Raw genomic sequence first — 57,226 nt, 5'->3', positions numbered from 1 at the left:
GTTTCTTGTCTCACCGTTTAGCGCTCCGCTTCGGGGAGGGCGTTCAGATGGTAGGTTACGCGCTCCGAAAGTCCGCGAATGTCACCGCCAGTGATAAAGAAGCTGTCATCTTTTTGATTTGGATTACTGACGTCGTAGCCCAGCATCTTGTTGATCAGCGTTGCCACCTGATAATGGTTGAGCGGCATCTGCGGGCTGATCTCCTTCATGGCGTAAGCTGGATCGTTGCTGAAGTAGAGGAACGGTACCTGAGCAATTGGCATTTCTACAACCGAGTGGCCAAACAGACCGTTATCGCCCACGCGTTCCCCGTGATCGGAGGTGATAAACACCAGCACCGGCAGTTTGGATTTTGCCAGCGCGGTGCGAATCGCGGACGCGAGTTCTTTGTCATACAGGCGGACTGCATCGTCATACTCATTTTTCTTCTGCGCCACATCATCACTCAGACGCGGCGTAGAGAATTTCGCGAAGCCCTGCGGAATATTACGCTCGTACGGGATATGTGGAGCGCGGCTGTTGAGCACCATCAGGAACGGTTTGTTCCAGTCCAGCGTTGCTTTCTCAACGGATGGCGTCAGAACAACGTCTGCGCCGACATCCGGTGCCGGGCGGATCTGGGTATCTTCCCACAGATCAATATCATGGATACCAATCCAGTTGCTCAGCCCTTCCAGTCCCTGGGCGGAGATAAAGGCGGTCTGATAACCCTGTTTCTTCGCGTTGGCGAAGATATTGGTGGATTTCGATTTATAGGCCCCGTAGTTATCCGGCTCGCGCAGATTATTCACCAGCATCGGGATGGCCACGCGGGTGGATACGGCGTTGGAGACAATCAGACGGCCTGTACCTTGATACTGCTGGAGCAGCGCTTTCAGCTCGGGCGTGGTATCGCGTTCGTAGCCCAGGGCGCTGACGTGGTGCGGGTTAAGGCTTTCACCTATCGCCAGAATAATCGAATATTTGCCCGCACGCGTATCCTTCACAGGTTTGACCTGGTAGGGATCGTAATGGGTCAGATTCTGGTTTTCTCCTGACATCGCTTCCGGGATCAGGCGTATGGCGCTGAAGCTCATCGCAGACAGGCCGTTACGCAGCAGGGAGTGCCGCAGGTCCGGGTTGAACTTGTACATCTGCCCGTCGACCGCTTTGTAGAACTGGCCGACAAACATCACGACGATGGCAAGCAGGCAAGGAAGCGCAATCCATTTGTGCCAAAGCGGCGCCAGACGACGCGCAAAGACCAGCGCAAACACGACCGCCACAATCATAATGCCAAAGTAAATGCCCAGTGAACCCAGGCTGTCGGTGATCCCACTGGCAATGTCTTTCGTTTCCACGAACGCCAGCCAGACTTCACTCGGGCCATAGAACTGACCGTAGAACTGGTAGTACACCGCTTCCGATATCTGAACGATAAACGTCACGGCCAGCAGCAGGCGAGTCAGGAAGAAACGCGCACTGGCCGCGGCAAGCAGGGAGATGATCAGATACAGCGAGATATCACCGGATTTCGGCTGGTAGACATGATCTTTCAGCAGAATGATGATTTCTGAGAGCGAGAACAGCAGCAAGAATGCCAGCGTCAACCCCAGGGTGCGCAACAGATTGCTGCGTGGGGTGAACGAAGAGTGTGTCGTTGTTTTGAACATGGAAGGGCTCTATTCCGATCAGAACTTTTTAGTCAGCGGGCGAATGGCTTTACCAAAACCAAAGCGCAGTGCGCGAACTACCGTAGGACGATTGTGCAATCCTTTACGCCAGATATCCTCAAACAGGGCGTACCAGCGTGCGGCGACCGCTTCGCGGGAATAGACCTGTAGGCGTTTTTCACCCTGTTCGCGCATCTGACGATACAGTTCAGGGGAATTTTTAAGACGCATGATGGCATCGAAGGCTTCATCAGGGTTTTTGGCGATCAGGTAGTCCAGCTCGCTTTCACGGATCGCGCGATAAGACGGCTCGTCATCGCAGACCATCACCGTTTTCCCCAGCCAGTTGTTAATGAGCTTACTGGCAGGCTTACGCGCCAGTTTATGATCGTGTGATTTGCGGAAGCTGATGCACACGTCCACGTCCTGGTAGTTTGTCCAGTTATCGAACGAGATGCGTAGCTCGATACCTTGTTCGGCAAGGCGTTGCTTAAAGTTCCCTTCGCGGTATTGGTCCGGGAAACTGTCTACACGGCCGAAGAATGCGACGGTTTTGATTGTCTCGTCGTTGCGCTCACGCGGTTTTACGCCCGGCTGTGGCCAGTAGGGGACGAAGATACGATTGCTATGATTGTCCACTTCCGGATTCTGGTCGACGACAACATCTGCGCCAATGACGGGAGGGCGGTCCGCACGCGCGACTACGGTGAAGCCACGCCACGGCTTCACTCGGGAACCAAAGTCATCGTTATGCATCAGGTTAATGGCATCCGGCCTGCATTCAGAGCCAAACGAACATTCGATTGCATCACCATAATAGTGCTTCAGCGCCAGGGTGGTCTGAAACGTCCAGCCTCCGCGACCACCGCAATAAAATCGCTCCGGAATGTCGTCAGGATTGACATGGTTATCCAGAAGGGTCTGGAAATCTGCGTAGTTTTTAGCGATGAAATCCGCGCGGGAAACCGCGTGTAATTTAAGTTTGTTCATAATTTCCGTTAGCCAGCCAGTTTTTTAAGACGGAAGTAGCGACGTCCCAGACGCCACCGTTGGCGGAAGCCGCGCGCATTTTGCCAAATCAGCGTCCAGATACCGCGATCGAAAAGCTCACGGGTGATTTCGCGTTTTTTGGCCATATCGTCAATGTTGTTAATGCTATGCAGGATCCCCAGACCCTCTTTGGCGATTTGCCAGCGGCAGGCGGGTACGCGTTTCACCTGTTCCGGATAGCGTTTGTTGATGGCGTCCAGCATCTCCAGAATCTTCATGTAATGGCGCGAAGAGCGCATGCGCGTGTCGTCCGTGCCTGGCGTATGGGAAACGGAAGCGGAATGGATCAGGTAATCGTAATAGACCTCATCAATATACTGCACGCGTCTGGCGGTGAGCAGCACTTCCGTAGTCCAGGGGATGTCCTGATGGCGCAGACCATGTTCAAAGCTGAAGCCCTGCTCTTTGATAAAGGCGTGTCGATAGATATTCAGCCACGTTACGTGCAGGAACTTGCGCGATTCGAGCGCCATCTGCAGCCAGGTCGGGCCGTCCAGCACGCCGGTTGACGCAAGTTTATCTGAAGGGAAAATCTTCTTCGACGGGCGTCCGTCATCATAAATATAGGTACCGTTGCAGGTCGCGACGTCCAACTGCCCGGCGAGTGCAATCTCCAGCAGGCGCGGATACATACCCGGATAGATAACGTCATCAATATCCGGGAACGCGACGTACTCGCCCGTAGCCACGGCCAGACCGGTATTACGGGCCGCAGAGACACCCCCATTGGGCTGGTTGATGACGTTAAAATGACTGAATTCACTGGCGTAGCGGGCGATGATATCTGCGGAGCCGTCAGTTGAGCCGTCATTAACAATAACAAGTTCCAGGCTGGGCAGATTCTGTTTCTTTATGCTGTCAAAAAAAGCGCTCAGGAAATTCTCGCCATTATAGACGGCGACAACGAGGCTTAATTGAGGCGTTCCAGACATGCTTACTCCGTAATTTAACGCGGTGAGATGCGGCTAACGAGCGATACAGCAATGTGCAATGGCTTTTCGACAGCCGGCAGGCAAAAGAGTTCTGATGGGTAACGTTGCGCCGATGCCTGTTATCATCGGCGCAATATACGCTATCAGGAGGTTGTTTCTGTCCGTTTAGCGGGTCGTAACGCGCACATTCCCACAAGTAACCCGGTTAACAGCATATATTGTTCCAGGTAGTGATCTTTCAAATTGTGGTCAACCATGGTGCGGGAGAAGAAACCAACCGTAAACAGCAGCAAGAACATGCCTGCCATCATATTGCCATGGCGGAACTCGCGCCAGCCGATGTACCAGCAGCCTGCCAGCAGAATCAGCCAGCCTGCAATGCCCGCAACCCCGTTCTGGATACCAAACTCAATCAGGCCGTAGTGGCTGTGCGGAATGTTAATGCGGTTGTCCTGCGTGTCGCGACGCAGCACGTAACGGAAGGCCTCTTTGCGAGGCCCCATTCCCGCAGGATGTTCACCCACCAGTTTCCATCCCTGATGGAAGAAGCTCGCGCGACAGCCGTTGGAGTGGTCCATTGGTCGGCCTAGATCGTTAGTCGGTACAGTTCCGTTGGTTCTGTTATAGCAAAAACTGGTAAAAGGCGCGTTCCAGCCTGTTACCGCATCATCTTCCAGACTTTGCCAGCGCGGATCGGTTTTCCAGGAGGCATAGCCCAGAAGCGCAGAAGCGATAGTAATGCCCAAAAGAATGCCGCCTGTGAGCAACACCCGGCTGCGACGCATGCTGTGCAGGCTGAGCAGAATGAAAGTGGAGAACAGGCTGCCAACCAGGCCGATCGTTCCCCAGCGGGTATCGACTAACGCCGTGCAGACAAGGTTACACAGCAGCATAAAGGCGAGGAACGGTGTCTTCAGGCGTAAGAAACGCTGATGAAGCAGGCCGCGCGCAAGCAGTTCGGCGAGCAGGAAACCGGTGATCATATTGATCTGGAAGCTCATGCGCGTGCGGTTATAAACAATCCGCGTTTCGCCCCAGTGGATTACGCCGTCTCGCCAGTAAAGCCAGACGGTATCAAGGAGATGGATACAGACGACGCCCCAGAAAAAAAGGACGACGAGAGTAAAGAAACGGGCTGCCGATAAAGAGGGGAAGCGCTCCTGAATTACCGGTAATAACACCAGACCCGCGCAGAAAAGCAATACCGGGCGTAACCACTGACCATCCCAGGTCGACACCATTTCTTTAATATCTGGCGCGACAAAAAAGCCGTTAATCAGGATAAAGAAGGTCAATGCCCAGAGCACAATAAGCACGAACTTAATTTTGTTTAAGTCCAGCGCTTTTCTCGCCACTGAGGAGCTAAAGAAAAGACCGAGCGCCACCACAATATTAGGATAAATCAGTCCATTACGATGAAAAGGTAGCTGATCGTTTGGGATTGGCCAGATAAAACATAAAGCCAGTACAGACAGTACTAAAAGACCTGTCAGGATGTTACGAGTATTTGTCATAATTTTGGTACTGGTAAAGGATCTCGGCGTTAATACCGGTTAGTTAACAATGCCATACGCAGATTCCACTGATTTTGAGTGGAATAAAAGCCTGAGAAAATTACCACATAAGCCATAACTACAGAAGGACAATGTTTGTAAGCAAGATTAATCCGCCTGTGCATTATCGTAATACCCACGTATATAATCGGCAGCCAGGACAGCGGTTTCAGCTAAACGACAGGAAATATATGCACATTGTTCACACTGAAGCAGACGGCGGCAAAGGCGGGCAGCCTCTGCGCATTATCAACGAATCGCTTGGGATGATTCAGCGTGGCCATCAGGTGACTCTCCTTTGTCCGGAAACTGCGCCGCTCCACGCGCTGGCACGCAGTGCCGGTCTGACGGTGGTCACGATGCCGTTGAAGCGTAAGAACCTTAAAAACCTGCAGCTGCTGCGTCGCTGGCTGAAGGATAACCGTCAGTCGATTGACGTCATCAATAGCCATAACTCTGCCGATACCTGGCTGGTGGCGCTGGCGAATCTGACGCTCTCCAACCCCGTACCGCTGGTTAGAACCCGTCATGCGTCCGGCGTTCCGCGTAACAACTGGACGACACGCTGGCTGTTCCGCACCGCCTGCGCGCACATCGTGACTACCGGGGAGGCGCTGCGCCATCAGGTCGCAAATATTGGCGTGCCGATGTCCCAGAGTACGTCGGTGCCAAGCGGGGTCGATACGCAACGCTTTCACCCGGCAGATAAGCAAGAAGCCCGCGTGCATTGTGGCTTGTCTGGAGACGATTTCTGGCTGGGCGTGGTGTCGCATTTGCGCCCGAACAAAGGCCATAGCGTACTGCTGCGCGCCCTGGCGAAAATCGACAATCCACACATCAAGCTGGCGATTGTCGGCGAAGGCCCGCACAAGGCGACGCTGGAACAGGAAATCGCCGCGCTGGGATTACAGCAGCGCGTGGTTATGGCGGGACATCAACCCGATCCGGAACGCTGGTTTCCGGCCTTTGATATTGCGCTGAGTCCTTCGCATGATATGGAAGGTGTGCCGCAGGGCGTCCTGCAATCGTTAGCCACCCGTATTGCCACCATTGCGACGGACGCCGGTGGAACGGGGGATGCGGTGATTAACGGGCAGACGGGATTGTTGGTCGCCCAGCGCGACGAAAACGCACTGCGCGATGCCATAATGAAACTCTATGCCGACTCAGCCCTTCGCGAGACGCTCGCGCAACAGGGGTATGACTACCTGAGCACGCACTTTACCCGCGAATGTATGCTGGATGCGATGGAGAAGGTCTTCTCCGATGCCGCTCAGCGCAGCAAATCGCGATAAAGCGTTTGTAGCTCTCGGGCCATTCTGTCCAGGGTGAAAGGTTCCGCAGTCGCACGCGCGGCAGCGGCGTAATCGACACCCTGTTCACGGCCTTTTAGCCACAGCGAGATGGCGTGCTGGTAACCTTCGCTGTCCAGCGCATCGCGTACCCAGCCGTTTTGACCCTCGGTTATCCACTCCGCCGCACCACAACCGTGGCTGGTGAGCAGTGGCAAACCACAGGCCAGGGCTTCCACGCAGACGTTCGGGAAGGGATCGTAGAGCGTCGGCAGGATAAGGGCATCAGCCGTGCCATACACTTCACACACGTTGGCTACGGGGCCCAGGAACTTCACTCGAGAGGAAATTCCCAGCGCCTGCGCCAGCTTTTCGAACTTCCGCGCATGTTTATCACGGCCGGCAATCAGCAGCCAGACGTCAGGATGCGCCACAATAGCGCGCAGCGCGGTGGCGACGCCTTTGCGGCTGAAGCCTGACCCAACATACGCCAGTACCGGTGCGTTACGGGGAATACCCAGCGCATCACGCTGCGAAAGGGCGCGGACCTCAGGACTAAACTGAACGGTGTCTACGCCGTTGTAGATCACCGTCAGCTTGTCTTCCGACAGTCCGAAGCGACGGGCGATATCATCGCGAACCATCTTCGAATTACAGATCACCTTGCGCAGCTGCGGATGGGTAAACATCTGCGACTCGGCCTGCAGAATGTAGCGGTGATAACGGCTCAGAGACTGCGCCCAACGCGCCAGTGGCGACAGAATACGACCATATTGCTCAAGCCAGGTGGCGTGAACACCGTCGCCCGCCCGGAAGATGGTGGCACCCGGTATGCGTTCGTGGCTTTGCACAATATCAAACTGCTCAAAATGCGCGGCGGCTTCGACGGCAAAACCGGATTCACGCGCGATGCGATTGCGAAACGGCGGATTGACCGTCAACGTTTTCCAGCCTGCGGCATCCTCCCACTGGCGAGCAATCAGCGTGACATCAAGGGAGGTATCCTGCGCCAGCACGTTCAGCGCACGTGAGACAAAACGCTCTGCGCCACCGTTGGGGTTGTAGGTCTGTCGAACAATGGCCAGTTTCATGCAGGGGTTTCCGTTTCCAGAAGCATCGTATCGATTGCGCTCAGCACCTGCTGTGGGGTAATAGCCGTAATGCAGTCAGAGACACCGCTGTCTCCGCAGCCCGCTTTGCCGCACGGCTGGCAGGTAAACCCGGCCACAATCACACGATAATTTACCCCCCACGGTGCCCATTTGATGGCGCCGGTAGGGCCAAAGATGGCGACGGTTGGCGTACCGACGGCGCTCGCAAGATGCATTGGCATGGAATCCACGCCGAAGTACACCCGGGCGTGCTTCATGAGCGCACCCAGCTCTTTCAGGTTCAGCTGACCGCTTAAATCAAAGACCGGCTGGGTGAGGGCTGCGCGCAGCTCATCCATGTAGGCCTTCTCTTCTTTTGACGGTGCGGCGGAAAGGACGATCGGCAGGCCGCGCGCCGCCAGGTTATCAATGGTCGCTGCCAGTTTTTTGATATCCCAGGCCTTAAACATCCAGCGCGAGGTCGGGTGAACCAGAATGTAGGATTTACTCGTGAGCCCAAACCCGGCCAGTTTTTCGGCCACAGAGGCTTCTGCCGCGTCACCAGGCACAAAAAGCGTATGCTTGTCTTCGTCGGACTGCGGATGAATACCGATTCGGCGCAGGGCATCCAGATTGACTTCCACCATATGGCGGCTGTTGTCCTGAATGGCCGGGTAGAGCGTGGTGAACGATTTCACCCAGCGACGACGTGCCAGGCCCCCGCGTTTATCCGGCTTAAAGCCGACGGAGACACGCGGTTTCAGGCGACGCGCCAGACGCGCGCCGTGCCAGTGTTCGGTCAGATTAATCAGCACGTCATACTGACGGCCTTTCAGGGTATTCAGCAGGGCGCGGTAGAGGCGAAATTGTTCAAACCAGCCCTTCTTGCGCCAGTTGCGCCCAATAGTATGCACCTGGTCGATATGCGGATGGCTGGTCAGCATCGCCTGGGTATCGTCATAAACCAGCGCATCGACTTCCACGTTCGGCCAGTTCTTTTTCAGCACGGTAAACACCGGCGAGGTAAGCAGAACGTCACCGTGGTGACGAAGCTTAATAATCAGCACGCGCTTTGGCGGGCGCTCCGCTGAGAAAAAATCAGACATAGGCTCTCTCTGCTGCCAGCAAAGGCTCTAATTGCGCAAATACCGCAGCGGCGCTGAGATCGCTCAACTGCGATGAGTGTTCCGGGCGGCAGATATACTGATTTTTTCCATAGCCGCCGATCAGCCCCGGGTCCGTTGGGCCGTAAAGCGTGATGTTAGGACGGTCCAGCGCCGCTGTCAGGTGGCTGAGGCCCGTATCCACGGAGACTACAGCCGTAGCGCCTGCCAGCGCCTGAGCGACGCCGTCAAGTTTCATGCGCGGCAGAACGTCCACGTAATCAAACCCTTCTGCCAGACGTTTGGCTCGTGCCTCTTCGTGCGGTGCACCCCACGGGAGTTTGATACGCAGCCCCGCGCTTGCCAGCAGGCCGATCAGTTCGCGCCAGTGCGCTTCCGGCCAGTGCTTGTCATCGCGGGTTGTCGCGTGAAGGAAAATCAGATAAGGATCGCTTTTCTGCGATGAGGCGTGCAGGAAATGCCGGGAAATCGCATAGTCGCCCTGGGTTTCCGGTTTCGCATAGCCCAGGCTTTTGGCAAACAGCTCGCGGGTACGTTCCACCGCGTGCTGTTGCTTTGCGATGTGGTGGTGGCGGTTATAAAACAGGCTCGCCAGCGGTTCGCGGGCGCTGTGCCAGTCCATCCCGTGCTTTACGCCGTGTGCCAGACGCGTTACCAGCGCGGCGCTTTTGACCAGCCCCTGCGCGTCAATGATGGCGTCGTAATGCTGTTCCCGCACCGCCTCGCGGAAGGCTTTGCGTTCGGCTTTAATCGGTGCGGAGAACCACGCTTTCCGCCAGCGGCGAATCGCCACCGGGATCACGCGGTCAACCGCTTCATGCCAGGTGGGGATCTGCGCGAAGCCTTCTTCCACCGCCCAGTCAAAACGAATGCCTGGGATGGCCCGCATGGCGTCCGTCAGCGACGGCAGCGTATGCAGAACATCACCCATCGAAGAGGTTTTAACGATCAATACCCGCATTCGTTATCCTTCTTCGCTCAACAGCAGTGCGTTGAGTTCTTCGAGAACGCGTGCTGGCGTAATGTCGATCAGGCTCTGATGATAGCCTTCTGCAGCATCGCCTTTGCGCACCTTGTGGTAGCCGGTGATCAGGCGGATGACGCGCGCTTTATGGGAAAGCGGAGGCGTGAAGTCCGGGCTGCTTGGGCCATACAGCGCCACCAGCGGACGATCCAGCGCGGCAGCAACGTGCATTAATCCGGAGTCGTTCGTTACTACGGCTTTACAGGCGGCAATCAAAATAACGGCCTGTTCAAGCTGCGTTTCACCGGCCAGGTTTCGGCACCAGGCCTGCTGCTCGGTGCTGAGCGTGGCGAGAATTTCATTACCCGCCTCGTGGTCTTTTGCCGAACCGAACAGGACAATCTGGTAGCCTTCGTCGATCAGCTGTTTCGCCAGCTCCGCATAGTGGTAGTGCGGCCAGCGTTTTGCCGGACCGAACTCGGCGCCAGGGCAGAAGCCAATCATCGGGCGTTCAGACGAAAGGCCAAACGCGCTGCAGGTCTGGGATTTTTCACCGTCGTTAACCTGAAGCTGGGGCCAGAGCAGCGGCTGCGGCAGGTCTTTCGCACTGCGCATCACGCCTTTGTCATAGGCCAGCGCCACGTAGCGCTCCACCATTAATGGCCAGGCCGCTTTATCCAGCACCCGCGCATCGTTCAGCAGACCGTAGCGCATTTCGCCGCGCCAGCCGGTGCGATGCGGGATGCCCGCAAAGAAGGGCACCAGCGCGGATTTAAAGGAGTTGGGCAGGACATACGCACGATCGTACCGCTTTTCGCGCAGGCTATGGCCGAGCTTGCGGCGCTCGCCAATCTCCAGCGCTCCGTGGCCGAGCGGCATCGGGATCGCTTCATTCACTTCCGGCATACGCGATAACAGCGGACGGCACCACGCGGGTGCCATCACGTCGATTATCGCCTGGGGATAACGCGCCTTGAGCGTGCGATAGAGACTTTGCGACATCATCATGTCGCCCACCCATGACGGGCCGATCACCAGAATTCTCATACTTACGCGTCGCGGTTCAGCCAGGCCATATATTCCGTTACGCCTTCGGCAACGGTCTTGAACGGCTTGTCATAACCTGCGGCGCGCAGGTTAGTCAGATCGGCCTGCGTGAACGCCTGGTAACGGCCTTTCAGCTTGTCAGGGAACGGAATGTACTCGATGCTGCCTTTTTTATGGTACGCCAGCGTGGCGTCAGCCACCGCCTGGAAGGACTCTGCGCGGCCGGTACCGAGGTTGAAGATGCCGGACACGCCGTTTTCCCAGAACCACAGGTTTACGGCGGCCACGTCACCCACGTAGACGAAGTCACGCTTAAAGCCGTCGCTGCCTTCGAACAGTTTTGGACTTTCACCGTTATTCAGCTGGGTGTTCAGGTGGAACGCCACGCTCGCCATGCTGCCTTTGTGGCCTTCGCGCGGTCCGTAGACGTTGAAGTAGCGGAAACCGACGATCTGCGAGTTCGCTTCTGGCAGTACCTGACGTACGTATTCGTCGAACAGGAACTTGGAGTAACCGTAGACGTTCAGCGGCTGCTCATATTCACGGGACTCGATGAAGTCCGAGGTGCGCCCGCCGTAGGTGGCAGCAGAAGAGGCATACAGGAACGGAATTTCACGCTCCAGGCAGTAATGCAGGATCTCTTTGGAGTACTGATAGTTATTGTCCATCATGTACTTGCCGTCCCACTCGGTAGTGGACGAGCAGGCACCTTCGTGGAAGATGGCTTCGATCTCGCCGAACTCTTCACCTGCCATAATCTGGATAAGGAAGTCTTCTTTATCCATGTAGTCAGCGATGTTCAGATCCACCAGGTTAACGAACTTGGTGCCGTCTTTCAGGTTGTCAACCACCAGGATGTCGGTGATGCCTTTGTCATTGAGAGCCTTAACAATATTGCTGCCGATAAAGCCTGCGCCGCCGGTAACGATGATCATAACTGTAACCTTTGAAGTGTGGAGCCCGGGGACAATCCCGGACGCTAATGTTTCTATCATATCATTAGTATGGCTGCCCTTCAGCCATTCACCGACATAGCGCAAGGGTACACGTGATTTATGCTGCAAAAACGACAAGAGATGACGTGTCATCTCGTCATGAACTATAGGTTTGGGTAATATGTCCCGAAATTTGCCGAGTCTGGAGAATTGCAATGCGTGGTGATTTTTACAAACAGTTAAACAGCGACCTCGAGACCGCACGTGCGGAAGGGTTGTTCAAGGAAGAGCGTATTATCACGTCTGCCCAGCAGGCGGACATCACCGTTGCCGACGGCAGCCATGTGATCAACTTTTGTGCGAACAACTACTTAGGTCTTGCGAATCACCCTGAGCTGATTGCCGCTGCCAAAAACGGCATGGATACCCACGGCTTCGGCATGGCCTCCGTACGCTTTATCTGCGGAACCCAGGACAGCCACAAGCAGCTTGAGCAAAAGCTGGCAACCTTCCTCGGAATGGAAGATGCGATTCTGTACTCCTCCTGCTTTGACGCCAACGGCGGCCTGTTCGAGACCCTGCTCGGCGCAGAAGATGCCATTATCTCCGACGCCCTGAACCATGCGTCCATCATTGACGGCGTGCGCCTGTGCAAAGCGAAGCGTTTCCGCTACGCCAACAACGACATGGTTGAGCTGGAAGCGCGCCTGAAAGAGGCTCGTGAAGCGGGCGCTCGCCATGTGCTGATCGCCACCGACGGCGTGTTCTCCATGGACGGCGTGATCGCCAACCTGAAGGGTGTATGTGACCTGGCAGATAAATATGACGCGCTGGTGATGGTTGATGACTCTCACGCAGTGGGCTTTGTCGGCGAAAACGGCCGGGGCTCCCATGAATACTGCGACGTCATGGGCCGCGTGGACATCATCACCGGTACGCTGGGCAAAGCGCTCGGCGGCGCATCCGGCGGCTATACCGCTGCGCGCAAAGAGGTGGTTGAGTGGCTGCGTCAGCGCTCCCGTCCGTATCTGTTCTCCAACTCCCTGGCGCCGGCGATTGTTGCCGCCTCTATCAAAGTGCTGGAGATGGTGGAGTCCGGTGCCGGGCTGCGCGACCGTCTGTGGTCTAACGCCCGTCTGTTCCGTGAAAAAATGAGCGCAGCAGGGTTCACCCTGGCCGGTGCCGATCATGCGATCATTCCGGTGATGCTGGGCGATGCGGTCGTGGCGCAGCAATTTGCCCGCGAACTGCAGAAAGAAGGGATTTATGTCACCGGGTTCTTCTTCCCGGTGGTACCAAAAGGTCAGGCGCGTATCCGCACCCAGATGTCTGCGGCGCATACGCCTGAACAAATTGAACGTGCGGTGGAAGCCTTTACCCGCATCGGTAAACAGCTGGGCGTCATTGCCTGAGGACGTATGATGAAAGCGTTATCCAAACTGAAAGCGGAAGAAGGGATTTGGATGACCGACGTGCCGGAACCGGAAGTCGGTCATAACGATCTGCTGATCAAAATTCGTAAAACAGCTATCTGCGGTACTGACGTTCACATCTACAACTGGGACCAGTGGTCGCAGAAAACCATTCCTGTACCGATGGTTGTCGGTCACGAATATGTCGGTGAAGTGGTGGGTATCGGCCAGGAAGTGAAAGGCTTCAAAATCGGCGACCGCGTTTCCGGTGAAGGCCATATTACCTGCGGCCACTGCCGGAACTGCCGCGGTGGGCGTACGCACCTGTGCCGCAATACCATCGGCGTGGGCGTGAACCGTCCGGGCTGCTTCGCGGAATATCTGGTGATCCCGGCCTTTAACGCCTTCAAAATCCCGGACAATATCTCTGACGATCTGGCCTCCATCTTCGACCCGTTTGGCAACGCGGTACACACGGCGCTCTCCTTCGATCTGGTGGGTGAGGACGTGCTGGTCTCCGGTGCGGGCCCAATCGGCATCATGGCGGCGGCCGTGGCGAAGCACGTGGGTGCACGCAACGTCGTGATCACCGACGTGAACGAATACCGCCTGTCGCTGGCGCGCAAAATGGGCGTCACCCGCGCGGTGGATGTCTCGAAAGAGAGCCTGACCGACGTGATGGAAGAGTTGGGCATGACCGAGGGCTTCGACGTGGGCCTGGAGATGTCCGGCGCGCCGCCGGCGTTCCGCACCATGCTCGATACCATGAACCACGGTGGTCGTATCGCGATGCTGGGCATTCCGCCGTCGGATATGTCTATCGACTGGAACAAAGTGATCTTCAAGGGGCTGTTCATCAAGGGTATCTATGGCCGCGAGATGTTTGAGACCTGGTACAAGATGGCGGCGTTGATTCAGTCCGGTCTGGATCTGTCCCCGATTATTACTCACCGTTTCTCCATCGATGAGTTCCAGCAGGGCTTTGACGCGATGCGTTCCGGCCAGTCAGGGAAAGTGATCCTGAGCTGGGAGTAACAGAGAAAGCGCCTTCGGGCGCTTTTTTTACGACCTCTTCACGTTTCTTACATCCGCAATCAGATTATTTCGATTTTTCCTTCGCTTTTTTACCCGCACACTTATAAAGTTTGTTGATTATCCGTTTAAGTTTACAGCGCCTATGTTCAAGCTTACCGTTTGTTTATTGACCTGTAATTCTGCGCGTTTGCTGCGCGAGGTGATTCCTCCGCTGCTGACGGTGGCAGATGAAATTGTCGTTCTGGATTCCGGCAGTACGGATGCCACTCTTTCTATTTGCCGCGAGTACGGGCTCTCCCTTCATCATCACCCCTATGCTATGCATGGCGTGCAGATGAACCATGCGATCGATCTGGCGAGCAATGACTGGGTGCTTTGCATGGATAGCGACGAGATTCTGGACGCGGAGACTGTCGACTTTATTCTGACCCTGAAAGCCGGGGATGAACCTTCCGCCGATCGCGCCTGGCGTATCGCCCGGTACTGGCACGTGCTGGGTGAGGAGGTGCGTACAATCTACCCTGTTTCCTCTCCTGATTTCCCGGTGCGGCTGTTCAATCGTACCCAGGCTCGCTTCAACCAACGACCCGTGGATGACAAAGTTGAAGGCAAGATTGTCGCCATGAAAATGCCGGGGCGGGTGCGTCACGACACGTTTTATAACCTTCATGAAGTGTTCAACAAGCTCAACAGCTACACCACCCGGCTGGTGAAGTACCAGCCGGCTCGCCCTTCGATCGGACGCGGCATCATCAGCGCCATCGGGGCGTTCTTCAAATGGTATCTGTTCAGCGGAGCCTGGCGTCAGGGCAAGGTTGGGGTCGTGACGGGTCTGTATGCTACAGCCTACAGCTTTTTGAAGTATTTCAAATCCTGGTATCAGCATCAGGAGAAAAAAGAGCCCGTTGCGAATGAGCAGACGGACTCTCAGATTGCGAAATAAGCGTCAGGCGGTCAGGCTTTCTTACCCCATCCCTGCCACTGCTGCTGGACGTATTTCACCAGCGTACTGTTACTGATGCTTTCTCCGATGACAGAGAAGAAGCGGGTCGCGTAGACCGGTTCAAGCGGCTGCTTCGGTACGCAGCGTTTCACGCCGCGGAACGGATTACGCGGTGCAGTCGGCACGGGCTGCGCAGAATTCGGCGTAGAGGTATCCACCTGCGGCTCGTTAAGCAGATCGCTCGGGCGCACCAGCGTGATATCGGAAGGTAAGGTCGGCAGCATTTGCTGCAGGACGCGGACGGTCGACGGGTGCGGGTGACCGATGGCAATGGCCGAACCATTGCGGCGGGCCAGCTGTACCGCGCGATTGAACTGCATACGAATATCGGCTTCGTTCTGGGTGTCATCCAGGAACACCTTGCGCTTAATCACCTTTACGCCCGTTCCCTGAGCGGCGCGCATCGCCTGGCTGTTGCCGATGGTCATGCTGTCGAGGAAGTAGAGATTGTAACGCTCCAGCGCCTGCATCACTTTTAGCATCCCGTACAGGCTGGAGGTCATCGCGCTGCCCATATGGTTATTCAGCCCTACGGCATACGGCACCTTGTTGTAGGCGTCGCGGATGATGCGCTCGATCTCCTCGCTGCTCATATCCGGGCGCAGAGTATCTTTTTCCAGCGGCTGCTTGCTGAGCGGGGCCATGGGCAGGTGGATGAGAACCTGATGCCCGCTGCTGTGGGCTTTGGTCGCCATCTCACGCGCGTGGGGGGCATTTGGCAGGACGGCAACGGAGATGGCTGACGGCATCGCCAGCACCTGATTTTCATAGTGCGGACGATAACCAAAGTCATCAATCACGATAGCGAGCTTACCTGCGTATACCGGTGCAGCCAGCGCCAGCGCGCTGACGACGGAGAAAACGATTCGACGAAATTGAAGCAAAACTTATCTTCCCAACCACGGCTGTGGATTGACCGCCTGACCCTGACGACGAATTTCGAAATAGAGTGACGGGCGGCCCTGACCGCCACTGCTGCCCACAAGGGCGATGGGTTGGCCCGCGCGCACCTGCGTGCCGACGCTGACCAGCGCGCTCTGGTTGTAGCCGTAAAGGCTCATATCACCTTTACCGTGTTCGACTACCACCACCAGTCCGTAACCCTGCAGCCAGTCGGCCAGAATAACACGACCATCGGCAATCGCTTTCACTTCGCTACCTTCAGACGCACCGATAACGATCCCTTTCCAACGTAGCTCACCCTGCAGCTGTTCGCCATAGCGATGCAGAATTGAACCACGAACGGGCCAGAAAGCCTGGCCGCGAGGTGAGCCCAGGCCGCCGGTACGCGACATCAGGGAACGTTCACTTTCGCTTGGCTTGTAGGTGGTACCTTTGCGGGAGGCTTCCTGCTGCTTGTCGCGAACGGCCTGCGCCTCGCGAGCCTCTTTTTCGGCGCGCGCTTTCGCCGCGGCTTCCGCACGGGCGATGCTGTTACGCAGTTTGGATTCGTTGGCGCGCATTTCGCTCAGCTGGCTCTGTCCTTCCTGAATCGAGGACTCGAGACCGGCCAGGGTTTTCTTACGCTCGTTGCGCGCCTGCTCGAGCTTCGCCTGCTGGGCCTGCTGATCGTAGAGCAGCGTCTGCTGCTGGCTCTGCTTCTCTTCCAGTTCGGCTTTTTGCGTGGAGACCTCTTCGCGCGTCTGCTTCAGCTGCGCGATCGTCTCCTGACGCGCCTGGTTCAGATACCCAAAGTAGGCCTGCAGGCGCTGGCCGCGCTGGCTCTCTTCGCCGCTGAGGATCAGCTGGAGTCCGGTATGTTCACCCTGGCGGAATGCGGCATCAAGCTGTGCCGCAAGATTGCGCTCCTGCGCATCGCGCTGGCGCTCGAGTTTGGCAATCGACGCGTTCATCTCGTCGATCTGCTTATTCAGCTGGGCAAGGGTGTTTTGCGTTTCACGGAGTTTACGCGTGGCAGCGGAGATGGCCTCTTCCTGCTGCTTAAGCTGGGCGAGCAGGGCGGCGCGCTGCTGCTGCTGCTGGCGTACCGCACGCTCTTTGGCGGCGATATCGGCCTGAATGGATTTCAGCTGGTCGCGGTCATCCGCGTGGGCGGATGCGGCGCACAGCAATACGCCAGCGCTGAGTGCGCTGGCGTAAAACAGAGGTCTGACTGATAACCTAAGCGGCTTCACGACCCATGTGATTGAAAAAATCGCCTTTCCCCTCATGGGGAGCGATTATTCCACGATGAACAGCGGCTTACCAGTCATCTCTTCAGGGATCGGCATCCCCATCAGCGACAACATGGTTGGCGCGATGTCAGAAAGCTTGCCGCCTTCTACGGCTTTCACTGATTTATCACCCACATAAATCAGCGGAACCGGCAGGTTGGTGTGGGCGGTGTGTGCCTGGCCGGTCGCCGGGTCGCGCATCTGTTCAGCGTTACCGTGATCCGCGGTGATCAGCAGCTGGCCGCCAACGGATTCAACCGCTTTCGCCACCTGCTCAACGCAGTGGTCCAGCGCTTCAACCGCCTTCACTGCCGCTTCCATCACCCCGGTATGACCGACCATGTCGCCGTTCGGGTAGTTACAGATGATGGTGTCGTACTTACCGCTCTCGATGGCCGCAACCAGTTTTTCAGTCAATTCTGCAGAGCTCATCTCTGGCTGCAGATCGTAGGTGGCGACTTTCGGGGAATTGATCAGAATGCGCTCTTCGCCCTTGAACGGCTCTTCAACGCCGCCGTTAAAGAAGAAGGTCACGTGCGCGTATTTTTCCGTTTCGGAAATACGCAGCTGCGTTTTGTCGTTCTTCGCCATCCACTCACCGAAGGTATTGGCCAGCGAGGCAGGTGGGTAAGCGCATGGGGCTTTGATGTCTGCCGCGTATTCGGTCAGCTGGATGAAGTCGATGTTTACCACTTTCTTACGGGCAAAACCGTCGAAGTCGCTGTTGACGAACGCACGAGTGATTTCGCGCGCGCGGTCAGCGCGGAAGTTCATGAAGATCAGCGCATCGCCGTCTTCCATCGCGGCATCGGCCTGGCCTTCAGCACGGATCACGGATGCTTTCACGAATTCGTCGTTTTCATCACGTGCATAAGCTGCTTCCAGGGCTTCAACGGCGGTCGCGAACTGGAATTCCCCTTTTGCCAGGGTCAGCAGATCATAGGCCTGTTCAACGCGATCCCAGCGGTTGTCGCGGTCCATGGCGTAGTAACGACCAATGATGGAGGCCACGCGGCCTTTACCCAGCGCGGCGAATTTGTCTTCAAAGGCTTTCAGGGAGCCTTTTGCACTGCGTGGTGGCGTGTCGCGGCCGTCCAGGAAGGCGTGCAGATAGATTTTTTCCGCACCGCGTTCAGCGGCCAGCTCAACCATCGCCATGATGTGATCTTCGTGGCTGTGAACGCCGCCGGCAGAGAGCAGGCCCATAATGTGAACGGCCTTGCCAGCGGCAACGGCTTTATCAACCGCGCCTGACAGCGTTGGGTTGGAGAAGAAGGTGCGTTCTTTGATTTCAACGTCCAGACGCGTCAGGTCCTGGTACACAATACGCCCGGCGCCCAGGTTAACGTGACCGACTTCGGAGTTGCCCATCTGGCGGTCCGGCAGGCCCACTTCCAGGCCAGACGCGTCAATCAGCGTATGCGGACGTTTTGCCCACAGGGCATCCATGACCGGGGTTTTGGCGTTGAAAATAGCGTTATCCTGGCTGTCTTCACGGTAGCCATAGCCATCCAGAATCACCAGTACCATAGGTTTTTTAGAAACCGACATTGCGACAACCTCATGCTCAAGAGTCAAAATTTGCGTAATTTTACTACAGCTGAATCGATCAAATAGCCGCAGAAGATCAAAGAAAGCGCAGGGGCAAGGTGCTGACCAGACCATTTTGAGGCATTTTTTTAGGTGGCATGCCGCAGAAAATGGATTAGGTTAGGGTCGCTGGCTGTATTTGCCAGAACGCACAGGTATACTCCTGTCCTGGTTTTTTTTATCACTTAGTCGGGAGTAGTTACCCTCCATGCAAGAAATTATGCAATTCGTTAGCCGCCATCCGGTTCTGAGCATCGCGTGGATTGGCCTGCTGGCTGCTGTGCTGTTCACCACATTTAAGAGCCTGACGTCTAAGATTAAGGTTATCACCCGTGGTGAAGCGACGCGTCTGATTAACAAAGAAGATGCCGTCGTTGTCGATCTGCGTCAGCGTGACGATTTCCGCAAAGGTCACATTGCGGGCGCAATCAACCTGTTGCCAGCTGAAATCAAAGCGAACAACGTCGGTGAGCTTGAAAAACACAAAGCCCAGCCGATTATCGTTGTGGATGCGACCGGCATGCAGGCACAGGAATCTGCCAGTGCGCTTCATAAAGCAGGCTTCGAAAACGTAACGGTGCTGAAAGAAGGTATTTCCGGCTGGAGCGGGGAAAATCTTCCTTTGGTGCGCGGTAAATAAGGAGTTCAGTCATGGCCCATATTGAGATCTATACCAAAGCGACGTGCCCGTTCTGCCATCGTGCGAAAGCGCTGCTGAACAGTAAAGGCGTCACGTTCCAGGAACTGCCGATCGACGGTGACGCGATTAAACGCGAAGAGATGATCCAACGTAGTGGTCGTACGACGGTTCCACAGATTTTTATTGATGCGCAGCACATTGGCGGCTGTGATGACTTGTATGCGCTCGACGCCCGTGGTGGACTCGATCCGCTGCTGAGCTAAGAGACTTTAGGACAATTAAAAAGGGTATTTCCATGTCAGAACAAAACAACACCGAGATGACTTTCCAGATCCAGCGTATCTACACCAAAGATGTCTCTTTCGAAGCGCCAAATGCGCCACACGTTTTCCAGAAAGATTGGCAGCCAGAGGTTAAACTTGATCTGGATACCGCATCTACCCAGCTGGCAGATGACGTGTATGAAGTCGTGCTGCGTGTGACCGTTACCGCCTCTCTGGGCGAAGAAACTGCATTCCTGTGTGAAGTACAGCAGGGCGGTATCTTCTCTATCGGCGGCATCGAAGGCAACCAGATGGCGCATTGCCTGGGTGCGTACTGCCCGAACATTCTGTTCCCGTATGCACGTGAATGCATCACCAGCCTGGTTTCTCGCGGTACATTCCCGCAACTGAACCTTGCGCCAGTTAACTTTGATGCGCTGTTCATGAACTATCTGCAGCAGCAGGCTGGCGAAGGTGCTGAACAACATCAGGATGCCTGATGAGCACTGTTAATGCGTCAATGACTGTGATCGGTGCCGGCTCATACGGCACCGCTCTTGCCATTACTCTGGCAAGAAATGGTCACGAGGTGGTCCTGTGGGGCCACGACCCAAAACATATCGCCACGCTGCAGCGCGATCGTTGCAACGTCGCGTTTCTCCCGGACGTTCCGTTCCCTGACTCCCTGCACCTTGAAAGCGACCTTGCGACCGCGCTGGCGGCCAGCCGCAACATTCTGATTGTGGTTCCGAGCCATGTCTTTGGCGACGTGCTGCGTCAGATTAAGCCGCTGATGCGCCCGGATGCGCGTATTGTCTGGGCGACAAAAGGACTGGAAGCCGAAACCGGACGCCTGCTGCAGGACGTTGCCCGCGAAGCGCTGGGTGATGCGATCCCGCTGGCGGTCATCTCCGGCCCGACCTTTGCCAAAGAGCTGGCCGCTGGCCTGCCGACGGCGATTTCGCTGGCCTCAACCGATCAGGCCTTCTCCGACGATCTCCAGCAATTGCTGCACTGCGGCAAGAGCTTCCGCGTCTACAGCAACCCCGATTTTATCGGCGTGCAGCTGGGTGGGGCGGTGAAGAACGTGATTGCGATTGGTGCCGGGATGTCCGACGGCATAGGTTTTGGTGCCAACGCCCGTACGGCGCTGATCACCCGCGGTCTGACCGAGATGTCCCGCCTGGGCGAAGCGCTGGGTGCCGATCCGGCCACCTTTATGGGGATGGCTGGCCTGGGCGACCTGGTGCTGACCTGTACCGACAACCAGTCTCGTAACCGCCGCTTTGGCATGATGCTCGGACAGGGCAGCGATGTGAAAGACGCGCAGGAGAAGATTGGCCAGGTGGTTGAAGGCTACCGCAATACCAAAGAAGTCCGCGAGTTGGCGCACCGTTTCGGTGTCGAAATGCCAATAACCGAGGAAATTTATCAGGTATTGTATTGCGGAAAAAATGCGCGCGAGGCAGCATTGACCTTATTAGGTCGTGCGCGCAAGGACGAGCGCAGCAGTAACTAGTCGGAACCGTTGTCACCTGAATGACCCAGCCAGCGCAGAACTGGCTGGTCATTATACTATCGTCTGGAGTTAGCAATGCCGTGTGAAGAACTGGATATCGTCTGGAACAACATTAAAGCCGAAGCCCGGGCGCTGGCCGACTGTGAGCCTATGCTGGCCAGTTTCTACCACGCAACGCTACTCAAGCACGAAAACCTCGGCAGCGCGCTCAGCTATATGCTCGCCAACAAGCTGGCGTCCTCGATCATGCCCGCGATTGCCATTCGTGAGGTGGTGGAGGAGGCTTACGCCGCTGACCCGGAAATGATCGCCTCTGCCGCCTGTGATATCCAGGCCGTGCGCACGCGTGACCCGGCGGTCGATAAATATTCTACCCCGCTGTTGTACCTGAAAGGCTTCCACGCTCTGCAGGCGTACCGCATTGGGCACTGGCTGTGGAATGAAGGCCGCCGCGCGCTGGCCATCTTCCTGCAAAACCAGGTTTCCGTGACGTTTCAGGTTGATATTCACCCGGCGGCGAAGATTGGCCGTGGGATCATGCTCGACCACGCCACCGGGATTGTTGTCGGGGAAACGGCCGTGATTGAAGACGACGTTTCGATCCTGCAGTCGGTTACCCTTGGTGGTACCGGGAAAACCAGCGGCGATCGCCATCCGAAAATTCGCGAAGGGGTGATGATAGGCGCGGGTGCCAAAATCCTCGGCAATATCGAAGTCGGGCGCGGCGCGAAGATCGGCGCAGGCTCCGTGGTGCTCCAGCCGGTTCCGCCGCACACCACCGCCGCTGGCGTACCGGCGCGCATCGTCGGTAAGCCAGACAGCGATAAGCCGTCCATGGATATGGATCAGCACTTCAACGGTATTCACCATACGTTTGAGTATGGTGACGGCATTTAACGTCTGAGAATGGCGCCCGGATACCCAAGCTGGCGCCATGCTTCATACACCACTACCGACACCGCATTCGACAGGTTCATGCTGCGGCTATCCGGCATCATCGGAATACGGATTTTCTGCTCAGCGGGCAGGGCATCCAGAATCGTGGCCGGCAGGCCGCGGGTTTCCGGGCCAAACATCAGATAGTCACCCTCCTGATAGCTTACGGCGCTGTGCGCTGGCGTACCTTTGGTGGTCAGGGCGAACATGCGCTGCGGTTGCTCGGCTTCCAGAAACGCGGCGTAATCATGGTGACGAATAACGGCGGTAAATTCATGATAATCCAGCCCCGCGCGGCGCAGGCGTTTGTCGTCCCACGTAAAGCCCATTGGCTCAATGATGTGCAGACGAAAACCGGTGTTGGCGCACAGGCGGATAATATTGCCGGTATTTGGCGGAATTTCTGGTTCGAATAAAACGATGTTAAGCATACTGCCCCCTTAATTGCGGGGGCAGAATAGCAGAAAAGAGAGGACCTACGCGACGCCGGGGTCTTGCGAGCGGCTGTACAGCATTTTGTAGACGGTTGCCGCCGCGGCCACAAGAGCGGGTACGCTGAGGATCATTAAAATACTGTCTGCCTGCCACTGCATCGAAAGAAGCTGGGCGCTGGTCATGGTGCCCGCCACGCCGCCAAAGCGGCCAATCCCCTGCATCCAGGCGATGCCCGTCGCGCGGCACTCGGTGGGATAAAAGGTGGCGGCCAGGGTCTGCATGCCCGACTGCGCGCCGTTCATCGCGATCCCCATCAGGAAAATCAACCCGCCAAACAGGGCGATATGGTTATGCTCCATGCCGAGTAGCAGGATCAGCCCCATCGTCAGGATAAACCCGCCCGCGACAACCTTGTGCGCTTCCCAGCGGTCCATCATCCAGCCGGCGAGCAGAATGCCGGCCGTGCCGCCGAAGGTGAACAGCGAGGTGAGCCAGGCGGACTCCGCCAGCGCATAACCCATCCCCTGCATCAGCGTCGGCATCCAGCTCAGCAGGACGTAGTAGATGACCAGCCCCATAAAGTAGGTCACCCACAGCATCAGGGTGCCGGGCAGCCAGGGCATCGAAAACAGCTGCGACACGCTCCCTTTTTTAGACGCGACTTTCTCCTCCGCCAGGAAAAAGCCCGTGACGCCCTCCAGCGTACCGCGGGCGAACCGGCTGGCAATGCGGCGAACCTGCATGACGTCTTTCCCGCGCTGCACCAGAAACTTCACCGACTCCGGCAACAGCAGTGCCAGCAGCAGCGTTAAAATCAGCGGCGCAATTGCGCCGGTCAGCAGCACGCTTCGCCAGCCGTGGTGGGGGATAAGCCAGGACGAGATCGCGCCGCCGCCCGCCGCACCCAGAGGGAAGCCGCAGTACATGGTATTAATCGCCATGGCGCGGCAGCGCTGGGGGGCAAACTCGGAGATCAGTGTAATGGCATTCGGCATGGCGGCGCCGAGCCCCAGGCCCGTCAGAAAGCGCCACAGCGTCAGGGTGTTGAGGCTTTGCGCCCAGGCCGTGCCCAGGCTTGCCAGGCCGAAGAACAGACACGAAAAGACCAGTACGCGCTTGCGGCCCATCCGGTCCGATACCGGACCGGCGATCAGCGCGCCCAACGACAGCCCCAGCAGCGCCGCGCTCAGCACCGGCCCCAGATCCTGTTTATGGATCCCCCATTCTGCCGACAGCGTGGGCGCGATGTAGCCCATTGCCGCCGTATCAAAGCCATCGATCGCCAGAACCAGAAAGCCCAGCACAATGAGCAGCCAGTGAAACCCTGAAAAGCGACTGTCGTCGATCACCTGCTGAATATCCACCTTACCTGAATAGGTCATACGCTCCCCTCTGATGTGATGTTGTTTTTGTGTTCTTGTCTTTGCTTGTCTATACAATTGCGGACGGCATGTATATGTCAAATTTTCTTATCCAATATGTTATCTGGATGTTATTTTTGGCATAAAAAAGCGCCCGAGGGGGAGATCGGACGCATGAGAAAGAGGTGTTAACGAGGGGGGATTCAGGCCGCGTTTCCCTGAGCAAGTGGAGCCAGCGCTGCCGGTAATTTGCTTAACTCCTGCACCAGGGAATCCTTACTGATTTCGCTAATGGTTTTCGCACCGGTCAGCGTCATCGCCACCTTCATCTCTTTTTCGATCAGGTTAAGCAGATTCGCCACGCCTGCCTGACCGGCCGTCGCCAGAGCATACAGATACGCGCGTCCCAGCAGCACGCTGTCGGCACCCAGCGCAATCATACGCACCACGTCCAGCCCGTTGCGGATCCCGCTGTCGGCCAGGATGGCGATATCGCCTTTCACCGCATCGGCAATAGCTGGCAGGGCGCGGGCAGAGGAGAGCACCCCGTCGAGCTGGCGTCCGCCGTGGTTAGAGACCACAATCCCGTCTGCGCCAAAGCGGACCGCATCACGGGCATCTTCCGGGTCGAGGATCCCTTTGATCACCATCGGGCCATCCCAGAATTCGCGGATCCACTCCAGGTCTTTCCAGGAGATGGACGGATCGAAGTTATTCGCCAGCCAGCCGATGTAATCTTCCAGCCCGGTGGGTTTACCCAGATACGCCGAGATGTTCCCCAGATCGTGTGGACGACCGTTCAGGCCGACGTCCCACGCCCACTGTGGATGCGTTACCGCCTGCCAGTAGCGGCGGAGCGCCGCATTTGGGCCGCTCATGCCGGAGTGCGCATCGCGGTAGCGCGCGCCGGGGGTCGGCATATCAACGGTAAAGACCAGCGTGGAGCAGCCCGCCGCTTTGGCGCGCTCCAGCGCGTTACGCATAAAGCCGCGATCGCGCAGGACGTACAGCTGGAACCACATCGGCCGCTTGAGGGTCGGGGCAACCTCTTCAATCGGGCAGACGGACACGGTGGAAAGGGTAAACGGAATGCCTTTAGCATCTGCGGCGGCGGCGGCCTGCACTTCACCGCGACGGGCGTACATGCCGCATAAACCGACAGGTGCGAGCGCGACGGGCATGGAAAGCGTTTCGTTAAACAGTTTTGTCTCAAGGCTCAGGTCAGACATATTCTTCAGCACGCGCTGGCGCAGAGCCACCTCCGACAGATCTTCCACGTTGCGGCGCAGGGTGTATTCGGCATACGCCCCGCCGTCAATGTAGTGGAACAGGAACGGGGGCAAAATGCGCTGCGCCGCGGCGCGATAGTCACTGGCTGCTGAAATGATCATGCTTTGTTCTCCCTGGAAATATCACTGTCGCCAGGCAGACGGGTAATACGCGCCTGTCGGGCCTGGTCTTCATCGAATCGTTTGATGGTGGTATGCACGAAACCGAGATGCGCCATCATCGCTTTGCGCGCGGCTTCGGCATCACCGGCCAGAATGGCGTTGAGCACCGCCTCGTGTTGTTCGGTCAGTTGGGCAAACACCGGCGGAACCAGATACATGCGCTGGCGGCTCTGCTTCACGGAGGATTGCAGCAGGTCGAAGAACCCGCGCATGGTCTGGAGCAGCACGACGTTGTGCGACGCCTCGGCAATCGCCAGGTGAAAACGCACGTCCGCCTGGGAGGCGATGTCCGGGTCGCTGCTTTGCGTGGCCTCAAAGCAGGCGATGAGTTTCTCTTTGTCGGCGTCGGTTGCCCGCATGGCTGCGTGCCAGGCGGTACTGGTTTCGATGGCGTGACGCGCTTCAAGGATGTCGAAGCTGTAGTCCGGGTCGTTCTCCATCAGCGTTTTCAGCGGCTGAACGATGTTTTGCTCGGACCAGTCGTCATGCTGCCAGCGTACAAAGGTGCCGCCGCCGCGACGGCTTACCAGCACCCCTTCGCTGACCAGCGTCGCCAGCGCCTCGCGCAGTGAATTGCGCGACACGCCAAGCTGGGCGGCGAGCTGGCGTTCGGCGGGCAACTTCATGCCCGCTTCCAGCTGTTGTTCTTCAATCAGCGCCCGCACGCGAGAGGCAATCTCGTCGGACAGGCGTCTGGGCATCACTATCATGGGATCATCCAGGTTAAGACATAGGCCTGCAGGGTGGTGATCACCCCGACCATGCAGGTGAATATCAGGCTGTGTTTCACGGTAAAGCGGAACAGATCCGACTCTTTACCGACCAGTCCCACCGCCGCACAGGCAATGGCGATGGATTGTGGGGAGATCATTTTCCCGGTCACGCCGCCGGTGGTATTTGCGGCCACCAGCAGGACGTCCGACACGCCAATCTGCTGGGCCGCCGTGGCCTGCAGCGCAGCAAACAGGGCGTTAGACGAGGTATCGGAACCGGTCAGGAACACCCCCAGCCAGCCGAGGAACGGCGAGAAGAAGGTGAAGGCGTGGCTGGTATGCGCCAGCGCCAGTGCCAGCGTCGATGACAAGCCGGAGTAGTTCGAGATAAACGCGAACGCCAGCACCATGCCGATGGAGTAGATCGGCAGCATCAGCTCTTTAACGGTCGCCGCAAAAGTCTGCACCGCAGCCGCAGGCTTCATGCGCAGCCACACCACGGAAAGAATAGCGGCAAACAGGATGGCGGTCCCGGTGGCGGAGAACCAGTCGAATTTATAGACCGCGGCATACGGCGTGGCGGCGTGCACCACCGGCGGCATACGGGCGACCATCTTGTCGAGGAACGGTACGGAGATGTTAATCACCATGTCGTACAGCGCGCCGCCCGGGGCGAACAGGGCTTTAAACGGCGGGATGCTCCACAGCGTAACCGTGGCGGTCAGGAACAGGAACGGCGACCAGGCGCGAATCACCTGTCCTGCGGTATAACCGGTGCGGGCCAGGGTTTGATCGACCTGCGAGGCGCCCATGTCGGCGAAGCGGAAAATACGGACCGGCTGCCAGCGTTTCAGGAACAGCGTCAGGCAGACCAGGGAAACCAGTGAAGAGATGATGTCTGGCAGTTCTGGGCCAAGGAAGTTCGAGCTGAGGTACTGGGCAATCGCGAACGAACCGCCCGCCACCATCACCGCAGGCCAGGTCTCCTTCACGCCGCGCCAGCCGTCCATAATCGCCATGATCCAGAACAGGACGATAATGGTCAGGAACGGCAGTTGGCGCCCCACCATCTGGCCAATCTCAAAGCTGTCCAGGCCGGTCACCTGGCCCGCAACCAGAATCGGAATACCCATTGCACCAAACGCCACCGGTGCGGTGTTCACAATCAGGCACAGACCTGCGGCATACAGCGGGTTAAAGCCCAGGCCCACCAGCAGCGCGGCGGTGATCGCCACCGGTGCGCCAAAGCCTGCCGCGCCTTCCAGAAACGCCCCAAAGGAGAAGCCGACAATCAGCATCTGCAGGCGCTGGTCCGGCGTAATGGAGAGAATCGACGAGCGGATAATGTCGAACTGCCCGGTTTTCACAGAGATTTTATAGACAAAGACCGCGGCGATGATGATCCACGCAATCGGCCACAGGCCGTAGAAGAAACCGTAGACGACGGAGGCCAGCGCGCGATCGACCGGCATTTTGTAGAAGAACAGCGCCACCAGCAGGGCGATGGCGACGGTGTACGTCGCGGCAAGGTAGCCCTTCAGCTTGAGCTTAATCAGCGCAAAGAAGAAGAACAGGATCGGAAGCGATGCGATCAGGCTCGACAGCCAGATATTGCCGGCCGGGTCGTAGTTTTGTTGCCAGAGGCTCATGCAGGTCTCCTGGGGACCAGACAGCCTGCGCTGCGGGCGAGTCTCCGCTCATCTCTGCGTCACAGTCTGTGTAAAAGTGGTCCTGCCAATGTTGTGTTGTAGGGTTAATGACAATGAATGGTTAACCAGATGTTATGAGCTAGCAATGGTTTTGTGAGCGGAAATAATGGAATTGTGAACCGGGGAAGGATTGGTTGCGCTATTGGTTGGACCAATTCACACGAAGGGGAAAAGAGTAGGCCGGGTAAGCGTAGCGCCACCCGGCATGAAATCAGAACGCCGTCTTACAAAAACCCGTCATCTCTTTCAGGCCCATTTCGCGGCCAAGCTCGGTCATCGGGTGAACCACCACCAGACCACGGACGCTTTTCTTCAGCTTGCCCATGTCGGCCTGCTCTTTTTTGGTGATCGCACGACGGTGCGGCATGTTCATCAGCTTCTGCGCTTCTTTGCTCAGCTTCTGGCCTTTGACTTCGCGCAGGCGCTCGATCTCTGCTTCCAGCTTCGCGGTCTCTTTTTCAAGTTCGGCATACTTCTCGGCGGACTCCACCAGTGACAGGCCCGCCATCTGGTGGCGGATGAGATCCAGGCGATCGCTCAGGCGTTTAATTTCGTTCTTTTCGACTTCTTTCATGACAAATAACTCTGAAAACGGGGAATTTACAGGGAAGGATACACCAATGTGAGCAGGCTTACTTCTGAAACGCTTTTTTTAAGCTGATTCGGGAAATCAGCTCAGTCAGGGAGAGAACCATCGTGGAACGGACAACCTGTTGATAACGCAGCTTTTGCATCGCGTAGAGCTCAGGGTCGCTGTTATCAAACTGCGGTGCCGGAGGAAGCGCGGTGACGCAGTGCAGCTCCCCGAACGGCCCCAGGATTTCATCGTCGGTAAAGGTGTATTCATTACCGTCGTGATTGAGTTCTTCGCGCAGCGCCATTAGCAGCTCTGCATCTTCATACTCTTGTCGGTTCAGCACGCCAAGACCATAAATCAGCTTCAGACGCACGGATAAATCGCCCAGCGGTCCGTCTCCGTCCAGTAACGGTTCTACAGCATATTTTACCGCGTAGTCGTCTTTGCGAAACACCTGAAGCACCAGGATATTCACCGCCTCGGTTAACAGCTCGACGGCGGCAATCAGGAAACTTCGTACGGTTTTGCCAGCATTCAGACGCTCAAGCACACGATTTTCAAAGGCCTGGGTTTGTTCCATTATTGCCTGCATATCTGACAATCTGTTATCCGGGCGCAGGCTAACCTGCGCCGCATTGTGCATCATTTGGTTGCGTTGTATGCGTTAACCGCCTCCACAACCACGTCGCTGTTGGCGTCCAGACCGGAAATCTGCGCCAGCGCAGCCTGCGCGCCCTGGGTATCAATCAGCTGAGCCAGTTCCTGCGCCTGCGGGTCCTGCTCGCTGCGGTAGTGCATTGCGGCGGCAATCCCTTTCACCAGGTTGGCGTGCGGCAGACCGTATTCCAGCGTGCCCAGCAGCGGCTTAATCAGGCGGTCGCCCGCGCTCAGCTTACGCAGCGGCTGGCGGCCCACGCGCTCAACGTCATCTTTCAGATACGGGTTTTCAAAGCGACCGAGGATTTTCTGGATGTATGCTGCATGTTTATCCGCATCGAAACCGTAGCGTTTAATCAGCACCGCGCCGCTCTCTTCCATTGCCCCTTTTACCACTGCGCGGATCTTCTCATCGAGGATCGCGTCACGAATGGTCTGATGACCGGCCAATTTTCCGAGGTACGCGGTTATAGCATGCCCGGTGTTCAGCGTGAAGAGTTTGCGTTCGACAAATGCCATCAGGTTATCGGTTAATTCCATTCCCGGAATGGTCGGCAGCGCGCCTTTAAACTGGGTTTTATCGACGATCCACTCGCTGAAGGTTTCTACGGTCACTTCCAGCGGATCGTTGGTCGCGGATTCGGAAGGCGGAACGATGCGATCCACGGCGGAATCCACAAAACCCACGTGCGCTTCAACCCAGGCTTTGTCTTCGTCTGCCACAGCGTTGAGCACGTGGCCTTTCAGCTGCGTGGTGCCGCGCACCATGTTTTCACAGGCGATGATGTTCAGCGGGGTATCGATACCCTGCGCTTTACGTTTTGCGAGGCCTTTCGCGACCGCAGGGGCGATGCGCTCAAGCACAACCGGACCCACGGCGGTGGTAACCAGATCGACGCTGGCGATAAGGTCAATAACGTCGTCGCCGATACTGCTGACCGCGTTGACGCCAGATACTGTCTCAACCTGCTCGTTTTCACCGACCACATGGACCTGATAGCTATGACGGGCATTCAGGGCATCCAGGACAACCTGATTCACATCGGCGAATGTCAGGGTAATGCCCGCGTCTGCCAGCAGTTTACCGATAAAACCACGACCGATATTACCTGCTCCAAAATGTAATGCTTTCATAGTGTTAACCTTCATCAATGTTTTTACCCGAGAGGGCTGGGGTGAGGAACGTTTTCCCCTCACCCTAGCCCTCTCCCCGGGGGAGAGGGAGGAGTACCGTTATTTGTTAAGCAGAGCCAGAACTTCTTCAACGCTGGTGGTGTTGGCCAGACGCTCAATAACCGTTTCATCATCCAGCGCGTTGGTCAGGCTGGTAATCACCTGAATGTGCTCGTTGTTGCGAGCAGCGATACCAATCACCAGACGGGCGATGTCGTCTTCTTCTTCACCGAAGCGCACGCCCTGCGGGTACTGACAGAATACGACGCCGGTTTTCAGGACGCGATCTTTCGCTTCAACCGTACCGTGCGGCACCGCGATGGATTCGCCCAGATAGGTCGGGGTCAGTTTTTCGCGTTCCAGCATCGCGTCGACATATTCAGGCTGAACGTAGCCGCCTTTCACCAGCTGCTCACCGGCAAAGCGAATTGCTTCTTCTTTGGTGGCCGCGGTACGGCCGAGGAAGATGTTTTCCGCACCCAGCTTAAACAGGTGGGCGTTGCTCTCGTCAAAACTGTCCTGCAGGCTGGAACGCACTTTCACTTCGTTGTCTTCGTGACGCTGCGCGGCAACCAGACGTTCGGTCAGGCTGGTATACAGGCCGCTGTCGAGGAAGTTGGTCAGCGAAATGTGCTGTGCCTGTGGTACCTGACGCATGGCGCGTTCGGTCAGATCGCGGTGCGTGATAACCAGGTCAACATCCGGCGGCAGGCTGTTAATGGCGCTGTTGGTCACGGAGATGTTGGTCAGGCCCGCATCCTGCACTTTCTTACGCAGCACGCCTGCACCCATTGCGCTGGAACCCATACCGGCGTCGCAGGCAACGATGATTTTACGCACGTGGCTCAGGTCGTTAGAGACATCACCGGCTGCCAGTGGCGTCGCGCCTTTGGATTCGGCTTTCATGTCGTGCATACGACGGGTTGCGGCTTCGATGTCATCATCTTCTTTCACTTTGCTGGTTTTCAGCAGGATAGAAGAGACCACGAAGGAGACGGCCATTGCCGCAAAGATAGCCGCGAGGTTCGCGAAGTAAGCGCCTTTTGGCGTCATCGCCAGTACCGCCAGGATAGAACCCGGAGAGGCTGGAGAAACCAGACCGCCGCCCAGCACGCTCAGGGTGAACACACCGGTCATACCGCCGAGGATAACGGCCAGGATCAGACGTGGGTTCATCAGCACGTAAGGGAAGTAAATTTCGTGGATACCGCCCAGGAAGTGGATGATCGCCGCACCGCCAGCAGACTGTTTAGCGCTGCCACGGCCAAAGAAGATGTACGCCAGCAGAACGCCCATACCTGGACCCGGGTTAGCTTCAATCAGGAAGAAGATAGACTTGCCGAGATCGTGAGACTGCTGGATACCCAGCGGCGAGAAGATGCCGTGGTTGATGGCGTTGTTAAGGAACAGGATTTTCGCCGGTTCAACGAAGATAGACGCCAGCGGCAGCATCTCGTGCGCCACCATGAAGTTAACGCCTGCCGCCAGAATTTTGGACAGCACTTCAACCGCAGGGCCAATGCCGAGGAACGCCAGAATGGCGAGGATCATCCCGATGATGCCCGCAGAGAAGTTGTTCACCAGCATTTCGAAGCCGGATTTGATCTTACCATCAACCCAGACGTCGAATTTCTTAATCGCCCAGCCGCCCAGAGGACCGGCAATCATCGCACCGAGGAACATCGGCATATCCGCACCGACGATAACACCCATGGTTGTGATAGCACCCACGACGCCGCCACGGTCACCGCCCACCAGACGACCCCCGGTGAAACCGATGAGCAGCGGCAGGAGATAGGTAATCATTGGGCCAACAAGTTTCGCCAGCGTTTCGTTAGGCAACCACCCTGTCGGAATGAACAATGCGGTGATGATACCCCACGCGATAAACGCGCCGATATTTGGCATCACCATGTTGCTGAGGAAACGACCAAAGCTTTGAACTTTGATCTTGAAATCGGATGACATAAAACACCCCTTCTTCTGTTTACGCTTAGGCTTGTGGCCCGAGGTTTATTGTTAATGAGGCGGCAGAGGTAGCCGGACCCTGTTCTGATGCTGTGAAATCTGGCACTGAATCGTTCAACTGTCCAGACAGGGAAAATTTGTGTGATGCGCGTCACGTAAAGGCAGGGGGTAGGGATATCAATGAAGTGATCTCAATCACAAAATTTGCGGGCAAAAAAAATACAATGGCGACAAAAAAAGCAAAATCCACTCTTTTATGTGATTGTTGTCACGTTTTGTTCTGGTGGGTTTGTTTCTGGATTGTGACTGATTTCACAAAATATTTTTATGCGGATTTCTCCGGCTGTGATCGGCGGCAAACTCTGCGTCGCGATTCAGCGCCAGGATGATATTGCACGACACGATAAGCTAAAAAACCACTTTTGATGTGTGGTATGGCGAAAAGTTAAAAGGTGGATTACGCTCATATTGTAAGGTTAAGTCTATTATTATTCAGGATATATTTTGACACGCTTATAAACTTGCATGGAGATATTATAAAAACCGATACTCCCCGGCTCGGAAATAGTAAGCACAACCCCGTGTTTATAAAAAATTAATTAGGTTGCGTACCGTTTTATTAATTTAATGAGTTGACGTTGTTTAAGTGAGGAGAATATGTTTCTCAACTATTTTGCGCTGGGCGTATTGATTTTTGTATTTCTGGTTCTCTTTTACGGAATCATCGCCATCCATGATATTCCTTATAATATGGCCAAAAAGCGTAACCATCCGCATGCCGATGCCATTCATACGGCTGGCTGGATTAGCCTGTTTACGCTTCATGCCATCTGGCCATTCCTGTGGATTTGGGCCACGCTGTACCGCGAGGATCGCGGCTGGGGCATGCAAAACCACATCACAAAGCCTGATGAGGTCCCGGGCATGGATGCGCTCGCCAAACGCGTGGCGGAACTCGAACAAAAGCTGGGCGCGGTAAAGCCTGCTGCTGATAAGAACACGCTGGAGCGCTAATCATGGATCTGTTGATTATTTTGACCTACGTGGCATTTGCCTGGGCCATCTTTAAAATATTCCGAATTCCGGTCAACCAGTGGACGCTTGCCACCGCAACATTAGGCGGCGTATTTATTGTTGCCGGACTTATTCTGTTAATGAACTATAACCACCCGTATACCTTTACGGCGCAAAAAGCGGTTATTTCTATTCCAATCACGCCGCAGGTGACCGGTGTGGTCAGCGAAGTGACCGATAAAAATAACCAGCTAATTAAAAAAGGCGAAGTGTTATTTAAACTGGATCCAGGCCGCTATCAGGCGCGCGTCGACAGACTTCAGGCCGATCTGGTGACCGCGACGCACAATATCGATAATCTGAAAGCGCAGCTGGCGGAAGCTGTTGCCAATACCACGCGCGTCTCCGCTGAACGCGATCGCCTCTATAAAGATTATCAGCGCTACCTGAAAGGCAGCCAGGCAAAGGTGAATCCGTTCTCTGAAAGCGATATCGACAACGCGCGTCAGAACTATCTGGCACAGGATGCGCTGGTGAAAGGCTCCGTGGCTGAACAGGTGCAGATCCAAAGCCAGTTAGACAGCATGGTGAACGGTGAACAGTCGCAGATTGCGTCCTTACGCGCCCAGCTTGCCGAAGCCAAATACAATCTGGACCAGACCGTGGTGCGCGCGCCGAGCAATGGTTACATCACCCAGGTACTGATTCGTCCGGGAACCTATGCCGCCGCGCTGCCATTGCGTCCCGTAATGGTCTTTATCCCTGAACAGAAGCGTCAGATTGTGGCCCAGTTCCGTCAGAACTCGCTGCTGCGTCTGAAGCCGGGCGATGAAGCGGAAGTGGTGTTTAACGCGCTGCCGGGCCAGGTCTTCTCCGGGAAGCTCACCAGTATTCTGCCGGTGGTGCCGGGGGGAACCTATCAGGCGCAGGGCGCGCTGCAGTCGCTGACGGTGGTGCCGGGAACGGACGGCGTTCAGGCACTTATTGAGCTGGAACCCAACGCCGAAGTCGATGCCCTGCCGGACGGTATCTATGCCCAGGTGGCGGTCTATTCGGACCACTTCGCCCACGTCTCGGTTATGCGTAAAGTACTGCTGCGTATGACCAGCTGGATGCACTACCTCTACCTCGATCACTAATCCTTCCAGGGCAGGAATGCGACATGCAGACCTGCCCTTTTTTCATCGCTTGATCCATACTGACTTTTTTCCGGCATCAAGGATCAGGCAATGAAACTCATCGGCAGCTATACCAGTCCCTTCGTGCGAAAAATCTCGATTCTCCTGCTGGAGAAGGGGATTGAATTTGAATTCGTGAATGAACAGCCCTACAACGCGGAAAACGGCGTCGCGCAGTACAACCCGCTGGGGAAAGTCCCGGCGCTGGTCACGGACGAGGGCGAATACTGGTTTGATTCCCCGATTATTGCGGAGTATATCGAGCTGCTGGGCGTTGCCCCGGCAATGCTGCCAGCAGACCCAAAAGCGGCGCTGGCGGTGAAGCAGGTTGAAGCCCTGGCCGATGGCATTATGGATGCGGCGTTAACCTCCGTACGGGAACAGGCAAGGCCCGCCGCCCAGCAGTCGGAAACGGAACTGTTACGCCAGCGGGAAAAAATCAGCCGCAGCCTGGACAGATGCGAACAGCTAATCCGGGAGGGTAAGATCGCCACCGACAGCCTGAACCTGGGGACCATCGCCATCGCCTGCGCGATTGGTTATCTCAACTTCCGCCGCGTCTCCCCGGGCTGGTGCGTCGACCGTCCGCTGCTGGTGAAGCTTGCAGACACGCTGTTTAGCCGCGAGAGCTTTGCCCGTACCGAACCGCCAAAGGCTTGACGCGGGTTATAACACTTCGCCGTCGGAGGCGGTACAATCCCCTCACATGTTAACTCCCTCTCCCGTCGGGAGGGGGGAAGATATTTACTCGCCAGGCGCTTTCATGACTACTCATCATTCGCTGTACAGCCAGATCCCCGCTACCGACCGTCTTCTTCGCGAACCCCGCATTCATGCTGTTGTTGAGCGTTTCGGCCATACCGCGACGGTGGAAATGTTACGCCTGCTTCAGGACGAAGCCCGCTGCGCGATTCAGGCAGAAAACGCCTTGCCCGACTGGTGTAGCGCGTGGGAGCAGGAAGTTGAACAGCGGCTGGATGAGAAGGCGCAAAGCGCGTTACGCCCGGTGATAAACCTGTCGGGTACCGTGCTGCATACCAACCTGGGGCGCGCGCAGCAGGCGGAAGAGGCCGTTGCCGCGGTTGTGCAGGCCATGCGAACGCCCGTAACGCTGGAGTACGATCTGGACGGTGCCGGGCGCGGGCACCGCGACCGTGCGCTGGCGGAGCTGCTGTGCCAGCTGACCGGCGCGGAAGATGCCTGCATTGTGAATAACAACGCCGCCGCGGTGCTGCTGATGCTGGCGGCCACCGCCAGTGGTAAAGAGGTGGTGGTGTCCCGCGGCGAGCTGGTGGAGATTGGCGGGGCGTTTCGCATCCCGGACGTGATGCGCCAGGCAGGCTGCACGCTACATGAAGTGGGCACGACAAACCGTACCCATGCGAAAGACTATCGCGCGGCGGTGAATGAAAATACCGCCCTGTTGATGAAGGTTCACACCAGTAATTACCATATTGAAGGCTTCACCAAAACGGTTGACGAGGCGGAGCTGGCGGCGATTGGGCGCGAACTGAATATACCGGTGATTGCCGATCTCGGCAGCGGCTCGCTGGTGGATCTGAGCCTGTACGGGCTGCCAAAAGAGCCGATGCCGCAAGAGATGATTGCGGCGGGCGTGAGCCTGGTCAGCTTTTCCGGCGACAAACTGCTGGGCGGGCCGCAGGCCGGGATTATCGTCGGCAAGCGCGAGCTGATTGCGCAGCTGCAGCAGCATCCGCTTAAGCGCGCCCTGCGCGCCGATAAAATGACGCTTGCCGCGCTGGAAGCGACGCTGCGGCTCTATCTCCACCCGGAAAAACTGGCCGACCGCCTGCCCACGCTGCGTCTGTTAAGCCGCGATGCCGCCTCGATTCGCGCCCAGGCCGAACTGCTGCTGCCGCGCGTCGCCGCGCACTACCCCGATTTTGACGTTCGCATTGAGCCCTGCCAGTCGCAGATTGGCAGCGGGTCGCTGCCGGCGGACAGGCTGCCGAGTGAGGCGCTGACGTTCATGCCGCGTGACGGGCGCGGCAGCCAGCTTGACGCCCTGTCGTCGCGCTGGCGCGGTCTCTCGACGCCGGTTATCGGGCGGATTTACGACGGCCGAATGTGGCTGGATCTGCGCTGCCTTGAAGATGAAGAGCGATTTCTGGAGATGTTGTTGAAATGATTATTGCCACCGCCGGTCACGTCGACCACGGAAAAACCACGTTGCTGCAGGCCATTACCGGCGTAAACGCCGATCGCCTGCCGGAAGAGAAAAAGCGCGGCATGACCATCGATCTGGGCTATGCCTACTGGCCCCAGCCTGATGGTCGCGTGCTGGGCTTTATTGATGTGCCGGGGCATGAAAAGTTTCTGTCCAACATGCTGGCGGGCGTGGGTGGCATCGATCATGCCCTGCTGGTGGTGGCCTGCGATGACGGCGTGATGGCGCAAACCCGCGAGCACCTTGCGATCCTGCAGCTAACCGGCAACCCGCAGCTGACCGTGGCGCTGACCAAAGCCGATCGCGTGGATGATGCGCGCGTCAGCGAGGTGCGCGAAACGGTCCAGGCGACTCTGCGGGAGTATGGTTTTGCCGACGCATCGCTTTTTGTCACCGTGGCGACAGAAGGGCGTGGTATCGACGAACTTCGCCACCATTTGCAGCACCTTTCAACACGCGACCACGCCAGCCATCATCGTTTCCGTCTGGCGATCGACCGGGCGTTTACCGTAAAAGGTGCGGGGCTGGTCGTGACCGGCACCGCGCTGAGTGGTGAAGTCAGCGTGGGAGATACGCTCTGGCTGACGGGCGTGAATAAACCGATGCGCGTGCGCGGGCTGCATGCACAAAACCAGCCCGCTGACCGCGCTCATGCCGGGCAGCGTATCGCGCTGAACATTGCCGGGGATGCGGAAAAAGAGCAGCTTAATCGCGGAGACTGGCTGCTGGCCGATGCCCCGCCGGAACCTTCTGAACGCGTGATCGTCTCCCTGCAGACACACATGCCGCTGACCCAATGGCAGCCGCTGCATATTCACCACGCGGCAAGCCATATCACCGGGCGCGTGTCGCTACTGGAAAACGACCTTGCCGAGCTGGTATTCGATTCGCCGCTCTGGCTGGCAGATAACGATCGTCTGGTACTGCGTGACATTTCTGCAAGGGAAACGCTGGCAGGCGCGCGCGTGGTGGCGCTTAACCCACCCCGACGCGGCAAGCGTAAGCCGGAATATTTGCAGTGGCTGGCCGCGCTGGCAGAGGCCAGAGAGGATAACGCCGCGCTGCGGGTGCACCTCGATCGCGGGGCGGTGAATCTGCGTGATTTTGCATGGGCACGCCAGCTGAGCAGGGAAGGCTTACGGCAGCTGACCCAGGAGCCGGGCTTTATTCAGGCTGGCGACAGCCTGCTCAATGCCCCGGTTGCTGCGCACTGGCAGCGTAAGATACTGAACACGCTTGCGACTTACCATGAACAGCATCAGGACGAGCCTGGCCCGGGGCGCGAACGTCTGCGACGCATGGCGCTGCCGATGGAAGACGATGCGCTGGTGCTGCTGCTGATCGAAAACATGCGTGAAAGCGGAGTGATTAAAAGCCACCACGGCTGGCTGCACCTGCCGGATCACAAGGCCGGGTTCACCGCCGAGCAAGAGGCCATATGGCAAAAAGCGGCCCCGCTGTTTGGCGATGAGCCGTGGTGGGTTCGCGATCTGGCTCGCGAAACCAACACCGACGAGCAGGTGATGCGCCAGGTATTGCGCCATGCGGCGCAGCAGGGGCTAATCGTCGCGATCGTGAAAGATCGTTACTACCGTAACGATCGCATTGTGGCGTTTGCCAACCTGATCCGCGAGCTGGATCAGGCGCGCGGCTCGACCTGCGCAGCGGATTTCCGCGATCGGCTGAACGTGGGGCGCAAGCTGGCGATCCAGATCCTGGAATACTTCAACCGCATCGGCTTTACCCGCCGTCGCGGTAACGATCATCTGTTGCGCGATTCGTTATTATTTCCTGAAACTCCGTGACCTCCGTCGTAAACACCGTTACCGGCTGGCGAGAAAATCGCCAGCCGGAACTACCCTTGTTGTACACCAACAGCAAGGAGACGGACATGACAAACAATCCTCCCTCATCGCGTATCCAGCCCGGCGAGTATGGTTTTCCCCTCAAGCTGAAGCCCCGTTATGACAACTTTATTGGCGGCGACTGGGTCGCTCCCGTCGACGGCGAATACTATTCCAACCTGACCCCGGTTACCGGCCAGCCGCTGTGCGAGATTGCCAGCTCCGGTAAGCGTGATATCGACCTGGCGCTGGATGCGGCGCACAAAGCGAAAGAGAAATGGGCTCACACCTCCGTGCAGGATCGGGCGGCGATCCTGTTCAAAATCGCCGACCGGATGGAGCAGAATCTGGAGCTGCTGGCGACGGCGGAAACCTGGGATAACGGCAAGCCGATCCGGGAAACGATGGCGGCTGACGTGCCGCTTGCTATTGACCACTTCCGCTATTTTGCCTCCTGTATTCGCGCTCAGGAGGGCGGGATCAGCGAAGTTGACAGCGACACCGTGGCGTATCACTTCCACGAACCGCTGGGCGTCGTCGGGCAAATTATTCCGTGGAACTTCCCGCTGCTGATGGCGAGCTGGAAAATGGCGCCCGCGCTGGCGGCCGGAAACTGTATTGTGCTCAAACCGGCGCGTCTGACCCCGCTCTCGGTCCTGCTGCTGATGGAAATCGTTGGCGATCTCCTGCCGCCGGGCGTGATTAACGTAGTGAACGGCGCGGGCGGGGAGATAGGCGAATATCTGGCTACCTCAAAACGTATCGCCAAAGTGGCGTTTACCGGGTCGACGGAGGTGGGCCAGCAGATCATGCAGTACGCCACGCAGAACATTATCCCGGTGACTCTGGAACTGGGCGGGAAATCCCCGAACATCTTCTTCGCGGACGTGATGGAGGAAGAGGATGCCTTCTTCGATAAAGCCCTGGAAGGGTTTGCGCTGTTTGCGTTTAACCAGGGCGAAGTCTGTACCTGCCCAAGCCGCGCGCTGGTGCAGGAATCCATCTACGAGCGCTTTATGGAGCGGGCCATTCGCCGCGTCGAGTCTATCCGCAGCGGTAACCCGCTCGATAACGTTACACAGATGGGGGCGCAAGTCTCGCACGGACAGCTGGAAACGATCCTCAACTACATCGACATCGGCAAGAAAGAGGGGGCGGATATTCTCACCGGCGGGCGTCGTAAGGTGCTGGGAGGGGATCTGCAGGACGGCTATTACCTTGAGCCGACGATCCTCTTCGGCCAGAACAATATGCGCGTTTTCCAGGAGGAGATTTTCGGCCCGGTGCTGGCCGTGACCACCTTTAAAACGATAGAGGAGGCGCTGGAGATTGCCAACGACACGCCGTATGGCCTGGGCGCAGGTGTCTGGAGTCGCAACGGTAATCTGGCCTATAAAATGGGCCGCGGCATTCAGGCCGGGCGCGTCTGGACCAACTGCTACCACGCCTATCCGGCGCACGCGGCATTTGGCGGTTATAAGCAGTCGGGCATCGGACGTGAAACCCACAAGATGATGCTGGAGCATTACCAGCAGACCAAATGTCTGCTGGTCAGCTATTCTGATAAACCACTGGGGCTGTTCTAGTCGCCCAGCTCAGGCCGTCCGTGGGCGGCCTGGGCAATTTGCTGGCGCAGGCAGTTAAGGACGCCATCCAGAACGTATTGCACGCGCCAGGGCTGGTATTCGCGTTTGCGGAAGATGGCCGTCAGATCGAGCCACCACTCTTCCTGATGCGGGAAGCAGGGGACCAGCATGCCTTTCGTTAATTCTTTTTTCAGACTCTCTTTTGGTGCAAAAACAATCCCAAGATTATTTCTGGCCAGCTCCAGGGCCGTCTGCGTATTGTCGCAAATATAATTACCGGTCACCCGGTAGTCATGCACGTCCTCGCTGCCGTGCACGCGAAAACGCCAGATGTTGGCATCATCGACCAGCATGGAGTCAATGAGAATACAGGAGTGATTAATTAAATCTTCAGGTCCGGTTAAGGGATGTTTATTTAAATATTCTACGGTTGCGAAGGCCGTAACGGAATATTTTGTCAGCACGCTGGCAACCAGACTTTCGTCTTTTGGCTGAGCATAGGTAATTAAAATGTCGCAGTCATCCGGAAAGGTAACGCCTTCTGAAAATTCATTCCGGTCCAGATTGTAGGTTTTCAGGGAGATGCGGATGTCACCGATGTCTTCTATCTGATGGATCACGTGTCGCGCGAGGTAGGTCACGATACCTGTTGGGGCATAGATCGTCACTTTTCCGCGCTTTTCGTGCTTATAATCAGCAATGAAATTAACAAGCTGGCTGTTCTTATCCAGCGTGGCGTTCACGTAGGGGAGTAACGCTTCACCAAACTGGGTCAGGGCCAGCTGGCGCGTGGTGCGCTCAAAGACCTTGAGCCCAACCCGCGTTTCAAAATCAGACAGATATTTACTCACGTTGGCCTGCGCCATACCCAGCAGGGCGGCGGCATCACCAATGCTGTGGGTGGCGGCGATGACGGAGATAATTTTTAATTCGCGTGGTTTTAGCTGTAATGTACTCATCATGCACACCCATCTATATGATTTTATATATAATATTATATAAACCGCAGCGTTGCATTGGCAATTTTGTAACCATTATTATGCGCCTCGCTTGTTTGGCATTTAAATGGATTACATAGAATGACTATTAAATACAATTTACTCATCGCTGCCACGTTATTTGCATCAACGTCTGCCATGGCCGGGGAATTTTCACTTGGAGCGGGGGCTGTATTTAATGAGTCTCCATACAAAGGCTATAACGAAAATACGACTGCGGTACCGTTAATTAGCTACGAAGGCGATCGCTTTTACGTTCGCCAGACCACGGGCGGATGGATCCTGTGGAAAGATGCAAAAAATGAATTAAGCCTGACCGCAACGTGGATGCCGCTGCATTTCGACCCTGACGATAATGATGATCATCAGATGAAGCAGCTGGATGAGCGTAAAGCGTCCGCCTTCCTCGGCGGTGCGTACTACCGCCACGAGAGCTGGGGGTCGCTGAAAGTGGCGGTCTCTGGTGATGCCACGGATGAAAGCGGCGGCGTGATCGGCGAAGTATCATACTTCCGTCCAATCAAAATGGATCACCTGACCCTGACGCCTTCTGTGGGTGTGTTCTACAGCGACGAAAGCTATAACGACTACTACTACGGCGTATCCGGCAGCGAGTCTCGCCGCTCCGGACTGGATCAATACACTGCCGGTGACAGCTGGACGCCATACGTTGGTCTGGCGGCTAAATATCAGTTAACCCAGAAGCTGTATCTCAATGCCAGCGCGGTCTACACCGTGTTGCCTGACGACGTGAAGAATAGCCCGATGATCGACCGCGACGACAGCTTCGCGCTGATGACCGGCCTGACCTGGCGTTTCTGATGTGGTAAAGCCGGGTGGCGGCTTCGCCTTACCCGGCCTACGATCGTGCCTGTACTGCTGTTCCCTAAAGCCTCTATCAATGATCACTGCCCGTAATAGGCATTCGCTCCATGCTTGCGCAGATAATGCTTGTCGAGCAGTTCCTGCTGCATAACCGGAAGCTGTGGCGCGAGCTGGCGAGAGAACAGGCCCATATAGGCGCACTCTTCCAGCACCACGGCATTGTGAACCGCATCGGCAGCGTCTTTACCCCAGGCGAACGGACCGTGGGAGTGGACCAGCACCGCCGGGATCTGCATCGGGCTAAGATCGCGCTCCTCGAAGGTTTTGATGATCACTTCACCCGTCTGGTATTCGTATTCCCCAGCAATCTCTGCCGTGGTCATCAGGCGTGTGCAGGGGATGGTCCCGTAGAAATAGTCCGCGTGCGTGGTTCCCCAGGCCGGTAAATCCAGCCCCGCCTGGGACCAGATAGTGGCGTGGCGCGAATGGGTATGCACGATGCCGCCAATCTCCGGGTAACGACGATACAGCGCAAGATGGGTAGGCGTGTCTGAAGAGGGCTTTTTATTCCCCTCAATAACCTGGCCCGTGGCGATATTCACCACCACCATATCCTCCGCCGTCATCACGTCGTATTCCACACCGGACGGTTTAATGACCATCATGCCGCTTTTGCGGTCCACAGCGCTGACGTTACCCCAGGTAAACGTCACCAGCTGGTGGGCGGGCAACGCCAGGTTTGCTGCCAGTACCTCGGCTTTAAGTTCGTCTAACATGTCATGCCTCCTTCCTGCATACGGGCTTCAATCCAGCGGCGCGCCTGGATAATCTCCAGCACCGGCTCTTTTGCTTTTTCGGTCCACATTTCAATCAGAAATGCGCCGCGATAGTTCAGTCGATGCAGCGTGTTAAACACGCCAACGAAATCGACGCAGCCCTCGCCAAACGGCACGTCGCGGAACTGCCCGGGGCTTTGTGCGGTGACGGGTTGGGTATCTTTCAGGTGAATAGCCGCAATGCGGTCAATGCCCAGCGTCAGCTCGGCGGTGACGTCGTTACCCCACGCGCTCAGGTTGCCGACGTCCGGATAAACGCTGAACCACGGTGAGGCGAGCATGTCGTCCCACTTTTTCCATTTGCTGATGGAGTTCATAAACGCGGTGTCCATGATCTCCACCGCCAGCATCACCTGTGCGGCGGCGGCCTGCTCTACGGCCCACGCCAGCCCGTCGGCAAAGCGCTGTTGCGTCCCCTCGTCATGCGCTTCGTAATAGACGTCATACCCGGCAAGCTGGATGGTGCGAATGCCCAAATCACGCGCCAGCCTGATGGCTTTGCTCATGATCTCACGGGCGCGTTCGCGCACGGTTTCATCGCGGCTGCCAAACGGGAAACGACGGTGGGCAGACAAGCACATAGAGGGGATCGCCACGCCGGTTTCCAGCATCGCTTCCACCAGAGAGGCGCGCTGCGTGGTGCTCCAGTCGAGGCGTGATAATCGCTCGTCGGTTTCATCGACAGACATCTCGACAAAATCGAACCCGCAGCTTTTCGCCAGTACCAGCCGCTCGGGCCAGGAGAGAGCTTTTGGCAGCGCTTTTTCGTAAATACCCAACGGATGCTGACGCATGGTTACGCTCCCCAGATGTCGCGAATATGCGAATGGAATGCCTGTGCCACCTGCGGTGGATTGGCGGCACCTGCCAGCGCGCGTCCGGCAATAAAGGCTTTGACGTTGATTTGCTTAAACAGCGGCAGGTCGGCGGGGGTGATACCGCCGGTAACCGAAAGCTGCAAACCGATATCGGAGAGCGCTTTCATTTTTGCGAGATCCGCCTCACCCCACTGCTGGCCGCTCGCCTGTGCGTCACGTCCGCGGTGATAAATGGCCTGCTTCACGCCGATGCGATGCCATGCGCGAGCATCGTCCAGCGTCCAGTGACCAAAGAGCTCCATCTGGATTTCTCCCCCGCGGCGCAGGGCTACCTCGTGGCCGCGTTCAACGGTGGCCAGCGGGGCGGCGCAGATGATGGTCATCCAGTTTGCACCCGCGCCAAATGCCTGCTCTGCCAGCGTTTCTCCGGCATCGGCCACTTTCCAGTCCGCAACGATGATTTTATCCGGGCACTGCTCGCGCAGGGCGCGCACGGCGTTTAGCCCTTCGGTCAGGCACAAAATGGTGCCCGCTTCGACGATATCAACGTGATCGGCAAGCGTCGCGACATCACGCTGCGCGGCCTGAAGAGAGGTATGGTCGAGCGCCAGCTGCAGTAATGGTCGGCTCATAGGTTGTTCTCCTTAACTCGGGCGTGATAGCCCTGTAGTGCTGAAATCAGTAGCTGATAGCGCTGATACTTGCGCTGATAAGCCGCATGGGCGCGCATGTCAGGCTCAATGACACGAATGTCGTGTCGGAGGGCGCATTGCGCCGTATGGAAATCGGGATACACGCCGGTGCCGACCAGGGCGGCCAGCGCCGCGCCAGAACAGCCGGTCTCTTCTACCTGCGGCAGTTCAATCGCCAGCCCGCTGACGTCCGCAAGCATTTGCATCCATACGTCCGAATGGGTTGGGCCACCCGTCACGCGCAGGGCATGAACGTGGGTAAAGCGTTCGAGCATGCGGTTGAGGTGGGTCATGTGGCAGAACACCACGCCTTCGTAAACCGCCTGCAGCAGGTGCGCGCGGGTGTGTAGCGCCTGCATCCCGTAGAAGCCGCTGGTCATCTCCAGCCCGGCGTTGCTGCCATAGAGGAACGGCAGGAAGTACACATCGCTTTCGGCTTTCGGCAGGCTGGCGACGGCGTGGTTGATCTCGCTGAACGACATGTCGCCCCACTGCGCGGTGAGCCACTCAAGGTTGCCGGACGAGGTCGGGCTGGCTTCGTGAACGATGTACTGCTGCGGATGCACGTAGCGGCCATAAACGTAGGGGAAGGGTTCGTTGCTGCGAAGTGCACTGGCGATCCCGCTGGTGACGGCCCAGGTGCCCATCACGGCATTCAGCGTGTGCTCGTCCTGCAGTCCGGCGCAGAGCGCGGTGGAAACCACATCAAACAGTCCCCCCACGACGGGCGTGCCCGCCGCGAGACCGGTAAGGGCGGCTGCCTGAGCGGTGATTTCCCCGAAGATTTCTGCTGAACCGACAATCGGCGGCAGGGCGCCGTCAATCTCGCTGATCCCGAGCCAGCGCGTAAGCTGCGGGTCATACTGCCCGGTATTCATGTTGTAGAGATTGGACTCGGAGATGTTGCTCTCTTCACCACCCTTCACGCCGGTCAGGCACCAGCGCAGATAGTCGTGCGCCATCATCACGCAGCCAATCTGCTGATAGCGCTGCGGCTCGTTCTCTTTGACCCAGCGCAGAAGCGAGGCCGGATGCCCGGTCCACAGCGTCTGGCGCGTATGCGGGTAGAGTTTTTCGGGAATGCCGTCCTGTTGCCAGCGCTGCACAATCTCCAGTGCCCGGCGATCGGAGGAGAGGATGGCGTTGCCCAACGGTTGGTCCTGTTTATCGAGCAGAAAGAGCCCTTTACCCTGAGCAGAAATGCCGACCCCATTGATCTGGTTGCCGTTTACGCCTGCATTCTTGAGCAACGCGGCGATGGTTGCGTGGCAGTGCTGCCACAGCTGATGCATATCCCGCTCGGCGTAGCCCGCTCGCGGGCTGAGCGTGGCAACGGAGCGGCGTTCGATACTGACTTCTTTGCCCTGGCTGTTGTATAAACCGGCTTTAAGATAAGTACCGCCACAATCGATACCCAGCCAGAAGGTCTCTTTTTCACTCATCTTCATCTCGCTTAATTGCCGGGTGGCGCTGCGCTTACCCGGCCTACGGTTTGGTTTTCTCCCTCTCCCCGTGGGAGAGGGCTGGGGTGAGGGCATCAGGCCGCACGTTTATGGGGATTTACCGTGGGATTGGGCTCTGCCCCGGCATCGCATTTCGCCGGCAACAGCAGGGCCAGCAGCGACGCCAGCGCGAGTGAAACGGCCAGGCAGTAGACGCCCGCATCTTTGCTGTACAGGGTGATCAGCACGCCAACGGCATACGGGCCGCAGAAGCCACCGAGGTTGCCCAGGGCGTTGATCACGCCGCGCGCGCCGCCCGCCATCTCTGCGCTAAACAGTCTTGCCGGGATCGTCCAGAACACGCCGGCGGCGGATTGCAGGAAGAAACCGCAGCCCACCAGTGCGGCATAGGCCAGCCAGATGTTTGCTTTCAGGGCTACGGAGAGGAACATGCAGAGCGCGAAGCCAATCAACGGCAGGGAGACAAACAGCTTACGCTTGCCGGTGCGGTCAGAAAGCGAGGAGAACAGGAACATGCCCGCAATGGCGCCGATGTAGGGCAAGATGGCGAGCATCCCCACCTGACCAATGCTGGTGTGCGTCAGCTCCTTCAGAATGGTCGGCAGCCAGAGGGTGTAACCGTAAATCCCGGTCTGATAGAAGAAATTCAGGGCGATCAGTTGCCACATGGTTTTGTCAGACAGCACCGCGCTGAGCGAGGCATTTTTCACCTCTTTTCCGGCGATGGCCTGCTGTTCAGCCGCCAGCGTTTGTACCAGATAGTTTTTCTCTGCCGCTGAGATCCAGCGGGCCTCCTGCGGACGGTCGTAGACCGTGAATGCCCAGAGCACCAGCACAACAATGGACATCAGACCTTCAATGATGAACAGCCAGCGCCAGTCAAGTGCGGTGATAATCCAGCCCGACAGCGGGGCGGTGATTATCCCGGCGATGGGTACGAACATGATCACAATTGCGTTGGCGCGACCGCGTTCGGCATCCGGGAACCAGTTGCTGATCATGGTGAGCACAACGGGTAGCATCCCGCCTTCCGCCACGCCGAGTAAGAAGCGCAGCACCAGCAGCTGGTACTGATTCGTCACGAGACCCGTGAGCACCGAGATCACCGCCCAGGCGACCAGTGACCAGCCGATAAATTTCTTGCCGCTACCGTGCACCGCAATCTTGCCGCCGGGTACCTGCAGGAACAGATAGCCGATAAAGAATATGCCGCCCGCGAGGCCTGCCATGGTGGCGGTAATACCTAATTCTTCGTCCATCCCTCCCGGCATTGCAAACGCGATATTCACGCGGTCCATATATGAAATAATACAGGCGATAAGAATAGGAGGAATGATTCTTAGCCAGCGCTGGCGCGGAATATCCGCATGTAGAGCATGAGTAGAAATATTCATAGTTAATCTCTCAGTAGGTAACCGGAATAAACTTTTCTTATTGTTATTGCGTTGCTTTATTCATTGCGCTAATACCGTCGCGCAAAATGGCGATGCGATGGCTGACATCAGCATTAGCATTTATTTCCAGTAATTTAATACCGGAGAATTTCAACGTTGCGGCGCTCGCCGCAGTAAAGAGTGCTTTTGCACGTTCAGTGGACATCAGACTGTCGGCACAGAAGGAGGAAAATGGCGCGTGCAGATCCTGCCATTCACCGTATTCCCCACCGGGGGTGGTGCCTGAAAACATCAGCGCACCCAGTTTCCCGGCATTAAGCGCGGCCTGAACGTGGTCAAGGGGAAGGGTAGTGTTACGGCCTTCGATGGCCGACCGCGCCCAGTTGATGCAGATGCTGATATCCGTGTCTTTCACCACCTCCAGCACCTGCTCCAGGGGCAGGAAGCCTTTACGTGGTGCGGCGCCGGTCATGGCATCGCAGTGTTCCAGCACCAGATCGCAGTCCCAGTCCCAGCCCGCGATTTCCCGAACCGAGCGGGAAAACGCTTCTGTAGCCTGTTCGACGGAAGCATTGCCCGCCTGCGGGGCGGCCTGCATTTCCAGAGCAATCACTTTGCCTGGATAACGGGCATTCACGGCGTTAATTTTCTGGTGCAAATGTCGGTAAAAGTCCACGCACGCTTTACGCTGCGTGTCGTCAGCCGAGGCCAGGCCAAATGCGCCGTTGCTGCCGCGGCGGCGCATGGTTTCCATTACTGCCGTGACCACGATTTGCCAGTCCCCCGGGGTATGGCGGAACAGCCATTCGTCACCAAGGGGATGAAGATTTTCAAGGCAAGGCTGTTCCAGCCCGCGAATATTCGGCGTGTCGGAAAGTTCCCGCCAGAAGGTTTGTTCTTCTTGTTCCCCTTTCTGGTGAAACGAGGGTGCGCAGGGGTACGCACCAATAATAAAACTGGTGTTGGTCATTTCGCGTTCCTGTATTTATACCCGTCATACTTCAAGTTGCATGTGCGTTGGCTGCGCTCGTTCACCCCAGTCACTTACTTATGTAAGCTCCTGGAGATTCACTCTCTTGCCGCCTTCCTGCAACTCGAATTATTTAGGGTATCTCAGAAAATTAATCTAATTCGCTGATTGCCACTTTCACCACAATTTTACGAATTGTGGTTTCCTTGTTTTTAATACAGCCAGGACGGTGCACATCCTGCGGAAAAAATATGGCATAGCTGCCGGGTGTCATTTCGATAAACGACTCATTTTCACTGTCGTGATAAAAAATAATATCGCGCTGTTCCAGCAATGATTCGCTTATTTCGTTATTACCGGTATCAATCGCGATACCGATTTTCTCTTCACCCCAGGCCAGGAACTGGATATCCAGATAGCGGCGATGCACTTCCGGGCGATTCTCATGCAGATCCTTTGTTGTCAGATCCAGAACCTGGGCAAAAATGTTGCGACCTTCAATTTCTACTACGCCTGGCGCCAGGAGAGAGAAATCCGTCGTGCGCAGAAAATGAAGGGCTTTTTCAATTGCCCGCGGCAGGCGACACGGATTTGGCTGGGAAATATGTCCGAATATCATGGCCCACTCCTTACAGAGACTGGATTTTCGCCCACACGCTGTCGTCAACCGTGATGCCGTTGCGGCGGTTCTCTTCAAGCAAACGGGTAAATTCATGCCCCGGCAGGCGGATGGCGACATTCTCATCCGCGCGTTCGGCGGTGGTGATGAAGTCCATAATGCGCTGCAGTTTGGCATCGCGGGTTGGGCCATCGATCAGGCGATCCACCTCAATGGCGATGAAGATCTGCGATACGCCGTACTCGTCGCTGTTGTCCTGGGTCACTTCCGCGACGGAAGATCCGTTTGAGAGCAGGGTGGCGATCATATCGAGGACGATGGATAAGCCGGACCCTTTCCAGTAGCCCATGGGCAGAATACGGCGGTTTTTCTCGATCACGCCCGGCTCTCTGGTGAGGTGACCTTCGTCGTCAAAGCCGCCATCTACCGGCAATGCGCGCCCGGCCAGGCGGTTCACCTCCAGCATGCCGTAGGAGAACATCGACATCGACATGTCGACCATGGTGATAGGGTTCGACGGAATGGCAACGATCAGCGGGTTCGTGCCGATGCAGCACTCTTTTGATCCCCACGCGGGCATCACGGCAATCGAGTTGGTCCAGCAAATGCCGATATAGCCCTTCTCCGCCGCCTGCCAGCCGTAGCTGCCGCCGCGCATCCAGTGGTTCGCGTTACGCAGTGCCACCAGACCAATGCCGTGATCGGACGCCAGCTCGGTGGCGCGATCCATCATCTTCTTCGCCGTCAGGTTGCCAATGGAGCGCTGCGCATCCCACTGTTCGATGGCGCCTAATGTCATCACCCGTTTGGGCTGGGCGTCAGGAATGATATCCCCTGCATCAAGCTGCTGAATAAAGCGCGGGAAGCGGTTCACACCATGCGAATAGACGCCGGATTCCGTGGTGCGGGCAAACATCTCGGCGCAAGCGTCTGCGGTTTCCGCTTTTATGCCGCGATCGAGCAGAACCCGATTGAACGCCGCTTTCAACTCTTCGAAGGTCACTTTCATCCCTGTTCTCCTGTTCTTTTAAGGGCAAGTGTGAGTGCTTTTTTATCGCTAAATTCCACTATGCGAAATCTGATTTCAAATATAGCGATCAAATTTTGTCAGATCAACGACATTCATGTTTTTCAAAATCGATTAAAATCAACTGGTTGTGTTTTTTCTGTTGAGATCGTGAACTGACCCACACTTTGCGCTACCATCAGGTCGCGATGAAAAGGAGCCATGTAATGAGCATGAAAGAGAGCGAAATGACGCAAGAAAAAGAGAGGCCAGCAGGCAGCCAGAGCTTGTTTCGCGGCCTGATGCTGATTGAGATCCTCAGCAACTATCCGAACGGGTGTCCGCTTGCGCATTTATCGGAACTGGCGGGGCTGAACAAGAGCACCGTGCACCGCTTGCTGCAGGGGCTACAGTCGTGCGGGTACGTGACCCCGGCACCCGCCGCGGGAAGCTATCGCCTGACCACCAAATTTATCGCCGTCGGGCAAAAGGCGCTGTCGTCGCTGAATATCATTCACGTGGCCGCTCCGCACCTCGAAGCGCTGAACATTGCGACCGGCGAGACGGTGAACTTCTCCAGCCGGGAAGATGACCACGCAATCCTGATTTATAAGCTCGAACCGACAACCGGTATGCTGCGCACGCGCGCCTATATTGGCCAGCATATGCCGCTTTACTGTTCCGCGATGGGCAAGATCTACATGGCGTTTGGCCATCAGGATTACGTGGCGAGCTACTGGGAAAGCCACCAGGAACAGATCCAACCTTTGACGCGCAACACCATCACTGAACTGAGCGCCATGTATGATGAACTGGCGGAAATTCGCGATCGCAGCATGGCGATGGACAAAGAAGAGAACGAGCTGGGCGTCTCCTGTATTGCCGTACCGGTGTTTGATATTCACGGCCGCGTCCCGTATGCGATCTCTATCTCGCTATCGACGTCGCGCATGAAGCAGGTGGGCGAGAAGAACCTGCTCAAACCGCTGCGCGAAACGGCAGAGGCTATCTCAAAAGAGCTGGGTTTTAACGTACGCGAGGCGTAACAGATGAACCGATTTATCATGGCGGATGCGGAAAAATGCATCGGGTGCCGCACCTGTGAAGTGGCCTGTGCGGTCGCGCATCAGGACGATTTCATCGCGCAGGCTTTTATCTCCCGCCTTCGGGTGGTGAAAGGGGACGACTACACAACGGCGGTGGGGTGTCATCAGTGCGAGGACGCCCCCTGTGCCAACGTCTGCCCAACCCATGCCATCAGCCGTACGGCGGTCGCCTGGCTTGTTGAGCAGACGCGCTGTATTGGCTGCAAGAGCTGTATGGTCGCCTGTCCGTTTGGGGCGATGCAGGTACGGCTGGTGGGAAACAGGGCACAAGCGCTGAAATGTGATTTGTGCAGTCATCGCGAAGGCGGACCGGCCTGCGTGGAGGCCTGTCCAACCCACGCGCTGCGCTGCGTTGATCCTGTCAGTATTCGGGCTGAAAGGCTTACTGCATTTTATTGAAATTCCACGTAAATGTCAGACTGTAGCGCCAGTCTCTGTTGCGACTGTCTGTCGGAACATCCCCTACGGGTCTTGCCGCCTCAACCGTGACGCTATAGTGGCGGGTATCGCCTACCATCACGCCGGCCGCCACTGACCCGAGCCGCTGATGAGGCAAGCCGGAGGTGTTAAACCAGGTTTGCGCGGTATCGGCCAGGATGTAGGGCTGGATTGTGGCAAGCCAGGTACTCTCTTTTCGCATCTGGATATAGCGCAGTTCTACCTGCCCGCCATAGCCGTAATCACCGCTTGCTTCACTGTCCTGGTATCCACGGCCAAACCGCTGGGCACCGAAGCTAACGCGTTCAGGTTCTGGCAACGTGTTATTTGACCAGTCACCCTCCCAGGACGTTGAAAGCCGCCACTTGTCGGCAAACAGCCTGGCTGCGTCCAGATAGCTTTTCGTGAGCGTAAAATTCATATCGGGTCTGGGGGCCGAGACGATATCGGCACCCATCGCATCAATGCCCTGACGCACGTTGAGTCGGCCGCTGATGCTGGCGGTTGTGAACTGATGCGCACCATTAACGCCCACTTCCAGCGCCGGATAACGCGCGTGCTGGTTGACGGAGTCCAGACGATAGGTTTTGCCCTGCAGTCTGGCCTGAAGAGCATAATCATCCTGGCGGTCGGTGTAATCAAAACCGCCGGTCAGATTAATTTGTGATTTTTGCGTCAGCAGCAGGGGATAGCCAAACGTCACGCCACCGTTGTATTGCGTTGTTTTTTGCTTCGAATCGACGCTGATATTATTCGGCAAAGAGAGCAGGGGCGAAAAATCTCGCGGATCTTCGCGGTAATAGCTGCTTTTGAGCTGCATCGTCAGCCCTTCATCGTTTAAAAACTGCTGCCAGTTGAGCCCGACATAGTTTTTTCGCGTGTTGCTATCTAACGGCACAAGCGTGGCCACGCCAAGCTGATCGCCATAACTTGTCATGTTGCTGAGCGTGCCGTTCAGCATCATTAAATCTTGCCCTTTACGGGTATCGATCGTCGAGGCGATATTCCAGCTCCGCTCCTGGTTGCCGGTTATTTGCATTGCCGCCGCGCCATAAATATTGGTTGGCAACTGTGCGTTAGCCGTGACCGGAACGTTCGGGGTGCGCGTCATCAGTTGGCTGTAGCGATCGAACGTATCCTGAGACAGCGGTTTTTCCGCCATGATTTTTTCGGACAAACGTTTAAGGCGTTCGGCGATGTGCGGGTTATTACTGGTGATGTCGCTGTGAGCGACATAGCCTTCAACCAGAACAATTTTAATATTCCCCTGCTGGAAATTATTATCGGGCAGCCACGCATAGGAGAGCGGAAAACCGTCAGCCTTATAGCGCGCCGTAATATCGTTTACCAGCCCGGTGAGCGTTTTTAGCGGCACGGTTTTTCCGGCGTAAGGCCTGAAGGGCTGAAGTAATTCCTGCAAGGGATAACGCGTGCCGCCAATAAACTGAATGTGATTAATGGTAATGGGCGTTTCAGGCGTCAGCGTTGACTGCGGTTTTTCTATTTTGACTTTCGGCTGAGGGACGGCCTCCGTCTGTTCGGGGGCAACGTTACGAGAAACTTGCGCCGGGTTATCAGGGTTAATAATAGAGGGCAGTGTATCGGCGCGGGCCATGCTCAGCACAACCAGCCCCGTCAGCGAAAAAAGGAAGTGGTGTTTCATCGCGCTATCCCTGTTCATCATTCCCGGTTAGGGGGAGTGTCGCTGTATAAAGCGCCCCTGAACCAGGGGCGCAGAATGACAATAAGCAGGTTACTGTTTTGGCGTCAGCAGACCGGTGGTTAACGTGTTGAGTCCGTTAATCGGATTCGCTGTTGACGTATTTTGACTTGATGTTGTTGCTGCGTTGGCCGTAACGCCTGCAGTCAGGGTATTGAGGGTCGTATTGACCGTTGCACCCAGACTGTTGTTCGTGGCCGCCACATTTGCATTGGCTGTGAGAGAGCCTGAACTTCCTCCCGTTGTCGAAGAGGCGGGTTTGACCAGCGTACCGCTATCCGTGACCGTCTGGCCGACATTTTGAACGACCTGACCGACACCGCTAAGCCCGCTATTGCTGCTGCTAATGTTGGTCCCCACGCCGCTGACGGTGCCACCCACCTGGGTCAGCAGACCGTTGACCGGTGTGCCGAGACCCGTTGTGGTGCCTACGCTTTGCGTCACGCCTTGTACCCCGCCCAGCGTCTTGTTAGCCAGGGTCGTGGTATCGGTTGTTACCTGAGTGACCGCAGGGCTGCTTACCGTGTTGGTGAGACCCGTGCCGGTGTTACTGACCAGTTGCCCGGTGCTGTTGACCACGCTGCCCGTCAGTCCGGTTACGCCGCTGACCGGTGTTCCGGAAGTGGAGCTCGCCAGGCCCGTGCCTACTGTTGAAACGGTATTGCCAAGGGAGGTGACGGACGTGGTCACGCCTTTAACCGTTGTGCCCACACCGTTCGGGTTGTTTGGATCGCCAACGCCAGTCGTGACGCCTGTCCCCACGGTGGACACGGCACTGCCAACACCGCTGACGGTGGTTGAAACGGTTGATGTGACGGGATTATTTGTCGGAAGCTGGCTTCCAAGGCCATCCACCGTGGATCCGACGCTGGTTACGGTTTTACCGGCATCACCCAGTATCGTATTTACGCCTGCGGTAGTGGTTCCGCCACCGCCCGTGTTGCCTGTTCCGGTTCCTCCGCTGCCATTGCCTCCTGAGCCTGAGCCCGATCCTGAACCAGAACCCGTTCCGCCACCAGCGCCTGTCCCGGTACCTGAACCCGTCCCGGTACCTGAGCCGTTGCTGCCCGAACCGCCATTGTTCGCGGTCGTGCCACTTCCATCACCTGAGCCGCTGCTGCTTCCCGTCGCAGGGTTATTTTTGGCCGTTGAGTGATGAGAGCCGCCACCGCTTCCACTGCAGGCAGAAAGAGAGAACGCGAGCAGTACCGCAACAGCGATAGCGCTGATGCGACTAACATTATTAGGTAGCATATGAATACTCCACGCAAAAGAACGCCGAGCGGCGTATTAGTGAGTATATGCCCTATTTTTAAATATGCATGAAAGTGGCTCGGAAAGGTATTTCCCTGAGCTGCAGAGGGTTGTTTCAAAATAACAATAAGTTAAGATCTTTAATCGATGCTTAATTATTGAGGGGAAAGTTAGCGAGCGTAAATTAAAGGGATATTCCTAAGGAAACTCAAGGGGGATGATAAATAAAGCGCTACAGGATATATCCTTAATATAAGATTCAGATCACGGAAAAATAAGGCTCTTCATTTGAAGAGCCTTATTATTTAACAATGGCCTTCGCGCCAGGCTTTTTCGATCTCTTCGGCGAGAATTTTAACACCCGCTTCGATTTTCTCCGGATCGGGGACGTAGTTCATGCGCATGCACTGATGGGTATGCGGCCACGGCTTATCCAGACCTGGGAAGAAATAATCGCCCGGCACCATCAGTACGCCGCGCTTTTTCAGGCGCTGGTAAAGCAGTTCGGTGGTGATAGGTAAATCCTTAAACCACAGCCACAGGAAAATCGCCCCTTCCGGTTTGTGGATAAGACAGCGTTCTTCCGGCAAATAGCGACGAAGTGTCGCGATCGTCTCCTGAACGCGCTGGTAGTAGAAAGGCTTAATCACGTCATTCGACAGACGCAGCAGGTCCTTGCGTTTGATCATCTCGCACATCATCGCCGGGCCAATGCCGCCCGGAGAAAGGCTGATAATGCCGTTCATATTGGTGATGGCGGTGATGATTTTCTCATTAGCGATGATGATGCCGCAGCGGCTGCCTGGCAGACCCAGCTTAGAGAGGCTCATGCACAGGACAATGTTCGGGTTCCACAGCGGACGTGCTTCGCTGAAGATAATGCCCGGGAACGGTACACCGTAGGCGTTATCGATCACCAGCGGGATGCCGTGCTGATTTGCCAGCGCATCCAGCTTCATCAGTTCGTCATCAGTGATCACGTTGCCCGTTGGGTTAGTCGGGCGCGATACGCAGATCATGCCCGTCTCTTCGCCAATATGCAGGTGTTCGAAATCGACGTGATATTTGAACTGGCCTTCCGGCAGCAGCTCAATGTTCGGGCGCGCGGAGACGAACAGATCCTCTTCCAGGCCGGAATCAGCGTAGCCGATATACTCCGGTGCCAGCGGGAACAGCACTTTTTTGGTGGTGCCGTCGGCGCGACGTCCTGCGAACAGGTTAAACAAGTAGAAAAACGCGCTCTGGCTGCCGTTTGTTAGTGCAATATTCTGTGGTTCGATATCCCAGCCCAGCTCGTCACGCAGCATTTCGGCGAGGAGTGCCAGCAGTTCGGTTTTACCCTGCGGGCCGTCGTAATTGCAAAGCGCATCGGTTGCTTTGCCGCTTTCCAGCATCTGAGCGAGCAGGGTCTGGAAATAGGTATTCATCTCCGGGATTTGAGCCGGGTTTCCGCCGCCGAGCATGATTGCGCCCGGTGTGCGCAGCCCGTCGTTGAGGTCCTCCATCAGGCGAGTAATGCCTGAATGGCGGGTAAATTTGTCGCCGAAAAGTGAAAACGTCATAGCAGGTGATCTGTCGAGCTTATTTTGAAAGTGGGTAACCATAACGCTAGCACCGTGTTGGTGCAAATCGGGTGGTGTGGTTGGATTTGTTGTTTTATAGGGCAGTCGTGGGCTTGTGTAGTGAATAGTTCTGGTGGAATTCCCCTCACCCCGGCCCTCTCCCCTCAGGGCAGAAGGTTAGGGTGAGGGGTTTGATCTATTGATTACCCGCCCATACCACCATCACCTTATCGCCCTTGTGCTCGCGCACGAAGCCATACCCCTCTTTTAGCGACAGCGTGGTTTGTTTGCCTTCACCAATCGCCGGGTGACGGGCGCGGAACTGACCCAGCGTTTGCCAGTGGGCGACGGTTAAGGCCTGCTTGCCCGTGACGTCCTGCCAGTTCATATCCGAGCGAGTGCCCTGTAGCGGGTCGGAGCCTGTCGGCCCGAATGGACGCTCGGACTCATCCCCGTAATAGATTTGCACGCTGCCCGGTGCCAGCAGAAGCAGCTCCGCCGCGCGCTGACCCCCTTCGCGGAACAGGCGCGTATCGTGGGATGAGAGGTAGCTCAGCACGTTGAAGCTTTGCAGTTTCTCCGCCATCTGCTGCCAGGTGAGATCCATATCGGCCAGACAATCCACCGCTTTTGCCGCCTGCTCCTGATAATCAAAGTTAATCATCGCATCAAAACCGTGGCGGTAATAATCGCTCTGCATGACGCCGTGGCCCCAGGATTCCCCGGTCATCCAGAACGGTGCGTTGTCGAGCTTTTTATCCGGGTGAGCACCTTTCCAGGCGGCCAGCGCCTGGCTTGCCTGGTCTTTCAGCTGTTGCCAGGCCGCAAGCTCAACGTGTTTCGCGGTATCCACCCGGAAACCGTCGATGCCGTAGTCACGTACCCACTGGCTGAGCCAGTGGGTCAGGTAGTCGCGCGGGGTATAGCCCGGAATCGCTTTCGCGTGGGTATCGGGCTTGTGTTGGTAGAAATTGGGTAGCCCGGAAGGGGCGGTGGATTCCGTTTTCAGGTCGGGCAGGAACGCCAGCGACATCGTTAAATCGTCGAAGCCGGGATTATCGTAATCACCGATGTCGGTACGGATCCATTTCTTGCCCCACCATTTTTCCCATGCGGCCTTGTCGCTGAAGTTGATATAGTCGTTGAAGCTATGCCAGGTCTGGCCTGCGCCAGGCGTCCAGTCCGTCCAGCGTTCTCCCAGCGTCTTTTTCAGTTCATCACCCTGAAGGTACAGGGCACCAAACTGAAATTCCTGCATGTCTGCCAGCGTGGCATAGCCAACGTGGTTCATGACGATATCAAACAGGATGCGAATGCCGCGCTTATGCGCCTCATCAACAAGCTGACGCAGGTCATCCTCGGTGCCCATGTTGGCATCGAGCGTTGTCCAGTCCTGGGTGTAGTAGCCGTGGTAGGCATAATGCGGGAAATCACCTTTGGTTCCGCCGCCTACCCAGCC

General features: G+C 56.7%; 52 protein-coding genes (1 of these 52 running past the window's edge). 18 read left to right on the top strand and 34 right to left on the bottom strand.

Translation table 11 applies throughout. The annotated features are described in order from the left end of the window. Window positions 1–17: 17 nt before the first annotated feature. From ACMGGE_RS16210 to ACMGGE_RS16195, 4 genes are all read right to left on the bottom strand, one after another. On the bottom strand, window positions 18–1,652 hold the full coding sequence (locus tag ACMGGE_RS16210) for a sulfatase-like hydrolase/transferase (RefSeq protein ID WP_045907913.1): 1,635 nt from the start codon (window positions 1,650–1,652) through the stop codon (window positions 18–20). An 18-nt stretch (window positions 1,653–1,670) separates the two neighbouring features. Next, window positions 1,671–2,642 (bottom strand): glycosyltransferase family 4 protein, encoded by a 972-nt coding sequence (locus ACMGGE_RS16205; RefSeq protein ID WP_167214713.1) that lies wholly within the window; start codon window positions 2,640–2,642, stop codon window positions 1,671–1,673. An 8-nt stretch (window positions 2,643–2,650) separates the two neighbouring features. Continuing rightward, entirely contained in the window at window positions 2,651–3,634 is a 984-nt protein-coding gene (locus tag ACMGGE_RS16200) for a glycosyltransferase (RefSeq protein ID WP_262811515.1), read from the bottom strand. A gap of 143 nt (window positions 3,635–3,777) precedes the next feature. Then, window positions 3,778–5,148 (bottom strand): O-antigen ligase family protein, encoded by a 1,371-nt coding sequence (locus tag ACMGGE_RS16195; RefSeq protein WP_420293954.1) that lies wholly within the window; start codon window positions 5,146–5,148, stop codon window positions 3,778–3,780. A gap of 230 nt (window positions 5,149–5,378) precedes the next feature. Between ACMGGE_RS16195 and ACMGGE_RS16190 the strand changes: the two genes are divergently transcribed. Then, window positions 5,379–6,482 carry a glycosyltransferase family 4 protein gene (locus ACMGGE_RS16190; protein ID WP_420293953.1) on the top strand — a complete coding sequence of 368 codons (1,104 nt, stop codon included), beginning with the start codon at window positions 5,379–5,381 and terminating at the stop codon, window positions 6,480–6,482. On the opposite strand, the gene ACMGGE_RS16185 is transcribed toward ACMGGE_RS16190, so the two are convergent. From ACMGGE_RS16185 to rfaD, 5 genes are read right to left on the bottom strand one after another with little or no spacing between them, the layout of a single operon-like run. Then, complete coding sequence (locus ACMGGE_RS16185; RefSeq protein WP_420293952.1) at window positions 6,461–7,570, bottom strand: glycosyltransferase family 4 protein; 1,110 nt, start codon at window positions 7,568–7,570, stop codon at window positions 6,461–6,463. The two genes, ACMGGE_RS16190 and ACMGGE_RS16185, sit on opposite strands and share 22 nt — an antisense overlap. Next, on the bottom strand, window positions 7,567–8,676 hold the full coding sequence (gene rfaQ, locus ACMGGE_RS16180; protein WP_023618272.1) for a putative lipopolysaccharide heptosyltransferase III: 1,110 nt from the start codon (window positions 8,674–8,676) through the stop codon (window positions 7,567–7,569). Before rfaQ ends, ACMGGE_RS16185 begins: the two co-directional genes overlap by 4 nt. Then, window positions 8,669–9,655: a lipopolysaccharide heptosyltransferase RfaC gene (gene rfaC / locus ACMGGE_RS16175; protein ID WP_420293951.1), complete on the bottom strand. Its 987-nt coding sequence runs from the start codon at window positions 9,653–9,655 to the stop codon at window positions 8,669–8,671. The genes rfaQ and rfaC overlap by 8 nt, the downstream gene beginning before the upstream one ends. A gap of 3 nt (window positions 9,656–9,658) precedes the next feature. Beyond that, entirely contained in the window at window positions 9,659–10,705 is a 1,047-nt protein-coding gene (gene rfaF / locus ACMGGE_RS16170) for an ADP-heptose--LPS heptosyltransferase RfaF (RefSeq protein WP_262766199.1), read from the bottom strand. A gap of 2 nt (window positions 10,706–10,707) precedes the next feature. Next, window positions 10,708–11,640 carry an ADP-glyceromanno-heptose 6-epimerase gene (rfaD, locus tag ACMGGE_RS16165; protein WP_008502707.1) on the bottom strand — a complete coding sequence of 311 codons (933 nt, stop codon included), beginning with the start codon at window positions 11,638–11,640 and terminating at the stop codon, window positions 10,708–10,710. Window positions 11,641–11,855: 215 nt separating this feature from the next. Between rfaD and kbl the strand changes: the two genes are divergently transcribed. The 3 genes from kbl to ACMGGE_RS16150 all read left to right on the top strand — a co-directional run bounded on the left by kbl (window position 11,856) and on the right by ACMGGE_RS16150 (window position 15,030). After that, window positions 11,856–13,052, top strand: coding sequence for a glycine C-acetyltransferase (gene kbl / locus ACMGGE_RS16160; RefSeq protein WP_048028122.1), 1,197 nt, complete (start codon window positions 11,856–11,858; stop codon window positions 13,050–13,052). 9 nt (window positions 13,053–13,061) lie between these two features. Beyond that, window positions 13,062–14,087, top strand: a complete 1,026-nt coding sequence (gene tdh / locus ACMGGE_RS16155; protein ID WP_024906616.1) for an L-threonine 3-dehydrogenase — start codon at window positions 13,062–13,064, stop codon at window positions 14,085–14,087. 142 nt (window positions 14,088–14,229) lie between these two features. After that, window positions 14,230–15,030: a glycosyltransferase family 2 protein gene (locus ACMGGE_RS16150; protein WP_045907904.1), complete on the top strand. Its 801-nt coding sequence runs from the start codon at window positions 14,230–14,232 to the stop codon at window positions 15,028–15,030. Window positions 15,031–15,041: 11 nt separating this feature from the next. On the opposite strand, the gene ACMGGE_RS16145 is transcribed toward ACMGGE_RS16150, so the two are convergent. The 3 genes from ACMGGE_RS16145 to gpmM are packed head-to-tail and all read right to left on the bottom strand — an operon-like array spanning window position 15,042 to window position 18,815. Beyond that, the gene (locus tag ACMGGE_RS16145; RefSeq protein ID WP_262821263.1) at window positions 15,042–15,974 is read right to left on the bottom strand and encodes a divergent polysaccharide deacetylase family protein; all 933 of its coding nucleotides are present in this window, start codon (window positions 15,972–15,974) and stop codon (window positions 15,042–15,044) included. Between the two features lie 3 nt (window positions 15,975–15,977). Then, a complete protein-coding gene (envC, locus tag ACMGGE_RS16140) occupies window positions 15,978–17,237 on the bottom strand; it encodes a murein hydrolase activator EnvC (protein ID WP_025910576.1) in 1,260 nt (419 codons plus the stop codon). 33 nt (window positions 17,238–17,270) lie between these two features. Continuing rightward, window positions 17,271–18,815 (bottom strand): 2,3-bisphosphoglycerate-independent phosphoglycerate mutase, encoded by a 1,545-nt coding sequence (gene gpmM / locus ACMGGE_RS16135; RefSeq protein ID WP_063622809.1) that lies wholly within the window; start codon window positions 18,813–18,815, stop codon window positions 17,271–17,273. 247 nt (window positions 18,816–19,062) lie between these two features. Here gpmM and ACMGGE_RS16130 point away from each other — a divergent pair, with 247 nt between their 5' ends. From ACMGGE_RS16130 to cysE, 5 genes are all read left to right on the top strand, one after another. Beyond that, entirely contained in the window at window positions 19,063–19,494 is a 432-nt protein-coding gene (locus tag ACMGGE_RS16130) for a rhodanese-like domain-containing protein (RefSeq protein ID WP_023309913.1), read from the top strand. Between the two features lie 11 nt (window positions 19,495–19,505). Further along, window positions 19,506–19,757, top strand: coding sequence for a glutaredoxin 3 (gene grxC / locus ACMGGE_RS16125; RefSeq protein WP_008502715.1), 252 nt, complete (start codon window positions 19,506–19,508; stop codon window positions 19,755–19,757). A gap of 32 nt (window positions 19,758–19,789) precedes the next feature. Next, complete coding sequence (secB, locus tag ACMGGE_RS16120; protein ID WP_003860835.1) at window positions 19,790–20,257, top strand: protein-export chaperone SecB; 468 nt, start codon at window positions 19,790–19,792, stop codon at window positions 20,255–20,257. Then, a complete protein-coding gene (gpsA, locus tag ACMGGE_RS16115; protein WP_045907901.1) occupies window positions 20,257–21,276 on the top strand; it encodes an NAD(P)H-dependent glycerol-3-phosphate dehydrogenase in 1,020 nt (339 codons plus the stop codon). The genes secB and gpsA overlap by 1 nt, the downstream gene beginning before the upstream one ends. A 75-nt stretch (window positions 21,277–21,351) precedes the next feature. Then, a complete protein-coding gene (gene cysE, locus ACMGGE_RS16110; protein ID WP_008502718.1) occupies window positions 21,352–22,173 on the top strand; it encodes a serine O-acetyltransferase in 822 nt (273 codons plus the stop codon). Here the strand turns inward: cysE and trmL are convergent. The 9 genes from trmL to ACMGGE_RS16065 form a co-directional block, all read right to left on the bottom strand. Next, window positions 22,170–22,643: a tRNA (uridine(34)/cytosine(34)/5-carboxymethylaminomethyluridine(34)-2'-O)-methyltransferase TrmL gene (gene trmL / locus ACMGGE_RS16105; protein ID WP_045907900.1), complete on the bottom strand. Its 474-nt coding sequence runs from the start codon at window positions 22,641–22,643 to the stop codon at window positions 22,170–22,172. The genes cysE and trmL overlap by 4 nt on opposite strands. A gap of 45 nt (window positions 22,644–22,688) precedes the next feature. Beyond that, window positions 22,689–24,029: an MFS transporter gene (locus ACMGGE_RS16100; protein WP_420293950.1), complete on the bottom strand. Its 1,341-nt coding sequence runs from the start codon at window positions 24,027–24,029 to the stop codon at window positions 22,689–22,691. Between the two features lie 182 nt (window positions 24,030–24,211). Further along, entirely contained in the window at window positions 24,212–25,399 is a 1,188-nt protein-coding gene (lldD, locus tag ACMGGE_RS16095; RefSeq protein ID WP_320723882.1) for a quinone-dependent L-lactate dehydrogenase, read from the bottom strand. Then, complete coding sequence (gene lldR, locus ACMGGE_RS16090; RefSeq protein WP_023294814.1) at window positions 25,396–26,169, bottom strand: transcriptional regulator LldR; 774 nt, start codon at window positions 26,167–26,169, stop codon at window positions 25,396–25,398. The genes lldD and lldR overlap by 4 nt, the downstream gene beginning before the upstream one ends. Further along, window positions 26,166–27,821, bottom strand: a complete 1,656-nt coding sequence (gene lldP, locus ACMGGE_RS16085; RefSeq protein ID WP_032644436.1) for an L-lactate permease — start codon at window positions 27,819–27,821, stop codon at window positions 26,166–26,168. The genes lldR and lldP overlap by 4 nt, the downstream gene beginning before the upstream one ends. Before the next feature lie 271 nt (window positions 27,822–28,092). Further along, on the bottom strand, window positions 28,093–28,455 hold the full coding sequence (locus tag ACMGGE_RS16080) for a YibL family ribosome-associated protein (RefSeq protein WP_021242435.1): 363 nt from the start codon (window positions 28,453–28,455) through the stop codon (window positions 28,093–28,095). Between the two features lie 58 nt (window positions 28,456–28,513). Beyond that, entirely contained in the window at window positions 28,514–29,104 is a 591-nt protein-coding gene (mtlR, locus tag ACMGGE_RS16075; protein WP_045907898.1) for a mannitol operon repressor MtlR, read from the bottom strand. Then, a complete protein-coding gene (mtlD, locus tag ACMGGE_RS16070) occupies window positions 29,101–30,249 on the bottom strand; it encodes a mannitol-1-phosphate 5-dehydrogenase (RefSeq protein ID WP_045907897.1) in 1,149 nt (382 codons plus the stop codon). The genes mtlR and mtlD overlap by 4 nt, the downstream gene beginning before the upstream one ends. 99 nt (window positions 30,250–30,348) lie before the next feature. Beyond that, window positions 30,349–32,256, bottom strand: a complete 1,908-nt coding sequence (locus ACMGGE_RS16065; RefSeq protein ID WP_063622813.1) for a PTS mannitol transporter subunit IICBA — start codon at window positions 32,254–32,256, stop codon at window positions 30,349–30,351. 657 nt (window positions 32,257–32,913) lie between these two features. On the opposite strand from ACMGGE_RS16065, the gene ACMGGE_RS16060 reads away from it, so the two are divergent. The 6 genes from ACMGGE_RS16060 (at window position 32,914) to aldB (ending at window position 40,066) form a co-directional block, all read left to right on the top strand. Continuing rightward, on the top strand, window positions 32,914–33,270 hold the full coding sequence (locus ACMGGE_RS16060; protein ID WP_045907895.1) for a DUF3302 domain-containing protein: 357 nt from the start codon (window positions 32,914–32,916) through the stop codon (window positions 33,268–33,270). A gap of 2 nt (window positions 33,271–33,272) precedes the next feature. Next, a complete protein-coding gene (locus tag ACMGGE_RS16055) occupies window positions 33,273–34,409 on the top strand; it encodes an HlyD family secretion protein (RefSeq protein ID WP_025758413.1) in 1,137 nt (378 codons plus the stop codon). A 90-nt stretch (window positions 34,410–34,499) separates the two neighbouring features. After that, window positions 34,500–35,108 carry a glutathione S-transferase gene (locus tag ACMGGE_RS16050; RefSeq protein WP_196346911.1) on the top strand — a complete coding sequence of 203 codons (609 nt, stop codon included), beginning with the start codon at window positions 34,500–34,502 and terminating at the stop codon, window positions 35,106–35,108. A 103-nt stretch (window positions 35,109–35,211) separates the two neighbouring features. Next, window positions 35,212–36,597, top strand: coding sequence for an L-seryl-tRNA(Sec) selenium transferase (gene selA, locus ACMGGE_RS16045; RefSeq protein WP_420293949.1), 1,386 nt, complete (start codon window positions 35,212–35,214; stop codon window positions 36,595–36,597). Continuing rightward, window positions 36,594–38,441 (top strand): selenocysteine-specific translation elongation factor, encoded by a 1,848-nt coding sequence (gene selB, locus ACMGGE_RS16040; RefSeq protein ID WP_420293948.1) that lies wholly within the window; start codon window positions 36,594–36,596, stop codon window positions 38,439–38,441. The genes selA and selB overlap by 4 nt, the downstream gene beginning before the upstream one ends. Window positions 38,442–38,527: 86 nt before the next feature. Further along, window positions 38,528–40,066: an aldehyde dehydrogenase AldB gene (gene aldB / locus ACMGGE_RS16035; protein ID WP_048028094.1), complete on the top strand. Its 1,539-nt coding sequence runs from the start codon at window positions 38,528–38,530 to the stop codon at window positions 40,064–40,066. On the opposite strand, the gene ACMGGE_RS16030 is transcribed toward aldB, so the two are convergent. Further along, window positions 40,063–41,028, bottom strand: coding sequence for a LysR family transcriptional regulator (locus ACMGGE_RS16030; protein ID WP_420293947.1), 966 nt, complete (start codon window positions 41,026–41,028; stop codon window positions 40,063–40,065). The genes aldB and ACMGGE_RS16030 overlap by 4 nt on opposite strands. A gap of 117 nt (window positions 41,029–41,145) precedes the next feature. Here ACMGGE_RS16030 and ACMGGE_RS16025 point away from each other — a divergent pair, with 117 nt between their 5' ends. Continuing rightward, on the top strand, window positions 41,146–41,886 hold the full coding sequence (locus tag ACMGGE_RS16025; protein WP_069720501.1) for a MipA/OmpV family protein: 741 nt from the start codon (window positions 41,146–41,148) through the stop codon (window positions 41,884–41,886). Between the two features lie 83 nt (window positions 41,887–41,969). Here ACMGGE_RS16025 and araD read toward each other — a convergent pair whose 3' ends face one another. The 8 genes from araD to yiaK all read right to left on the bottom strand — a co-directional run bounded on the left by araD (window position 41,970) and on the right by yiaK (window position 49,690). Further along, complete coding sequence (gene araD, locus ACMGGE_RS16020; protein WP_048028083.1) at window positions 41,970–42,665, bottom strand: L-ribulose-5-phosphate 4-epimerase; 696 nt, start codon at window positions 42,663–42,665, stop codon at window positions 41,970–41,972. After that, a complete protein-coding gene (locus ACMGGE_RS16015; protein WP_420293946.1) occupies window positions 42,659–43,519 on the bottom strand; it encodes an L-ribulose-5-phosphate 3-epimerase in 861 nt (286 codons plus the stop codon). Before ACMGGE_RS16015 ends, araD begins: the two co-directional genes overlap by 7 nt. Before the next feature lie 2 nt (window positions 43,520–43,521). Further along, a complete protein-coding gene (gene ulaD / locus ACMGGE_RS16010; RefSeq protein ID WP_048226564.1) occupies window positions 43,522–44,175 on the bottom strand; it encodes a 3-keto-L-gulonate-6-phosphate decarboxylase UlaD in 654 nt (217 codons plus the stop codon). Next, window positions 44,172–45,677, bottom strand: coding sequence for an FGGY-family carbohydrate kinase (locus ACMGGE_RS16005; RefSeq protein ID WP_420293945.1), 1,506 nt, complete (start codon window positions 45,675–45,677; stop codon window positions 44,172–44,174). The genes ulaD and ACMGGE_RS16005 overlap by 4 nt, the downstream gene beginning before the upstream one ends. 95 nt (window positions 45,678–45,772) lie before the next feature. After that, window positions 45,773–47,092, bottom strand: a complete 1,320-nt coding sequence (locus ACMGGE_RS16000) for an MFS transporter (RefSeq protein WP_025910539.1) — start codon at window positions 47,090–47,092, stop codon at window positions 45,773–45,775. A 43-nt stretch (window positions 47,093–47,135) separates the two neighbouring features. Further along, window positions 47,136–48,062 carry a DUF4862 family protein gene (locus ACMGGE_RS15995; RefSeq protein ID WP_420293944.1) on the bottom strand — a complete coding sequence of 309 codons (927 nt, stop codon included), beginning with the start codon at window positions 48,060–48,062 and terminating at the stop codon, window positions 47,136–47,138. A gap of 151 nt (window positions 48,063–48,213) precedes the next feature. Beyond that, window positions 48,214–48,681, bottom strand: a complete 468-nt coding sequence (locus ACMGGE_RS15990) for a YhcH/YjgK/YiaL family protein (RefSeq protein ID WP_167214666.1) — start codon at window positions 48,679–48,681, stop codon at window positions 48,214–48,216. A gap of 10 nt (window positions 48,682–48,691) precedes the next feature. Further along, window positions 48,692–49,690 carry a 3-dehydro-L-gulonate 2-dehydrogenase gene (gene yiaK / locus ACMGGE_RS15985; protein WP_048226569.1) on the bottom strand — a complete coding sequence of 333 codons (999 nt, stop codon included), beginning with the start codon at window positions 49,688–49,690 and terminating at the stop codon, window positions 48,692–48,694. A gap of 224 nt (window positions 49,691–49,914) precedes the next feature. Here yiaK and yiaJ point away from each other — a divergent pair, with 224 nt between their 5' ends. Further along, window positions 49,915–50,733 carry an IclR family transcriptional regulator YiaJ gene (gene yiaJ, locus ACMGGE_RS15980; RefSeq protein ID WP_021242452.1) on the top strand — a complete coding sequence of 273 codons (819 nt, stop codon included), beginning with the start codon at window positions 49,915–49,917 and terminating at the stop codon, window positions 50,731–50,733. Window positions 50,734–50,736: 3 nt separating this feature from the next. Beyond that, window positions 50,737–51,192 (top strand): 4Fe-4S dicluster domain-containing protein, encoded by a 456-nt coding sequence (locus tag ACMGGE_RS15975; RefSeq protein ID WP_420293943.1) that lies wholly within the window; start codon window positions 50,737–50,739, stop codon window positions 51,190–51,192. Here ACMGGE_RS15975 and ACMGGE_RS15970 read toward each other — a convergent pair. From ACMGGE_RS15970 to ACMGGE_RS15955, 4 genes are all read right to left on the bottom strand, one after another. Further along, the gene (locus ACMGGE_RS15970; RefSeq protein WP_420293942.1) at window positions 51,176–52,894 is read right to left on the bottom strand and encodes a ShlB/FhaC/HecB family hemolysin secretion/activation protein; all 1,719 of its coding nucleotides are present in this window, start codon (window positions 52,892–52,894) and stop codon (window positions 51,176–51,178) included. The two genes, ACMGGE_RS15975 and ACMGGE_RS15970, sit on opposite strands and share 17 nt — an antisense overlap. Before the next feature lie 90 nt (window positions 52,895–52,984). Further along, window positions 52,985–54,205, bottom strand: coding sequence for a collagen-like triple helix repeat-containing protein (locus ACMGGE_RS15965; protein ID WP_262811464.1), 1,221 nt, complete (start codon window positions 54,203–54,205; stop codon window positions 52,985–52,987). A 305-nt stretch (window positions 54,206–54,510) separates the two neighbouring features. Further along, window positions 54,511–55,767, bottom strand: a complete 1,257-nt coding sequence (gene avtA / locus ACMGGE_RS15960; RefSeq protein ID WP_196352840.1) for a valine--pyruvate transaminase — start codon at window positions 55,765–55,767, stop codon at window positions 54,511–54,513. 196 nt (window positions 55,768–55,963) lie between these two features. Beyond that, a protein-coding gene (locus ACMGGE_RS15955) for an alpha-amylase (RefSeq protein WP_420293941.1) crosses the window boundary here: on the bottom strand, window positions 55,964–57,226 show its 3' portion. Its footprint extends 768 nt past the window's final position; the window shows 1,263 of its 2,031 coding nt (coding positions 769–2,031); the start codon falls outside the window, past its right edge; the stop codon is at window positions 55,964–55,966.

This window comes from Enterobacter sp. BNK-22 (assembly GCF_048684805.1).
Lineage (GTDB): Bacteria > Pseudomonadota > Gammaproteobacteria > Enterobacterales > Enterobacteriaceae > Enterobacter > Enterobacter quasiroggenkampii.
The sequence above is the reverse complement of the archived record's forward strand: the minus strand, read 5'-3'. Positions and strand labels throughout refer to the sequence as shown.

Coding starts and splice junctions, on each gene's coding strand:
- ACMGGE_RS16210 (WP_045907913.1), bottom strand. CDS start 1,652: ATGTTCAAAACAACGACACACTCTTCGTTCACCCCACGCAGCAATCTG.
- ACMGGE_RS16205 (WP_167214713.1), bottom strand. CDS start 2,642: ATGAACAAACTTAAATTACACGCGGTTTCCCGCGCGGATTTCATCGCT.
- ACMGGE_RS16200 (WP_262811515.1), bottom strand. CDS start 3,634: ATGTCTGGAACGCCTCAATTAAGCCTCGTTGTCGCCGTCTATAATGGC.
- ACMGGE_RS16195 (WP_420293954.1), bottom strand. CDS start 5,148: ATGACAAATACTCGTAACATCCTGACAGGTCTTTTAGTACTGTCTGTA.
- ACMGGE_RS16190 (WP_420293953.1), top strand. CDS start 5,379: ATGCACATTGTTCACACTGAAGCAGACGGCGGCAAAGGCGGGCAGCCT.
- ACMGGE_RS16185 (WP_420293952.1), bottom strand. CDS start 7,570: ATGAAACTGGCCATTGTTCGACAGACCTACAACCCCAACGGTGGCGCA.
- rfaQ (WP_023618272.1), bottom strand. CDS start 8,676: ATGTCTGATTTTTTCTCAGCGGAGCGCCCGCCAAAGCGCGTGCTGATT.
- rfaC (WP_420293951.1), bottom strand. CDS start 9,655: ATGCGGGTATTGATCGTTAAAACCTCTTCGATGGGTGATGTTCTGCAT.
- rfaF (WP_262766199.1), bottom strand. CDS start 10,705: ATGAGAATTCTGGTGATCGGCCCGTCATGGGTGGGCGACATGATGATG.
- rfaD (WP_008502707.1), bottom strand. CDS start 11,640: ATGATCATCGTTACCGGCGGCGCAGGCTTTATCGGCAGCAATATTGTT.
- kbl (WP_048028122.1), top strand. CDS start 11,856: ATGCGTGGTGATTTTTACAAACAGTTAAACAGCGACCTCGAGACCGCA.
- tdh (WP_024906616.1), top strand. CDS start 13,062: ATGAAAGCGTTATCCAAACTGAAAGCGGAAGAAGGGATTTGGATGACC.
- ACMGGE_RS16150 (WP_045907904.1), top strand. CDS start 14,230: ATGTTCAAGCTTACCGTTTGTTTATTGACCTGTAATTCTGCGCGTTTG.
- gpmM (WP_063622809.1), bottom strand. CDS start 18,815: ATGTCGGTTTCTAAAAAACCTATGGTACTGGTGATTCTGGATGGCTAT.
- ACMGGE_RS16130 (WP_023309913.1), top strand. CDS start 19,063: ATGCAAGAAATTATGCAATTCGTTAGCCGCCATCCGGTTCTGAGCATC.
- grxC (WP_008502715.1), top strand. CDS start 19,506: ATGGCCCATATTGAGATCTATACCAAAGCGACGTGCCCGTTCTGCCAT.
- secB (WP_003860835.1), top strand. CDS start 19,790: ATGTCAGAACAAAACAACACCGAGATGACTTTCCAGATCCAGCGTATC.
- gpsA (WP_045907901.1), top strand. CDS start 20,257: ATGAGCACTGTTAATGCGTCAATGACTGTGATCGGTGCCGGCTCATAC.
- cysE (WP_008502718.1), top strand. CDS start 21,352: ATGCCGTGTGAAGAACTGGATATCGTCTGGAACAACATTAAAGCCGAA.
- trmL (WP_045907900.1), bottom strand. CDS start 22,643: ATGCTTAACATCGTTTTATTCGAACCAGAAATTCCGCCAAATACCGGC.
- ACMGGE_RS16100 (WP_420293950.1), bottom strand. CDS start 24,029: ATGACCTATTCAGGTAAGGTGGATATTCAGCAGGTGATCGACGACAGT.
- lldD (WP_320723882.1), bottom strand. CDS start 25,399: ATGATCATTTCAGCAGCCAGTGACTATCGCGCCGCGGCGCAGCGCATT.
- lldR (WP_023294814.1), bottom strand. CDS start 26,169: ATGATAGTGATGCCCAGACGCCTGTCCGACGAGATTGCCTCTCGCGTG.
- lldP (WP_032644436.1), bottom strand. CDS start 27,821: ATGAGCCTCTGGCAACAAAACTACGACCCGGCCGGCAATATCTGGCTG.
- ACMGGE_RS16080 (WP_021242435.1), bottom strand. CDS start 28,455: ATGAAAGAAGTCGAAAAGAACGAAATTAAACGCCTGAGCGATCGCCTG.
- mtlR (WP_045907898.1), bottom strand. CDS start 29,104: ATGATGCACAATGCGGCGCAGGTTAGCCTGCGCCCGGATAACAGATTG.
- mtlD (WP_045907897.1), bottom strand. CDS start 30,249: ATGAAAGCATTACATTTTGGAGCAGGTAATATCGGTCGTGGTTTTATC.
- ACMGGE_RS16065 (WP_063622813.1), bottom strand. CDS start 32,256: ATGTCATCCGATTTCAAGATCAAAGTTCAAAGCTTTGGTCGTTTCCTC.
- ACMGGE_RS16060 (WP_045907895.1), top strand. CDS start 32,914: ATGTTTCTCAACTATTTTGCGCTGGGCGTATTGATTTTTGTATTTCTG.
- ACMGGE_RS16055 (WP_025758413.1), top strand. CDS start 33,273: ATGGATCTGTTGATTATTTTGACCTACGTGGCATTTGCCTGGGCCATC.
- ACMGGE_RS16050 (WP_196346911.1), top strand. CDS start 34,500: ATGAAACTCATCGGCAGCTATACCAGTCCCTTCGTGCGAAAAATCTCG.
- selA (WP_420293949.1), top strand. CDS start 35,212: ATGACTACTCATCATTCGCTGTACAGCCAGATCCCCGCTACCGACCGT.
- selB (WP_420293948.1), top strand. CDS start 36,594: ATGATTATTGCCACCGCCGGTCACGTCGACCACGGAAAAACCACGTTG.
- aldB (WP_048028094.1), top strand. CDS start 38,528: ATGACAAACAATCCTCCCTCATCGCGTATCCAGCCCGGCGAGTATGGT.
- ACMGGE_RS16030 (WP_420293947.1), bottom strand. CDS start 41,028: ATGATGAGTACATTACAGCTAAAACCACGCGAATTAAAAATTATCTCC.
- ACMGGE_RS16025 (WP_069720501.1), top strand. CDS start 41,146: ATGACTATTAAATACAATTTACTCATCGCTGCCACGTTATTTGCATCA.
- araD (WP_048028083.1), bottom strand. CDS start 42,665: ATGTTAGACGAACTTAAAGCCGAGGTACTGGCAGCAAACCTGGCGTTG.
- ACMGGE_RS16015 (WP_420293946.1), bottom strand. CDS start 43,519: ATGCGTCAGCATCCGTTGGGTATTTACGAAAAAGCGCTGCCAAAAGCT.
- ulaD (WP_048226564.1), bottom strand. CDS start 44,175: ATGAGCCGACCATTACTGCAGCTGGCGCTCGACCATACCTCTCTTCAG.
- ACMGGE_RS16005 (WP_420293945.1), bottom strand. CDS start 45,677: ATGAGTGAAAAAGAGACCTTCTGGCTGGGTATCGATTGTGGCGGTACT.
- ACMGGE_RS16000 (WP_025910539.1), bottom strand. CDS start 47,092: ATGAATATTTCTACTCATGCTCTACATGCGGATATTCCGCGCCAGCGC.
- ACMGGE_RS15995 (WP_420293944.1), bottom strand. CDS start 48,062: ATGACCAACACCAGTTTTATTATTGGTGCGTACCCCTGCGCACCCTCG.
- ACMGGE_RS15990 (WP_167214666.1), bottom strand. CDS start 48,681: ATGATATTCGGACATATTTCCCAGCCAAATCCGTGTCGCCTGCCGCGG.
- yiaK (WP_048226569.1), bottom strand. CDS start 49,690: ATGAAAGTGACCTTCGAAGAGTTGAAAGCGGCGTTCAATCGGGTTCTG.
- yiaJ (WP_021242452.1), top strand. CDS start 49,915: ATGAGCATGAAAGAGAGCGAAATGACGCAAGAAAAAGAGAGGCCAGCA.
- ACMGGE_RS15975 (WP_420293943.1), top strand. CDS start 50,737: ATGAACCGATTTATCATGGCGGATGCGGAAAAATGCATCGGGTGCCGC.
- ACMGGE_RS15970 (WP_420293942.1), bottom strand. CDS start 52,894: ATGAAACACCACTTCCTTTTTTCGCTGACGGGGCTGGTTGTGCTGAGC.
- ACMGGE_RS15965 (WP_262811464.1), bottom strand. CDS start 54,205: ATGCTACCTAATAATGTTAGTCGCATCAGCGCTATCGCTGTTGCGGTA.
- avtA (WP_196352840.1), bottom strand. CDS start 55,767: ATGACGTTTTCACTTTTCGGCGACAAATTTACCCGCCATTCAGGCATT.